The following is a 55,833-nucleotide window of genomic DNA, read 5'->3' on the forward strand; positions in this document are numbered from 1 at the left end:
CGGGGCTCGGGGTGTTCGGGGTGATGGGCGGGCAATACCAGGCCGCCGGCCACGCGGCGCTGCTCTCCGGCCTGCTCGACCAGGGGCTGGACCTGCAGGCCGCGATCGACGCCCCCCGCGCCTTCGGCTTCAACGGCACCCTCGAGATCGAACCCACCCACCCCGAACACGTCCTCGCCGACCTCCGGGGCCGCGGACATGTGCTGCAGCCCGCCGCCAAGCCGATCGGCGGGGCGCAGGTCATTCTGGTGGACCACGCCCGTGGCTGCCTGATCGGCGGTTCCGACCCGCGCAAGGACGGCTGCGCGCTCGGCTTCTGAGGGCCGGCTCCGGCGTCCGGCCGCGCGGCGGGCACATACGCCGCCGCGCGCGCCCTCGCCCGACCGGCGGCACGGAGCCGCCGGTTATGGAACCCGCACCCCGGTGCCGCCGTTGATGGGCAGTTTCACCAGACGGGGGCTACCCATGGAAGACGCACAGATCGGCTGGATCGCGGCCATCATCATCGGCGGCCTCGCCGGCTGGATCGCTTCCAGCGTGATGAAGAGCGATACCGGCCTGTTCCTCAACATCATCCTCGGCATCATCGGCGCCGCGGTGGCGAGCTTCCTGTTCGGCCTGCTGGGCGTGAGCTTCGGTGGCTGGGTCGGCTATCTCGTCGCCGGCATCGTCGGCGCCTGCATCCTCATCTGGGGGGCGCGGGCGATCCGCAGCTAGGCCGGACGCGCCGGAGGAGCCGGGCGGCCGCGCCGTCCGGCTCCCGGCGACGTCGCCCGCCGCCCACGGGCGACCGAACGCCACCACTCGCAAAGCCGCTACCCGAAGCCGCCGCCCAGACAAAGCCGCCACTGCAGCCCGCTGGCGCGGGGCGGGCGGAATCCCCATTTCCAGGGCCGAGACAGCAGGTGCCCGTGCCCCCTTCCCTCCCCGCCGCCCGCCCCACGGCCGACCTTCCGGTGCGCCGGGTCGGCGTCGAGATCGAGTTCACCGCGCTGCCGGTGTCGGCGGCCGCCGCGGCCCTCGCCGACCGCTTCGGCGGCACGGTCGAGGCGGAGGACGCCCACGCCGTGCATCTGCGCGGCGGCGCGCTGCCGGATGCCTGCATCGAGCTCGACATCCGCCACGTCCATCCCCACCGCCGCGCCGGCGCGCCGCGGCTGGTGCCGCCGGCCCGCGCGGCGGCGCTGCTGGGCGCGGCGATCGGCCCTTTCGTGCCGCGTGAGCTGGTTCTGGCGCCGCTGCCGAGCGACCGGCTGGCGCGGATCGACGAGGCGCTGGCGACGCTGAACGCCGCCGGCGCCCGGGGGCTGGGCGGCACGCTGCTGGATTCGCTCGGCCTGCATTTCAACATCGAGCAGACCGAGCCCGACGCCCGGCGCATCGCCGCGGTGCTGAAGGCGTTTCTTCTGCTGGAGCCGTGGCTGCGGGCGGCGGCCGCGCCCGATCTCGCCGCGCGGCTCCACCTGCCGCCGGCCTATCCCGCGCGCTACATCGCCAAGGTCCTCGCGCCCACCTACTGGCCGGGGCTCGACGAGCTGGCGGCGGACTACCTCGCCGACAATCCCACCCGCAAGCGCGCGCTCGACCTGCTGCCGCTGCTGCTGCACCACGGGCCGCGGGCGCTCGCCGCCCGCGCCTCCGGCAAGGTCAAGCCGCGCCCCTCCTTCCACTACCGGTTGCCGCGCGCCTTCGTCGGCCGGCCGGGCTGGAGCATCCTGCCGGACTGGGCGCTGTGGCAGGCGGTGGAGCGGCTCGCCGCCGATTCCGGGGCGCTGGCGCGGCTCGGCGCCGGGCACGAGCCGGGGCAGATGATCGACGGCAGCGATCTGCTGCCCGGCTGACCAGCCCGCGTTCCGGCACGGCCGAGCCTCCGCCCGGCGGGAACTCAGCGCGGTCTGGCGCCTTCCGCGAAGAGGGCGAAGGCCCGTCGCAGATAGAGCCGCCAGTCCTCGAAATCCGGCCAGGCCCAGTCCCGCCCGGGCCGGGTCACGATGGCGCCGAAGGCCACGTCCATCAGCATGCGGGCGGCGGTGGGGATGTGGTCGATCCGCACCCGCCCCAGCGCCTGCTGGCGTTCCAGCCACGCGACGACCAGCGCATGGGTGGCCGTACGGCCGCGGCTTTCCAGCAATTGCTCCAGCTCGGGAAACGGCGCCAGATCGACCATCAGCACCCGGATGAAGCTGAGACGCCTGCGGTTGCGCGCATCGTCGAGGTCGATGCAGAACAGCCGGCCCAGCGCCTCGGCCAGCGGCAGCGCGTCATATTCGGGACGGATGTCGATCATGCTCTGGCGGTGCTGGTCGATCACCGCGCCCATCAGCGCCAGCTTGCCGGGAAACAGCCGGTAGAGCGTCTTCTTCGAGATGCGGCAGCGCGCCGCCACCGCGTCCATGGTCATGCCGGCATAGCCGGTCTCGCAGACCAGATCGAAGGCCTGCGCCACGATCCGCTCCTGCTGCACCTCGTCCGCCACAACTTTCGGCCGGCCGCGCCCGCGCGGCGCCAGCCCTGGTCCAGCTTTATCACGTTCTCTCAGCATCTTGCCCACCCGCTGGGTGTCCCTAGCACGGCCTCCGCCCCTCGGAATCGCCATTTGACAGGAGACAACCTGCAAAATATGGATACTATTGAGTTTCGTAAATAGAGGGTCCTCCGTTGACCGCCCCCTTTCGCTTCACGGCTTCCGCCCGCCCCCTCGCCAGCCCTTGCGCCCCCGTCCCCGCACCGCGGGACCGGCCGGGCAACGGCCGGTCCCGCTCCGCATGGCGTCGGCCCGGGCTGCTCGCCAGCCTCCTCGCCGCGGCGCTGCTGGCGGGATGCAACCCGTCCCAGCAGGGCGGCGGGCCGCCCGGCGCCAACGGCCGGCCGGAGGTCGGCGTCGTCACCGTCCACCCCCAGTCCGTCGCCATCACCGCGGAAATGCCGGGCCGCACCACCGCCTCGCTGGTCGCCGATGTGCGGCCGCAGGTCGGCGGCATCATCACCTCGCGGCTGTTCGAGGAGGGCAGCGAGGTGAAGGCGGGCGACGCGCTCTACCAGATCGACCCCGCGAGCTATCAGGCCTCCCACGACAGCGCCGCCGCCAGCCTCGCCAAGGCGCAGGCCGCGGTGCCGAGCGCGCAGGCCAAGGTCGAGCGCTACCAGGGGCTCATCAAGCAGAACGCGGTGAGCAAGCAGGACTATGACGACGCCGTCGCCTCGCTCGACCAGGCCAGGGCGGACGTCGCCTCCGCCAAGGCCAGCCTCGACACCGCGACGATCAACCTCGCCTACACCCGCATCACCGCGCCGATCGGCGGGCGCATCGACAAATCCTCGCTGACGCCCGGCGCGCTGGTGACCGCCAGCCAGGACACCGCGCTGACCACCATCCGCACGCTCGATCCCATCAATGTCGACGTCACCCAGTCCAGCACCAACCTGCTGAACCTGCGGCAGGCCATTCGCGAGGGCCGCATCAAGGTTGCCGGCGAGGGCGTGAAGGTGCGGCTCAAGCTCGACAACGGCACGCTCTACCCGCTGCCGGGGACGCTGGAATTCTCCTCGTCCTATGTCGACCAGACCACCGGCACCTATGGCGTGCGCGCCCAGTTCCCCAACCCCGACCGGCTGCTGCTGCCGGGCATGTATGTGCGGGCCATCATCGAGGAGGGCGTGTCGCCCGACAGCTTCCTGGTGCCCCAGCGCGGCGTGACCCGCAACACCAAGGGCGAGCCGGTCGCGCTGGTGGTGAATGCCGACAGCAAGGTCGAGCAGCGCGTCCTCACCGTCTCGCGCAGCGTCGGCAACAACTGGCTGGTCGACACCGGCATCCATGACGGCGACCGGGTGGTCGTGGAAGGCAGCCAGTTCGTCCGGCCCGGCCAGGACGTCACCGCGGTGGACGTGGTGGTGGACGACACCACCGGCGAGGTGCGCGAGCGCGGCCAGCAGAGCGCGGCACCGGCCGCGCCGGGCGCGGCCCAGGCCTCCGCACAGGCCGGTGCCGCCGCGCCGGCCGCGGCGCAGAACTGAGGGCCGCCACCATGTCGCGTTTCTTCATCGACCGGCCGGTCTTCGCCTGGGTCATCGCGATCCTGATCATGCTCGGCGGCGTGCTGGCGCTGCGCACGCTGTCGATCGCGCAATACCCGCAGATCGCCCCCACCACCGTCAGCGTCACCGCCAGCTATCCCGGCGCCGACGCCCAGACCGTGGAGAATTCGGTGACCAAGGTCATCGAGCAGGGCATGACCGGCATCGACAATCTCGACTACATGTCGGCCACCTCGACCTCGACCGGCCAGGCCACCATCACCCTGACCTTCACCACCGGCGCCGATCCCGACATCGCGCAGATGCAGGTGCAGAACAAGCTGCAGCTCGTCACCTCGCAGCTTCCCTCGGTGGTGCAGACCAACGGCATCTCGGTGGAGAAGGCCTCGGACGGCTTCCTGCTGGTCATCGGCTTCGTCTCGACCGACGGGCGCATGTCCTCGACCGACGTGTCCGACTATGTCGACTCCACGCTGAACGACACGCTGAAGCGCATCGACGGGGTCGGCTCCACCACCCTGTTCGGCTCCTCCTACGCCATGCGCATCTGGCTGGACCCGGACCGGCTGGCGAAGTACCAGCTCATGCCGAGCGACGTCGCCACCGCCATCGAGGCGCAGAACACCCAGGTGTCGGCGGGCCAGCTCGGCGGGCTTCCCGTCCGCACCGGCCAGCAGCTCAACGCCACCGTCACCGCCCGCTCGCGCCTGCAGACGCCCGAGCAGTTCCGCAACATCATCCTGAAGAGCACCACCGACGGCTCGCTGGTGCGGGTCAACGACGTCGCCACGGTCGAGCTGGGGGCGGAGAGCTACACCACCTCCTCGCGCTACAACGGCATGCCGGCCGCCGGTCTCGGCGTCAACCTCGCCACCGGGGCCAACGCCATCAGCACCGCCGAGGCGGTGAAGGCGGCGATCGAGCGGATGCGGCCGACCTTCCCGGAAGGGATGGAGGTGGTCTATCCCTACGACACCACGCCCTTCGTCGTGCTCTCGATCGAGGAGGTGGTGCGCACGCTGTTCGAGGCCATCGTCCTCGTCTTCGTGGTGATGTTCGTCTTCCTGCAGAATGTCCGCGCCACCCTCATTCCCTCGCTGGCGGTGCCCGTGGTGCTGCTCGGCACCTTCGGGGTGCTGGCGCTGTTCGGCTATTCCGTCAACACGCTCACCATGTTCGCCATGGTGCTGGCCATCGGCCTGCTGGTCGACGACGCCATCGTCGTGGTCGAGAACGTCGAGCGGGTGATGGAGGAGGAGGGCCTCCCGCCGAAGGAGGCCACCCGCAAGTCGATGGGCGAGATCACCGGCGCGCTCATCGGCATCGCCACCGTGCTCTCCGCGGTGTTCCTGCCGATGGCGTTCTTCGGCGGCTCGGTGGGCGTCATCTACCGCCAGTTCTCGGTCACCATCATCTCGGCGATGATGCTGTCGGTGCTGGTGGCGCTGGTGCTCACCCCGGCGCTGTGCGCCACCCTGCTGCGCCCGCCGAAGGAGCATGCCCGCAGCCGTGGCTTCTTCGGCTGGTTCAACCGCGGGTTCGAGCGCACCAGCGCCGCCTACCGTTCCGGCACGGCGGGAATCGTCGCCCGCTCCGGCCGGTTTCTGGTGGTGTTCCTCGCCATCGCCCTCGGCATGGGCTGGATGTTCGCGCGGCTGCCCTCCTCCTTCCTGCCCGACGAGGACCAGGGCATTCTCATCGCCATGGTGCAGCTTCCGGTCGGCGCCACCGCGGACCGCACCGAGAAGACGCTGGGCGAGGTGCGCAGCTATTTCCTCGACCACGAGAAGGACGCGGTCGAGAGCGTCTTCACCGTCAACGGCTTCGGCTTCAGCGGCCAGGGCCAGAATCTCGGCATCGCCTTCGTGCGGCTGAAGCCCTTCGACGAGCGCCGCTCGCCCGCCGTCGCCGCCGCGGCGGTCGCCGGCCGCTCGATGGGGGCGTTCTCGACCATCCGCGACGCCCGGGTCTTCACCCTCGCCCCGCCCGCCATCCAGGGCATGGGCAATTCCAACGGCTTCAGCCTCTACCTTCAGGACCTCGCCGGCGCCGGCCACGAAAAGCTCATGTCCGCACGCAACCAGCTGCTCGGCATGGCGGCGCAGGACCATCGCCTCATCGCCACCCGGCCCAACGGGCTGGAGGACGAGCCGCAATTCGTCGTCGACATCGACCAGGAGAAGGCGAGCGCGCTCGGCGTCGCGCTGGGCGACATCAACGACACCCTCTCCACCGCCTGGGGCAGCACCTACGTCAACGACTTCCTCGACCGCGGCCGGGTGAAGAAGGTCTATCTGCAGTCGGACGCGAATTTCCGCATGCAGCCGGAAGACCTCGCCAAGTGGGAGGTCCGCAACTCCAACGGCGACATGGTGCCGTTCTCGGCCTTCGCCTCCACCCGCTGGACCTTCGGCTCGCCCCGGCTGGAGCGCTTCAACGGCGCCTCGGCGGTGGAGATCCAGGGCCAGGCGGCGCCGGGCGTCTCCTCGGGCGCGGCGATGGACGCGGTGGAGGGCATCATCGCCCACCTGCCGCCGGGCTACGCCTATGAATGGACCGGCCTGTCGCATCAGGAGCGGCTGTCCTCCAACCAGGCGACGGCGCTCTACGTCATCTCGCTGCTGGTGGTCTTCCTCTGCCTCGCCGCGCTGTACGAGAGCTGGTCGATCCCGTTCGCGGTGCTGCTGGCGGTGCCGGTCGGCGTGTTCGGCGCGCTGCTGGCGGCACAGCTCTTCGGCCAGACCAACGACGTCTACTTCAAGGTCGGGCTGCTCACCACCATCGGCCTCGCCGCCAAGAACGCGATCCTCATCGTCGAATTCGCCATCGAGCGGCAGGCCCATGGGATGGGGCTGGTCGAGGCGACGCTCGACGCCGCGCGCCAGCGGCTGCGCCCGATCCTGATGACCTCCTTCGCCTTCATCCTCGGCGTGACGCCGCTCGCCATCGCCAGCGGCGCCGGCTCGGGGGCGCAGAACGCCATCGGCATCGGGGTGATGGGCGGCATGATCGCCGCGACCGTGCTCGGCATCTTCTTCGTGCCGCTGCTGTTCATCGTCGTCAGCCGGCTGTTCCGCCGCGCGACGCCCGCGAGCGCCTCGGCGGAGCCGCCGCCGGCCGCCCCGCTCGCCACCACCGACGCCGGAGCGGGGACGCCATGACCGCGCCCCACCCCGTCGCCTCCCGCCCTCACGCGCCCCGCCCTCACGCGCCCGTTGACTCCATGCCCGGTGAACCGATGACGGCCCAACCGCTGCCCGCCCCCCTCGCCGCCCGCACCCGCCCCGCCCGGCCCACGCCGCGCCTGACCGCCGCCCTGCTGCTGGCCGGGGCGCTGGGCGGCTGCGCGGTGGGGCCGGACTACAAGGCGCCCGGCCTCGCCGTGCCGGCAAGCTGGGGCAACGGCAAGGCCGGCGTCATCGCCACCGGCACGCCCTCCCCCGCCAACCAGCCGCCCCGGCTCGGGCGCTGGTGGGAGCGGCTCAACGACAAGACGCTGAACGGCTTTATGGAGGAGGCGGTCGCCGGCAATCTCGACGTCGCCACCGCCAAGTCGCGGGTGCGTGAGGCCCGCGCCAGCCGCAAGCAGGCGCTTGCCGCCCTTGCCCCGACGCTCACCGGCTCCGGCCAGTATCTGCGCACCGACAATGGCAGCAACGTCTCGGCCGGCACCGGCGACGTGCAGGTGGCGGGGCCGTTCGATTCCTACACCGCCGGCCTCGACGCGAGCTGGGAACTCGACCTGTTCGGCGCCAACCGCCGCGCCGCGGAGGCGGCGAAATACGGCCTCGACGCCTCCGAGGAGAGCCTGCGCAACACGCTGCTGACGCTGGTCGGCGATGTCGCCACCAACTATGTCGAGGCGCGCGGCTATCAGGCCCGCATCGCGCTGGCGCGCCGCACCGCGGCCTCGCAGCGCGAGACCGCCGCCCTCACCCGCACCAAGTTCCAGGCCGGCTCGGCCTCGGCGGTCGATCTCGCCAATGCCGAGGGACAGGCCGCCAGCACCGAGGCGGACATTCCCCAGCTTCAGGCCTCCTACCAGCAGACGGTGAACCAACTCGCCATCCTGCTCGGCCAGCCGCCGGCGGCGCTGAACGAGCGGATGGCGCGCACCGCGCCCATTCCCCGGCCGCGCGCCCCCATCCCCACCGGGGTGCCGGCCGACATCCTGCTGTCGCGGCCCGACGTGCGCCTCGCCGAGCGGCAATACGCCCAGTACACCGCCAAGGTCGGCGGAGCGGAAGCCGCCCGCTACCCCGACGTCAGCCTCACCGGGGAGATTTCCACCTCGGCCTCGCAGGTCGGCGATCTCGGCAAGAGCTCCAACATAAGCTGGAACTTCGGCCCCAGCGTCAGCGTGCCGATCTTCAACGCCGGCAGCCTGCAGGCGGCGGTGGAATACGCCCAGGCGCAGCGCGACGAGTATTTCCTCGCCTACCGGTCCTCGGTGCTGACCGCGCTGCAGGATGTCGAGAACGCCTCCGTCTCGCTGCAGCAGGAGCGCATCCGCAACCGCAGCCTCGCCGCCTCCGCCAATTCCTACCGGCAGGCCGCCTCGCTCTCGCGCAGCCTGTACCAGTCGGGCTCGTCGAGCTTCCTCGACGTGCTGGATGCCGAGCGCTCGCTCTATTCGGCGGAGGATTCCTACCTCCAGAGCCAGGTGCTCATCACCACTGACTATGTCGCGCTCAACAAGGCGCTCGGTGGCGGCTGGGACGGCACGGTGGACACCCGCACGCCCGAGGTCGTCGACGACATGGGCCCGCGCTTCGTCTCCGCCGACTGGGCGCAGCAGTTCGCCCGCCGGGAATGAGCCGGGCCGCGCCGGCTCCACATGCGCGCGGGCGCCGCATCACATCGCGCGGCGCTCGGCGAAGAAGGTGGTGATCAGCTCGCGCTCGGTGGTGATGTCGAGCTTGTTGTAGAGCCGGTGCTTGTGGTTCTTCACCCCGCCGACGCTGATGCCCAGCCGCGCCGCGATGGTGGCGTTGGCGTGGCCGTTGAGCGCCAGCGCGAGAATCTCGGTCTCGCGGCCGGTCAGGCCGTGGCGGCGGCGGAACCGCTCGATGTCGGCGGCCTCGTCCGCCTCGCCCTCTCCCGCCGCCGGGGCGATGGCGAGATGGCCCTGGTGCAGCACCGCGAAGAGCTGCTGAAGCTCGCAGGCCACCTCCACCTCCTCGCGGCTGAAGGGCTGGCCGCGCCGGTCGAGGCACAGCGCGAGGCAGGCGTGGTCCGCGGCAGGCAGCAGGATGGCGAGTTCGTCCTTGATGCCGAGCAGGGTGTCGACATAGCGCCCGTAGGGCTCGCTCAGCGCGCCCCCGTCGCGCAGCGCGGCGAGGCTGAAGGCGCGCACCGGCTCGGCGCTGGCCGAGACGCGGCAGATCGGGTCCAGCTCCCACAGCCGGGCCATGTAGGTGGTCTTCGCCGGCCCGCCCATTCCCTCGTCGATGAGGATGCGCGGGCGCCGTCGCGGCCGGTAGCGGGCGACGATGCAGAAATCGGCCGGAATCAGCGCCCGTGTCGCCGCGGTGAGCCGGGTGTAGAACTGCTCGGTGCCGGCGGCGGCGGCCGCGCCCGCCAGCAGCCCGCCCCAGCCCGGGGCGAGCCCGGCCCCTGCGGAAGGCCGCCCGGCGGCGCCCGGCACGACCGCGGGCGGCACGGAACGCGCATTGCTCGTGATCTTCATCATCCCTCCCGAAAGGCAAGGACCGGGCCAGCGCGCCGGCCGCCGCCGCGCCGGCGCTGGTATCCCCGGTCACCATAGGGCCGGCGCGGCGGCTGCGCTAAACAGGGCGGCGAGCCGGAGCCCCGCCCGCCGACCGGCGCCCACCCAGAGCCCCTTTCGGAGAGCGTCGATGATCCGCCGTGCGCCGTCCCTCACGAGCCCGAGCCTGAGCCGCCGCGACGCGCTGCGCCACGCCGGCACCGCCGCGCTGTTCGCTGCCCTCGCCGGCAGCGTCGATGTCAGCCGCCCGGCCTATGCCGGCACCGAGAAGCTCACCGGCCCGCTCAACGTGCTCGCCTGGGCGGGCTATGACGATCCCGAGCTGATGAAGGGCTTCACCGAGGCCACCGGGGTCGAGCTGAACGTGAAGGAAGCCGACAGCAACGGCGCCCAGCTCGATCTGGTGCGGGCCGGCACGGTGAAGTTCGACGTCATCAACCCGGACGCGGTGTGGACCGCCAAATTCGCCAGGGCCGGCCTCACCCTGCCGATCGACCCGGCGAGCCTGCCCTCCATGGGCGACTTCTTCCCGATGTTCCGCAACCGGCCCGAGACGATGTACGAGGGTAAGCTGTATGGCGTGCCGACCCGGTTCGGCGTCAACGGCTTCGTCTACTGGCCCGACAAGATTTCCCCCGCCTCGGCGCGCGAGGCCGCCCTGGCGTGGGACCCCGCGCTGAAGGAGCGGGTCGAGATCATCGACTGGCCCGAGCTCTATCTCTGGATGGCCGGGCTCTGGCTCGGCATGCCCGCCCCCGAGACCGCCACCGGCCCGGAGCTGCAGAAGATCCTCGACCGGATGATCGCCTTCCGTCCCAACATGCGGGCGCTGCAGGCCGACATGGGCACGGTGAAGTCCGACCTCGTGAACCGCGAGGCCTGGATGGTGTGGGGCGCCTCCAGCGACAATGTCGCGACCACCGCCAAGCTCGCCGGCGCCAATGTCGAGCTGACCATTCCCGACCAGGGCGGCGCGATGTGGATGGAGACGCTGCAGATCGTGCGCGGCACCGAGCATCTCGCCTCGGCGCTGGCCTACGTCAATTACATGACCAGCGCCAAGGCGGCGAAGCAGATGGCCTGGGGCGCCGACAAGTTCGCCGTGACCAACGCCAAGGTGATGGAGCTGCTCACCGCCGAGCAGGTGAAGATCCTGGGTCTCGACAAGATCGAGGAATGGGCCTCCAAGTGCCGGATGAGCCAGGCCCCGGTCGACGAGGCGGCGTGGGCCGACGCCTGGCAGCGCTTCAAGACCGCCTGATTTTCCGGCCCCGCCCGCTCCCGGCGCCCGCCGGGGCGGGCGCGGCGCCGCAGCGATGGACTTTCCCGTGATGACCCACACCGCCCCCGGCCACCGCCCCATCCGCCTGCGCGTCGTCGTGCCGGTGCTCGACAGCCGCGAGCTGGTCGGCAAGGCCGAGGCGGAATACCGCGGCTTCGCCCGGCCGGGCACGGAGGTTTCCGCCGTGCCGCTCGCCCGCGGCACCCACTCGATCGAGGCGGAATTCGACAGCGCGCTCGCCGCGCCGGAAACCATCCGCCTCATCATCGAGGCGGAAGCCGCCGGCATCGACGCGGTGTCGATCTGCTGCTTCACCGATCCCGGCCTCGCCGCCGCGCGGGAATGCGTGTCGATCCCGGTCATCGGCGAGGGCGAGGCGGCGCTGCACGCGGCGGCCATGCTTTCCATGCGCTTCACCGTGGTCATCACCGAGACGCCGCTGTTCCCGCTCATCCGCCGGGTGGTGCACCGCTACGGACTGTCCGACCGCCTCGCCTCGGTGCGGGCGGCGGGGGCGAGCGTGCTGGCGCTGGACGAGACGCGGCTTCCCCACCTCATCGCCGAATGCACCGACGCGGTGGAGCGCGACGGCGCCGAATGCATCGTCATGGGGTGCACCGGCACCGGCTTCGACATGGCCGCCGAGGTGGAGAGCGCGCTGGCGGCCCGCTTCGGCGTCCATGTCCCGGTCATCGATCCCGGCCGGGTGGCGGTGGCGATGGCGGAAGCCTTCGTCGGCGCCGGGCTGCGCCACAGCAAGCTGACCTACCCCCGCCCCGCCTTCGCCCGCCGCGAATACGGCTTCGCCGGATGAGCGCGCCCGGCCCCGCCGCGCGCCGCGCCCGCCGTCTCGCCGCGGCCGGGCTGGCGCCGCTGCTGCTCTGGCAGTGCCTGTTCTTCCTGGTGCCGGTGGGCATTCTGGCGGTCATCAGCGTGTGGTCGATGGAGAACTACCGGCTGACGCCCGACCTGACGCTGGCGAACTACACCGCCGCGCTGGGCAATGCCGCGGTGTGGCGCAGCCTGCTGCTCTCGGTGCGCACCGCGCTGTTCGTCACCGTGGCCTGCGGGCTTCTGGCCTATCCCATCGCCTATTTCATCGCCCGCAAGGTCGGCCGCCGGCTGCGCCTCGTGCTGCTGGTGGCGGTGGTGGCGCCGTTCTGGATCAGCATCGTCATGCGCATCGCGGCGTGGCGCATCCTGCTCGGCGAGCATGGGGTGATCAACCAGTTCCTTGTCGGCACCGGGCTAATCGAGGCGCCGCTCGGCATCCTGCTTTATTCCCCGCTCTCCACCATGATCGGGCTGGTTTACGCCTATCTCCCGCTCTACGTGCTGCCGCTCTACGCCGCCATCGACCGCATCGAGCAAAGCTGGATTGACGCCGCCAAGGACCTGAACGCCGGCCCGCTGCGGGCGTTCTGGGAGGTCACGCTGCCGCTGTCCCTGCCGGGGCTCGTGGTCGGGGCGGTGTTCTGCTTCATCTTCGGTCTCGGCGAGTTCGTCACCCCGGCGCTGCTCGGCGGGGGCAAGCAATTGCTGCTCTCGCAGATCATCCAGGATCAGTTCCAGCGCCGGCAGGACTGGCCGGGCGGGGCGGCCATCGCCATGGTGCTGATGGCGATGGTGATGGGCCTGCTGGCGGTCTCGATGCGCTGGCTGCGGCGGGCGAGCGGAGAGCGGCCATGAGCCTGCGCCGCCTGCTGCCCTCCGCCGGCCTGCTGGCCTTCACGGCCTATGCCGCCCTCATCTATCTCTTCCTCTACCTGCCGATCGCGGTGATCGCGCTGTTCGCCTTCGATTCCCGGGCGATCTCCGGCCTGCCGCTGGCGGGCTTCACCACGCAATGGTTCGCCGCCGCCTTCGCCGACCCGGCGCTGGCCGGCTCAATGGCGACCAGCGCCCGGCTGGCGGCCGCCTCGGCGCTGCTGGCCACCGCGCTCGCCATGCCGGCGGCGATGGTGCTGGCGTGGTTTCCGCTGCGCTGGAAATCGGCCGTGCTGGCGCTGATGCTGGGGCCGGTGGTGCTGCCCCCGCTGGTGCTCGGCCTCGGCCTCGTGATGCTGGCGCGGGCCGCCCCCGGCATGATCGGCGAGCCCGCCATCATCATCGCCCACGCCACCATGACGTCGAGCTATGCCGCGCTCATGCTCTATTCCCGCCTGCTCGGCTTCCGCCGCTCCTACATCGAGGCGGCGATGGACCTCGGCGCGACGGAATGGGTGGTGTTCCGCGAGATCGTCCTGCCGCTCACGGCGCCGGCGCTGGTCGCGGTGTTCCTGCTGGCCTTCACCGACGCCTTCGGCGAATTCATCGTCGCCTGGTTCGTGGCCGGCTTCACCAAGACGCTGCCGATCGTGATCTGGACCTCGCTGCGGCAGGTCATCTCGCCGAAGATCAACGCCGTCTCCACCCTCATCATCGCCGCGACGCTGCTGCTCAGCGTCGCCAGCCAGCTCTGGATTCTCCGCCAGGCCGGCCGGGCCCGGGAGTCCTGATCCATGTCGCGGAGCGAAGGCGTGACCCTCGCCGGGGTCGTCAAGCGCTATGAGGGCCATCTCGCCGTCGCCGGCGTCTCGCTGGAGGTGCCGCGCGGCGCCTTCGTCACCCTGCTGGGGCCGAGCGGCTGCGGCAAGTCCACCCTGCTGCGCATGATCAGCGGCTTTGCCGAGCCGACCTCCGGCGACATCCGCATCGGCGGCGCCTCGGTGGTCGGCCTGCCGCCCTACCGCCGCGACACCGCGATGGTGTTTCAGGACTACGCGCTGTTTCCCCACCGCACCGTTGAGGAGAACCTCGCCTTCGGCCTGCGCATTCGGCGGATGGACAAGCCGGCCATCCGCGCCCGGGTGGCCGCGATGCTGGAGATGCTCGGCCTCGCCGGGCTCGGCGGGCGGCGGGTGTCGGAGATTTCCGGCGGCCAGGCCCAGCGCGTCGCCCTCGGCCGGGCGCTGGTGGTGGAGCCGGCGGTGCTGCTGCTCGACGAGCCGCTCGGCGCGCTCGACCTCAAGCTGCGCAAGCAGATGCAGGCGGAGCTGAAGCGGCTGCACCGCGAGCTCGGCCTCACCTTCATCGCCGTGACCCACGACCAGGAAGAGGCGCTGAACCTCTCCGACTTCATCGCGGTGATGAATGCCGGCCGCATCGAGCAGTACGGCACGCCGGAGGAGGTCTATGCCCGGCCGGCCACGCGCTTCGTCGCCGATTTCGTCGGCGAGGCCAATCTGGTGCCGGCGACGGTGGAGCCGGACGGGCTGCGGCTGGAGGACGGCACCCGGCTGCCGCTGCCCGAGGGCGGGCCGGGCGCCGTCCGGGCCGCCGCCGGGGCCGCCGTCACCCTCGCGGTGCGGCCGGAAGCGGTGGAGGTGCACGCGGCCGCCACGGGGACGCGGCCCGGCCTCGCCGCGCGGGTCGAGGAGGTTCTCTATTCCGGCGCGGCGCGCCGGGTGATCGGCCGCACCGCGGCCGGCACGCGGCTGACCTCGCTGCAGCCGGGCGCGGCGGCGCCGCCGGAGCGCGGCAGCCTCGCCACCTTCTCATGGGCGCCGGCGGCGTCGTGGATCATCCCGGCCTGAGGCCGGCCTTTCGGAAAGAGCCTTCATGCGAGAGATCGAGGCGGACGAGCTGGAGGCGCTGGCGATCGGCGCCGGCGTGCTCGGCACCGGCGGCGGCAACCACCCGCATCTGGAACTGATGTGCGCGCAGGAAGCCTATGCGCGCGGCAAAAGGGTGCGGATGCTCGACCCCGCCGAGCTGGACGACGACGCCCGCGTCGCCGTGCTGGCCTTCATGGGGGCTCCTCTGGTCACCAAGGAGCGGCTGCCCGAGCCGGTCTCGGCCTGCCGCGCCGTGCGGCTGATGGAGGCCCATGTCGGCCGCCGCTTCGACGCGGTGATGTCGGTGGAGATCGGCGGGGAGAACGCCTTCCTGCCGCTGCTGGTGGGCATGGAGCTCGACCTGCCGGTGGTCGATGCCGACGTCATGGGCCGCGCTTTCCCGGAGGTGCAGATGACCAGCTTCGCCATTCGCGGCCTGCCTATGGCCCCCTTCGCCATCGCCGACATCCGCGACAACGCGCTGATCATCGCCCACGCCGAGAACGCCGGCTGGACCGAGCGGCTCGGCCGCAGGGCGGTGGTGGAGCTGGGCTCCATCGCCGGCACCTGCGGCGCGCCGCGCACCGGGGCCGAGGTGAAGGCGCATGCCATCCTCGGCTCGACCAGCCGGGCGATCCGGCTCGGCCGCGCGGTGGAGCGGGCGCGCCGCGCCCATGCCGACCCGGTGGCCGCTATCCTCGCGGCGGAGAGCGGCGCGCTGCTGCTGCGCGGCAAGGTGGAGGACGTCTCGCGCCGCATGGCGGAAGGCTTCGTGCGCGGGCAGGCCCGGCTCGGCGGCACCGGGACCGACGCCGGCCGCACCCTGCTGATCGACTTCCAGAACGAGTTCTCCGCCGCGCGCGAGGACGGCGCGGTGCTGGCCAGCGTGCCCGACCTCATCACCATCCTCGACGCGGTGACGGGCGAGGCGATCGGCGCCGAGGTCATCCGCTACGGCCAGCGCGTGGCGGTCATCGCCCTGCCGGCCGATCCCATCATGACCAGCCCGGCCGGGCTCGCGGCGGTGGGGCCGCGCGCCTTCGGCTTCGATTTCGACTACACGCCCTTTGCGCGGCGCGCCGGCGCGGGCGGGGAGGCACGGCCATGAAGCGCATCGGCATCGATGTCGGCGGCACCAACACCGACGGCGTGCTGCTGGACGGCACCCGCATCCTCTCCCGGGTGAAGACCGCCACCACCGCGGACGTCACCACCGGCGTGCGCGCCGCGCTGGCGCATGTGACGGCCGGCGCCGATCCCGCCGGCCTCGCCGGGGTGATGATCGGCACCACCCATTTCACCAATGCGGTGATCGAGCGGCGCGGGGTGGAACGGGTCGCGGTGGTGCGCATCGGCCTGCCCGCCGCGGCGGTGCTGCCGCCGTTCACCGGCTGGCCGGCGGATCTGCGCCGCGCGGTGGAGGGGCCGGTCTTCATGCTGCGCGGCGGCCACGAGTTCGACGGCCGGCCGATCGTGCCGTTCGATGCCGAGGGCATGCGGCAGGCCGCCCGCGCCATCGCGGCGAGCGGGGTCGGCTCGGTCGCGGTCTGCGCGGTGTTCTCCCCCCTCACCGCCGCGGCGGAGGAGGAGGCCCGGGCGATCCTGGCGCAGGAGGCCCCCGGCGTCGCCGTCACCCTCTCCAGCGCGCTCGGCCGCATCGGGCTCCTCGAGCGGGAAAACGCCGCCATCCTCAACAGCTGCCTGCACGGGCTCGCCCGCCGCACCGTCGCCGCCTTTCGTGACGCCATCGCCGCCAGCGGCCTCGCCGCCCCGCTCTACATCACCCAGAACGACGGCACCGTGGTGGTGGCGGAGGTGGCGGAGCGCTTTCCCGTGCTCTGCTTCGCCTCGGGCCCCACAAATTCCATGCGCGGCGCCGCGCTGCTCTCCGGCCGGCAGAACGCCATCGTGGTCGATGTCGGCGGCACCACCAGCGATGTCGGCGTGCTGGAGGGTGGCTTTCCCCGCGAGGCCAACAGCCGGGTCGACATTGGCGGGGTGCGCACCGTGTTCCGCATGCCGGACGTGGTCTCGATCGGGCTCGGCGGCGGCACCCGGGTCAGCACGGCGCCGTTCGGCATCGGGCCGGAAAGCGTCGGCTTCCGCATCCGCGAGGCGGCGCGGGTGTTCGGCGGCGACACCCTGACCCTGACCGACATCGGCGTCGGCCTCGGCCTTGCCGCCATCGGCAGCCCCGCCCGGGTGGCGGGCCTCGATCCGGCGCTGCTGGCCCGCTGCCGCGACTGGATCCGCACCGCGCTGGAGGAGGTCATCGACCGCATGAAGACCAGTGCCGCCCCGGTTCCGGTGGTGGCGGTGGGGGGCGGCGCCTTCCTGGTGCCGGAGACGCTGGCGGGCGTCAGCGAGGTGGTGAAGGTGCCGGATGCCGGCGTCGCCAATGCGGTGGGCGCGGCCATGGCGCAGGTCAGCGGCGAGGTCGACCGCATCTTCCACGACATGCCGCGCGAGGAGGCGGTGGCCCGCGCCCGCGCCGTCGCCGAGGCGCGGGCGGTCGAGGCGGGCGCGCAGCGGGAAAGCCTGGTGCTGCTCGACGTCGAGGACCTGCCGCTCGCCTATATTCCCGGCGACGCGCGTCGGGTAAGGGTGAGGGTGGTGGGCGACGTCCGGTGAGCCCGCCCGGACCGTGAGCCTGCGCGATGGACCTAGCCCCCCTTCCCCCCGACGTGACCCTGGCGGATGTCGAGGCCGCCGCCCGCCGCATCGCCGGCGCGGTGCCGCAGACCCCGTTCGTCCACTCGCAAACCCTGTCGGACAAGCTCGGCGCCGAGGTGTGGCTGAAGTTCGAGAACCTCCAGTTCACCGCCTCCTTCAAGGAGCGGGGGGCGCTGAACAAGCTGCTCTCGCTCGCCGAGGACGAGAAGGCGCGCGGCGTCATCGCCGCCTCCGCCGGCAACCATGCCCAGGGCGTGGCCTATCACGCCCGCCGCGCCGGCATCGCGGCGACCATCGTGATGCCGACCACCACGCCGAATCTCAAGGTCGAGCGGGTGCGCGAGCACGGCGCCCGGGTGGTGCTGCACGGGGCGGATTTCGCCGCGGCCGCGGCCGAGATGGGCCGGCGCGCCGCCGAGGAGGGGCTGACCGTGGTCCACCCCTTCGACGATCCCGCCATCATCGCCGGCCAGGGCACCGCGACGCTGGAGATGTTGCAGGCCGTGCCCGCGCTCGACACGCTGGCGGTGCCGGTGGGTGGCGGCGGGCTGATCGCCGGGGCGGCGGTGGTCGCCCGCGCGCTGCGGCCGTCCCTGCGGGTGGTCGGGGTGCAGTCGGAGATCTTCCCCGGCATGGCGCGGGCGGTCGGCGGTTTCACCGGGGAGCCGATGCCGGGCTCCTCGGTCGCTGAGGGCATCGCCGTGACCGACCCCGGCCAGATCACCCGGCGCATCGTGAAGGCGGGCGTCGACGCCATCGCCGTGGTCGGCGAGGACGCCATCGAGGAGGCGATCGCCCTCGTGCTCGGCGTCGAGAAGACGCTGTGCGAGGGCGCCGGTGCCGCCGGCATCGCCGCCATGCTGGCGCGGCCCGACCTGTTCGCCGGCCGCCGCGTCGGCGTCATCCTCTCCGGCGGTAACATCGACACCCGGGTGCTGGTCGCGGTGCTGCAGCGCCATCTCACCCGGGCCGGACGCATGGTCCGGGTGCGGGCCGAGCTGCCGGACCACCCCGGCGCGCTGGCCCGGCTCACCGCCGTGGTGGCGGCGCAGGGCGGCAACATCTACGAGCTGCGCCACGAGCGTCTCGCCGCCGCCAGCCGCGCCAAGGAAAGCTCGGTGTCGCTGGACGTGGAGCTGCGCGACCCCGCCGACCTGCCCACGCTGATGGACAGCCTCGCCGCCGAGGGCTTCCGCGTCCGCCGCGACGAGTTCTGACCGCCCGACGCCGCCTCAGAGCGCGGGCCGCGCCGCGAAGCCGAGCACCCGCTCCACCCCCGCGGCGATGGCGAGCAGCTCGGCGTCGCGGTCCCGCCGGCCGAGAAGCTGGAGCCCCACCGGCAGGCCCTCGCTAAGCCCGCACGGGATCGTCACCACGGGATGGCCGGTCATGTTGCCGAGGCCGAGGGCGAGCATCTCGTGCTCGCCTTCATCCGCCATCATGTCGGGATCGCCGGCCGGGGCGACGAAGGGGACGGTGGGCGACACCACCACGTCGACCTCCTCCAACAGCCGGTCGACCGCCGCGCGCAGCGACCGGCGCATCCTCTGCGCGTCGAGATAGGCGAGCGCCGGCACCGCCTCCCCTGCCTCGATCTGGCGGCGAGTGCCCTCGGCATAGCCGTCGATGGCCGCACCACCGAGGCCGCGATGCACCCCGGTCGCCTCCGGCAACAGCACGGTCATCAGCTCGGCGTTGCAGTCCGCGATGCCCTCGATGACGACGTCGCCGATGCGGGCGCACCGGCCGGCCAACCGGGCCACCGCCGCGTCGAACGCGCGCTGCACCCCGGGCGTGACCGCCGGATGTTCCACATGGGCGGCCAGCACGCCGACCCGCACCCCGGCAAGATCGATGTCCGGTGCGGGCATGGCGCGGCCGGCGAGCACCGAGAGCAGCAGCCGGGCGTCCTCCACCGAGCGCGCCAGCGGCCCCGCATGGTCGAGCGAGGCGGCCAGCGGAAACACCCCCTCCAGCGGCACCAGCCCGAAGCTCGGCTTCAGCCCGACAATGCCGCAATAGGCCGCCGGCGCGCGGATGGAGCCGCCGGTGTCGGTGCCCACCGCCAGCGTCGCCAGCCCCGCCGCCACAGCCGCCGCCGAGCCGCCGGAGGAGCCGCCCGAGGTGCGGGCCGGATCGAACGGGTTGTTGGTCTGGCCGAAGGCGGGATGGGCGACGCCATAGGCGAATTCGAGCAGGTTGGTCTTGCCGATGAGGATCGCGCCCGTCTCGCGCAGCCACGCCACCAGCGCCGCGTCCTGCGCCGCGACGACCGGCGGCACCGCGCCGGTGGCGAAGCTGGTGGGCTGGCCGGCGACGTCGATCAGGTCCTTCACCGCCACCGGCACGCCATCCAGCGGACCAAGCGGCGCCCCCGCCCGCCAGCGGGCGGCGGAGCGCGCGGCGTCCTCCCGCGCGTCGGCGGCGGCGACATGGATGAAGGCGTTGAGCACGGGATCCAGCCGGGCGATGCGCTCGATGTGCTGTTCCACCACCGCCTCCGGCCGAAGCCGCCCGCTGGCATAGGCGTTGACGAGGGCACCGGCGGAGAGAAACGGCACGGGCGGATGGTCGGTCATGGACACTCACGGGAGATCGGCGGAACGCAGTCGAACGGATGCTGCACCGCCATTCCTTAGAGTCTGTTGAATGACAGCCATCCGACAGCGGCGAGGGAACCGCCGGCGGGCCACACGGCTTGTCCCGCGCAACCCGGGAGCCCCAAGCATGAGCGATGCCAGCATCAATGAAAGCCTGCCCTCCGCCGCCGACGGGCTCGACCCCGCCCGTTCCGGGCGCGCCGGCCGCAGCGTGTACGGGGTGGATGCGCGCCGCGCCCTGACGATGGCGGTGGCGGCGGCGCTGTCCGCCGGCTTCGCCGCCGGCCGTCTCGCCGGCGGGCGGCGGGGCTGAGAGGCCGTTCTCTCACCAGACCGCCGGCGAGGCGGAAGCGTCCCGCCGGCCGCCACGAGGCCGTCGCGCCGCGGCCTGAGCCGCGGCGCGGCCGTGCTCAGCCGGAAGGCTGGGCGTTGGGGTCCTCGTCGGCGCCGATCGCCGGCAGCATGCCGCTTCCCGCGGTGGAGTCGGGATTGGTGAGTTCGGGCCGGGCGTGCGGGCCGGCCGGCGGCATGTCGTCGAGATCGTCGGCGCCGGCCTCGCCCGTGGCGGAGGGCCCGGATGCGGCGCCAAGGTCGCGCTCCGCCTCCAGCCAGTGCGCTTCGGCCCGGCCCTCCGGCCGGCCCTCGCTCTCCCACCGGGCATGGGCGCCGGCGCGGATCGCGTCCTCGCGGGCGGCGTGGTCGTCGGCTGTGGTCTCCTCGGAGATGGCGGGGTGGCTGTCGGGGCTCGTCATACGCTCTCTCCACCGTGTGGTGCGGCAGCCCTTTGCTGTCGTTGCGCAACAACCGGCTCGGACAGGCCAAGGTTCCCGTCCGGCGCGGCGGGCGCCGGCCCCGGGCGGCACCCATCAAATGATGCAACTTGTTGTACTATCGACAAAGTTGGCACCGCCGGCAGGAGGGAACATCGCCCCGCCGGGGCCGTTGTCCCGGCACCGCCGCCTTCCGAAGCGGCACCCAGCCGCGCCCCATGCGGCCCCCCTTATCCAGGAGCTCCCCATGTCCTCCGCCGACGAGACCCCCCGCTCGCTCTTCGTGGTCGGGCTGCGCAATGCCCACGCGATGGAAAAGGAAGCCATCGCGATGATGGAGCGGCAGATCGCCTCCATCGAGAAGTACCCGGAGATGAAGGCGAAGCTGGAAGCCCATCTGCAGGAGACCCACGGCCAGCATCAGCGTCTCGACCGCATCCTCGACGAGCTGGGCGAGGACCGCTCCGCCTTCAAGGACATGGCGATGAACCTGATGGGCAATGTGAACGCGCTGACCGCCAGCATGGCCGACGACGCGATCCTGAAATCCACCTTCGCCAATTTCGCCTTCGAGAACTTCGAGACCGCCGCCTACAAGTCGCTCATCCGCATGGCGGAGCTGGACGGCCACACCGCGGCGATCCCGCTGCTGGAACAGTCGCTGTCCGAGGAACTCGCCATGGCCCGCTGGATCGACGAGCATGTCGACGACGTCACCACGCGCTACGTGACCGTCTCCCATGCCGGCCACGACGCCAGCCTCTGAGCCGACCGACGCATGAAAAAGGGGTAGCCGCCGGCCACCCCTTTGTCGTGCCGATGCCCCGTCCGGCCCGGTCAGGCCGGCGTGACGCGCCAGATGCAGTCGCCGACGTCGTCCACCACCAGCAGGCCGCCCCGGCGGTCGACCAGCACGCCCACCGGCCGGCCCAGCGCCTTGTCGCCGACCCGGAACCCGCCGAGGATTTCCTCCGGCTGGCCCGCCGGCTTGCCGTCGGCGAAGGGAACGAAGATCACCCGATAGCCCGAGGGCGGGTTGCGGTTCCACGAGCCGTGCTGGCCGATGAAGACGCCGTTGCGGAAGCGGGCGCCGAAGCGGTCGTCGTCCACGAAGGTGAGGCCGAGCGAGGCGGTGTGGGAGCCGAGCGCGTAATCCGGCTTCAGCGCGGTGGCGACGAGGTCCGGCCGCGGCGGCTTCACCCGCTCGTCCACCGTGCGGCCCCAGTAGCAATAGGGCCAGCCGTAGAAGGCGCCATCCTTCACCGAGGTCATGTAGTCCGGCACGAGGTCATCGCCGATCTCGTCGCGCTCATTGACGCTGGTCCACAGTTCGCCGGTCACCGGGTTCCAGTCCATGCCCACCGGGTTGCGCAGCCCGGAGGCGAACACCCGCACCGCGCCGCTGGCGATGTCGACCTCGAGGATGGCGGCGCGGTTCACCTCCTCATGCAGGCCGAACTCGGCCACGTTGGAATTGGAGCCGACGCCGACATAGAGCTTGGTGCCGGCCTTGTTGGCGACGAGGCTCTTGGTCCAGTGGTGGTTGCGGCCGGCCGGCAGGTCGCACACCTTCACCGGGGCGGCGGTGATGCGGGTGGCGCCGGGCTCATAGGGAAACCGCACCAGCGCGTCGGCATTGGCGACGTAGAGCTGATCGCCCACCAGTGCCATGCCGAAGGGGGAATGCAGCCCCTCCAGGAACGGCACCTTGATTTCCGCCACGCCGTCGCCGTCGGCGTCGCGCAGCAGGGTGATGCGGTTGGCGCTCTTCACCCCCGCGCCGGCCCGCACCAGCACGAAGCCCATCGCCCACCAGCGCAGGCTGAAGATGCCGGCCGGCGAAGGCGGCGCCGCCGTCTCCGCGACCAGGATGTCGCCGTTCGGCAGCTCGTAGACCCAGCGGGGATGGTCGAGAGAGTCGGTGAAGGTGTTCACCCGGAAACCGGCGGCGGGCCTGGGCTGCTGGCCCGGTCCCCAGCCCACCGCATGGGCGATCTTCATGATGGGGATGAGGGTCGGCTTCGGCTTGGGCAGGTCCGGCAGGTCGCCATAGCCCTGCTCCTCCCGCAGCGCGGGCTGCTTGCGCAGATCGGTGAGCAGATGCGCCACCGTGGTCACGCAGGCGCCTAAAAAGCCGGCGATCTTCACATAGTTTGCCATATGACCATCCCTCTTGCCCGAAAAACCCCGGCGCTCTCGCCGAACACCGGCCGCCGGCACCATCCGCCATCGGCCCCCGCCCGGTGCTACCACCAAATCCGGCCGCCGCGAAAGCCGTCCTTTGGGCGGCGCGGCCCGTCGCCCAACCCTAACGGCATGCATGTTGCATTGATTTGGATCAAGCTCATTTCTCAGGCAGGAGGGACACCGATGGCCGGTACTGAACTCCGCAAGCGGCAGTTCATCGACAGCACCATGCATCTGCTGGGTGACACGCTCGGCGCCACGCGCCTCACCTATTACTCCGTCGATGCCGACAAGAACCTCTACGACTTCGTCAGCTACCGGATGCCGGCGGATTTCCTGCGCACCTATGTGCGGGAGATGCACGCCGTCGATCCGCTGCATGTCCGCCGCCTGCGCTCCGAGACGGTGGCGCGGATGGACGAGATATGCCCGCGCACCCCACCCTCCGACGTCGAGGAATATGAACGCTTCCTCCGGCGCTTCGACGTCGAGCACGCCGTCGACTTCATCTTCCGCCGCGAGGGGGAGATCAAGGCCGGCCTGTCGGTGATGTGGACCAGCCACGACCGGCCGCCCGACGATGCCCTGTTCCAGCTCGCCGAACGGCTGCACGGCTACATCGAATTCAACCTGATGGAGCATTTGCCGCTGCCGCGGGAGGACCCCCGTACCCGCGCCATGCGCATGTTCCACCTCACCCGCCGCGAGGCGGAGGTGGCGAACCTGCTGTGCTGCGGGCGCACCAACGCCGACATCGCCGGGTGCCTCGGCATCGGCCTCGCGACGGTAAAGACCCACCTCGTCCACATCTTCGAGAAGGCCGGCGTCGAGAACCGCTCCGGCCTCGTGGCGCGGCTGGCGGCGGCGCAGCACTGACGGCCGGCCGGGGGCATTGCCCTGGCGCGGGCGCCTGACCTCCCCGGGAGGCGCCCTCAGGGCGCCCGGAAGCCGATGCGCCCCCGCACCGCGTCGAAGGCGATCTCCATGTGGCGGAACACCAGGCCGCCGGCATTGAAGCCGAGCACGCCGCCATGGGGCGGGGCGTAACGGTAGCGGTTGCGCCACGGCGCGCGGCCGGCGGTCACCGCCAGCGTCATGCCCGCCTCCGGCACGCGGGTGGTGACGAGGGCGCCGCGCCGCACCGGCCGCCCCACCGGGTGATCCGGCACCTCGAAGCTGCCCAGCGCCGCCCCGGTGTCGAACACGGTGCCGTCGCAGCCTTCCGGTCCGCCATCCACCGAGAAGCAGGTGCGCACGCTCTTGGTGTTCCACGCCTTCAGCCCCGGCGGCTGCTGGCCGTCGGGCAGCGCGGCGAAGGGCGCGAAGGAGAACCCGGCCAGATTCGCCTCGGTGAGGCCGACCACGAGGTGTGGCGACAGCCCGGGCCGGGCGAGATCGTCCGCGGCGACGATGAAGCCGTTGCCGAACGGAGCGGGAAGCTGCGCCAGCGGGTTGAAGGCGGCATCGGGCATATAGGCGACGCCCATCACCCCCTTTTCCCCGCCGCGCCAGCCGGGGCAATCGGGCTTCGAGGGCTTGCAGCCGACCGACTGCACCACCTGGATCGCGATCTCCCGCTCGGTGGCGACCGCGGGGTCCGAGCCGGGAAAGGCGACCCTGGCGTAGCCGAGCACGCCGCGCAACACATTGCCGCTGGTATAGGAATAGGTGACGGGAATGTCGGTCAGCCGCACCTCGGGGCCGACCGCGCTGGCGAGGATGCGCAGGCCGGTGGAGCCGGTGTCGAGCAGCACCTCGCCCGGCGCGCCGCCGCCCACGGCCACCGTCACGAAATTGGAAAAGCCGCTGCGGTCCGGCCGGGGCTGGAGGGGAATGCGCGCGCTCTCCGCCGCCGCCGCCGGCCCGGACGCCAGCACGGCCGGCACGACCAGCGCCATGACGAAACGAGCGATGCCCATGGCTTGCCTCCCCGTCGTGCCGCCGGCGCGCCGCCGACGATCGGCGCCACCCTAATACCTGAGCGCGCGGTTTCAACCGCCCCGCCGCCTCCACCGAACGGAGGAGCCGCGTCCACCGTTCGGTTGATTGCCGGGACGGGTGCGGCGGCGCGAGCCTTGACGCCATGTCCGCTTGCGCCGGCACCGCCGCACGAGCGGGGTCCGCCGAGGAGATCGCGCCGTCCATGCCGCAGCCGCCCCTTCCCCAGCCCGCCGGCACCGCGCCCGGCCGCCGCAACGGCGCGGCGCGGCAGGCCATAGCCGCTGCCCTGCCGGGCGCGGCGTGCCGGGATGTCGGCGCGGCCGGCGCCGCCGCCCGCCACGCCGCGGCGCGGATGGAGCTTCTGCTGCCGCCTCTCGCCATCGTCGCCGCCGGCTGGGCCGGGCTGCTGCTCGCCTGCGGCTCCGGCGCCCTTGGCGGGGAAGCCGGCGTCGGCTTCGCCGGGGATATGCGGCCGGGGAGCTTCGGCGGCGAGGCCGCGCTGCGCGCGATCCTGGCCCCGCTGTGCGGGCCGGGCGCCGGCCTTGCCGATCTGCCGCGGCTGTGGCTCCACGCTGTCGCGATGTGGCTCGCCATGGCGGCGGCGATGATGCTGCCCTGCGCGGTGCCGGCCTGGCAGGCGCTGGCGGGGGAACGCGACCGCCACGCCGGCCATGGCTTCCTGCTCGGCTACGCCGGGCTGTGGGTGCTGGTGGCGGGCGCCGCCGCGAGCGTCGAGACGGTGCTGCGCCTCGCGTTGCCGGCCGGGTCCGCCGTGCTGGTGCCGCTCGCCATGGCGCTTCTCGCCGCCGCCGCCTTCGCCGGCGCGGCAGGGCTGCCCGCCCACACTCATGTCGAACGGCCGGACCCGGCGCGGCCGGTGCGCAGCGGCTTCGCCTATGGCCGGGCCTGCCTGCCCGCCGACGCCGGCCCGATGCTGCTGATGCTGGTTCCCGGCGCCATGAGCCCGCCCATCCTGCTGGCGCTGACCGGCGCCATGCTGGCGCTGCGGGCGGCGGGCAGCGCCCGCCTCGCCCGCGCCGGCGGGCTGGCGCTGGGGCTGGCCGGCCTGTTCTGGGGTCTCGCCATGCCGAACTGATCCACCGCCGCCGCCACCCTCATCAACCGTTCGGTTGATTGGCGCGCCTTCCATTTGCCCGATGATACCCACCGACGCCGGCAGGCCGGACCCGTTTGCGGTCGTGAATGACCGCGAGACGGCCGGCCCGGCGCCCAGCACAGGAACAGCAGAATGCTGCGCATCGTCGATCAGGCCGTGACCGGTCAGTCCTCCGCCTTCGAGCACCCGCTCGACTCGCTGACCGCCGCCGAGATTTCGCGCGCCGCCGCCATCATCCGCCAGCATTACGGCTTCGGCGACGACCTCCGCTTCGAGACCATCGATCTGGTGGAGCCGCCCAAGGAGGTGGTCCGCGCCTTCCAGCCGGGCGATCCGATCACCCGCATCGCCCGCTACAACGTCTACAAGCGCGCCACCACCGGCGTGCACACCGGCAAGGTCGACCTCGGCACCGGCGCGGTTATCGAGGCGACCTTCCTGCCCGACGCCAAGCCGATGATCTCGCCCGAGGAGTTCCTCCTCATCGAGGAGGCCGCCAAGGCCGATCCGCGCTTCAAGGCCGCCATCGAACGGCGCGGCATCACCCGCTACGACCTCGTCTGCGTCGACCCGTGGACCGCCGGCCAGTTCGGCCTGCCCGACGAGCAGGGCCGCCGCGTCGCCCACACCTTCGTATGGATGCGCATGGGCGAGCTCGACAACTACTACGCCCACCCGGTCGAGGGCATCAACGTGGTGGTGGATGTCGACACGCTGGAGGTGGTGCGGATCGACGACCACTTCGAGGCGAGCGGCGACTACATCCCGGTTCCCGAGACGCCGCTGAACTTCGAGCACACGCTGATCCCGGAATTCCGCGAGCCTTCCTCCGCGCTCGACGTGGTCCAGCCCAACGGCCCGGGCTTCACGGTCGAGGGCAACAAGATCACCTGGGAGAACTGGGACGTCCGCGTCTCGTTCAACGGGCGCGAGGGCCTCGTCCTCAACAACCTCGCCTACACCATCGCCGGCAAGCGCCGCCCCATCCTCTACCGCGCCTCGCTGGCGGAGATGGTGGTGCCCTATGGCACGCCGGAGCGCTCGCATTACCGCAAGAACGTGTTCGACAGCGGCGAATACGGCTTCGGCCGGCTGGCCAACTCGCTCTCGCTGGGCTGCGACTGCCTCGGCCACATCCACTATTTCGACGTCGCCCTGCCCGACATCATGGGCAACCCGCGCATCATCGAGAACTGCATCTGCCTGCATGAGGAGGACGCCGGCCTCGGCTGGAAGCACTACGACTTCCGCTCCGACCGCACCGAGGTGCGCCGCCTGCGCAAGCTGGTGATCTCCTCCATCACCACGGTGGGCAACTACGAATACGCCTCCTACTGGTACCTCTTCCAGAACGGCACCATCGAATTCGAGATGAAGGCGACCGGCATCATCAACACCGCCGCCTGCAAGCCCGGCACCCCGCAGAAATACGGCACCGAGGTCGCGCCCGGCGTGGTCGGCCACATCCACCAGCACGTCTTCTCCGCCCGGCTCGACATGGAGGTCGACGGACCGAACAACACGGTGGTGGAGTGCAACACCTACGCCGTGCCCACCGGGCCGGAGAACCCGATGGGCAACGCCTTCTACATCGAGGACCGCCCGCTGAAGACCGAGGAGGAGGCCAAGCGCTGCGTCGACTACGAGACCATGCGCTACTGGAAGATCATCAACCCCGAGGCGAAGAACTGGGTCGGCAAGCCGACCGGCTACAAGCTGGAGACGCCCTCGGCGGTGAAGTTCTACACCGACCCGAACTCCTGGTCCGGCCGGCGCGGCGGCTTTGCCTACAACCACCTCTGGGTCACGCCGTTCAGCCCGGAGGAGCGCTACCCCGCCGGCGACTTCGTCAACCTGTCGGAGGGGGGCCAGGGCCTGCCGGCCTGGACCGCGCAGAACCGCCCGATCGAGAACACCGACCTCGTCGTCTGGCACAGCTTCGGCCTGCACCATCTGCCGCGCCCGGAGGACCACCCGGTGCAACCCTGCGTGATGTGCGGCTTCAAGCTGATGCCGGTCGGCTTCTTCGACCAGAATCCGATCATCGACCTGCCGCCTGGCAAGAACCATGCAAGCCGCTCGACCACCGGCGAGGGCGGCGGTTCCTGCTGCCACGGCTAAAGACGCTCCGCGCCGGCGGCGGCGACGCCCGCCGGTGCGGAACCCATCGACAGTCACGCCGGGCGAGCAACGACCCGGCGGCCACCTTCCGGACGAGCACGGGTCGCGCCGACACCTCTCAGGGCGGCCACAACAGGGGACAGCAATGAAGCGGAAGAACCTTCTGCAGTCGTTCAGCCAGTCGCGGCGCGAATTCCTGCACATGTCGGCGGCGATTGCCGGCAGCATCGCGGCGTCGTCCACCATGTCGCGTTCCGCCTTCGCGGCGCGCGAGAACGAATTGAACATCTATTGCTGGGAAGGCTACAACTCCGACAAGGTGCTCGACCCCTTCCGCAAGGAATTCAAGACCAACGTCAAGGCCCAGGGCCTGATCTCCGACCCCGACGCGGTGAACAAGCTGCGCGCCGGCGAGACCAAGGTGTGGGACATCATCAACCTGAACAACGCCTGGGGCCGGCGCCAGCTCTTCCCGGAAAACCTCATCGTCCCGCTCGACCAGGCCCGCTTCAAGCCCAAGTGGGACATGGTGCTGCCGGAGTTCAAGTGGCCCTATTACTGGGCAATGTCGAATGACGGCAAGAACCTGCTCGGCATGGTGCAGCGCTTCGGGCCCTCCGGCGTCAACGTCAACACCGACAAGATCTCCCGCGAGACGGTGCAGAACGACGGCTACGAGATCTTCCTCGCCGACGACTTCAAGGGCAAATACGCGGTGCTGATGTATGACGACTGGGTCATCATGCATCTGTGCATGGCCTGCGGCTTCAGCCCGTTCGACAACCTCTCCGACGCGCAGATCGCGACCTACGAGACCGCGATGCGCAAGCTGATCAACAACGCCGCCTTCCTCAGCGACGACATGAACGCCATCGCCCTCGGCATGGTGAACGGCTCGATCATCGGCTCCTTCCCCGGCAGCACCTACACCGTCTCGGCCGCCCGCTTCGACGGCAACGCCAATCTGCGCTGCGTGATCCCGAAGAAGGGGCCGAACAACAAGCCCGGCGTCTGCTGGATGGAGCTGACCTCCACCGTGAACAACCCGGAGCTGTCGCCCCGCGCGGCGGACTTCCTCGAATATTGCTACCGCCCGGAGGTCTGCAAGAACGTGTCCTTCGCCGAGGGCACCTACAACCCGGTGACCCAGATGGGCGACAAGCGGGTGATGGCGCTCTATTCCAAGGAAGAGCTCGACGCCATCCAGTTCGACACGCTGGACGAGGACATGGCGCTCTGCTCGGACTTCGACATCATCCCGAACTACCCCAAGCTGCACGAGATCTTCGCGACCGCGGTGCGCGAGCGCAAGGCCTGACCCCCCGGCAGCCTCCGTCGCGGCGGGGCCCACCCGCCGCGGCCCCGTTACGGGCCGGGCGCCTTCGGGAAGCCCGGTCCCGCCCACCGACGCAGGGGAACGCAACCTCATGGCAGAAGCCGCCCAGAGCCTGAAACCGCCCGAACCGGCCGGCCAGCCGATCCTTCAGCTGCGCAATGTCGACCGCATCTTCGACAGCTTCGCCGCGGTCGACCGCATCACCCTCGACATCTACGAGCGCGAGTTCTTCACCATCGTCGGCCCCTCCGGCAGCGGCAAGACCACCATGGTCCGCATGCTGGTGGGCATGGACAAGCCGACCAATGGCGACATCCTGCTGCGCGGCGAGCGCATAAACGACGTGCCGGCCAACAGGCGCCCCACCTGCATGGTGTTCCAGTCGCTGGCGCTGTTCCCCCACCGCACCGTCGGCCAGAACATCGAATTCCCGCTGAAGATGCGCGGCGTCGACGCCGCCACCCGCCGCAAGCGGGCGCTGGAGCTGCTCGACCAGCTCCGCCTGCCGCAGAGCTATTACGGCAAGATGGTCACCCAGTGCTCCGGCGGCGAGCGCCAGCGCGTGGCCCTCGCCCGGGCGCTGGCCTTCGACCCCGAGATCCTGTTCTTCGACGAGCCGCTTTCGGCCCTCGACTACCGGCTGCGCAAGCTGCTGGAGAAGGAGCTGAAGGACATCCACCGCGAGACCGGCAAGACCTTCGTCTACATCACCCACTCGCTGGAGGAGGCGATGGTGATGTCGGACCGCATCGGCGTGATGAATCGCGGCCGCTTCGTCCAGATCGGCACCCCGCGCGAGATCTACGGCAGCCCGCACAGCCGCTTCGTCTCCGAGTTCATGGGCGAGGTGAACGTGATCGAGGTGCGCGGCGAGGCCGGGGCGGTGGTCGATGCCGCCGGCACCCGCTTCGCCACGCCGGTGGTCGCCGCCGACTTCGACACCGGCACGCTGGTGGTGCGGCCGGAGGATGTGCGCTTCGTCGGCGCCGGCGAGAGCGCCGACAACCGCCTCACCGGGGTGATCTACAACGAGTACCTGCTCGGCTCGCGGGTGCAGTATCAGGTCCGCGTCGGCGAAGGGCAGACCTTCCTGGTGGAGAAGCTGCGCGACCAGATGCCCCCCGGCGGCCCCGGCAGCGCCGTCACCATCGGCTGGGACGCCCGGGATTCCATGGTCTTCCCGGCCAGCCGCCTCCAGCAGTGAACGGGCCGCGGCCCTCCGGCCGCTGGCACGTTTCGCGCATGGAACCGGTCGACCTCTTATCCACGGAGACAACAATGAGCCGTGCGAGCGACTTCGCGGCCGAAGCGCCGGCCCCGCTCCGGGCGATCCGCGCGCCCTCGCGCCTCGCCAGCCTCGGCCGGTGGTTCGCCGAGCCGGGCGTCGTGGCGGCGGCGCCGCTGGCGCTGCTGATGCTGGGGGGCTTCCTCGGCCCGCTGCTTCTGGTGGTCGTCTTCGCCTTCATGCCGGGCGGCACCTTCTCGATCCTCCAGGTGCCGACGCTGGCGAACTTCGTCGAGATCGTCGCGAATTCCTATTACCTCTCCTTCCTCGCCTCGCTCTGGCTGGCGGCGCTCACGGTGGTGATCTGCCTCGTCGTCTGCTACCCCGTAGCCTTCGCCATGGTGCGGGTGTTCGGCCGGCACGGCAGCATACTGGCGCTGCTCATCACCGCGCCGCTCTTCGTCGCCGACAATCTGCGGCTGATGGGCTGGGTATTGTTCCTGGTGAAGGGCGGCGTGGTCTCCGGCTCGCTGCAGACCTGGTTCGGCATCGAGGTGGACTCGATGCTCTACACCTCCGGCGCCACCCTGTTCGGCCTCGTCTACATCTACCTGCCCTTCATGCTGTTCCCCATCATCATGGGCATCTCCATGGTGCCGGAGCAGATGCGGGAAGCCGCCTTCGACCTCGGCGCCACCCGCTTCCAGGTGCTGCGCGAGGTGGACGTGCCGCTCGCCATGCCCGGCATCCTCATCGGCTCGCTGATGACCTTCATCCTCGCCGCCGGTTCCCTCACCGAGGCACGCACGCTGGGCGGCAACGCCGTCACCATGATCGCGATGGACATCCAGAAGGAGTTCGGCTTCGCCCAGAACTGGCCGAAGGGCTCGGCGCTGGCGGTGCTGATGATCCTGCTGGCCGGGGCGCTGGCCGTCACCGCGCTGAAGCGCATCGACCTCGACCTGATCTTCGGACGGAAGTGACCCCATGAACAGCACCGGCCGCGGCGTCCGCTTCCTCTATGCCTGCCTCATCGCGGCGTTCCTGCTGCTGATGTACCTGCCGATGGTGACCATCGCGCTGGCCTCGTTCTCGCGCACCCGCTACTTCCGCTTCCCCATCCCGGCGTGGTCGACCAACTGGTACGCCGAGGTGTTCGAATCGCTGTCGATCCGCAACTTCTTCTGGACCTCGGTCATCATCGCGGTGCTGGTGGGGCTGATCTCGACGGCCCTGGCCTTCTTCGGCGCGCTGGCCTTTGCCCGCTACCGCTGGAAAGGCCGCAAGCTGTTCCAGAAGATCGTCATCCTGCCGATCCTGTTCCCCCAGGCGGTGCTGGGGCTGGCGCTGCTGCTGTGGTTCACCGCCATCGGCATCACCCCGAGCTGGCAGACCGCGGTGTTCGCCCATATCGTCTGGATCGCGCCGATCACCACGCTGATCATCGCCATCCAGGTCTATTCCTTCGATCCCGCCTGGGAGGAAGCCGCCTTCGACCTCGGCGCCACCCGCCTGCAGGTGCTGCGCGAGGTGACGCTGCCGATCCTGACGCCGGGGCTGATCGCCGGCTTCTTCTCGGCCTTCCTGCTGTCCTGGGCGAATTTCCCGCTCTCGATGTTCTCCAGCGGCGCCGACCAGACCATTCCCGGCTGGATCAGCGCCAAGGTGCAGGCGGGCTACACCCCGCAGGTGCCGGCGGTCGGCACGCTCACCATGCTGGCGGCGGCGGTCATCATGGGCGCCGGCTACGGGCTGGTCGTGCTGCAGGCCCGGCGTCGGGCGCGGGCCGAGGCGGCGGGCTGAGGAAGAAGCGGCCCCCCGCGGCTTTCGCGAAACCCAGCGCACCCATGGAAAAGGCGGCCGCGCGGCCGCCTTTCTTCGTTCCCGCCCTCCCCGCGCCGCCGGGGAACCCCCTCAGTGCATCCACAGCCCGCCGGTGACGTTGATCGACTGGCCGGTCATGTAGGACGCCTCATCCGAGGCGAGGAAGGCGACCACCCGGGCGATGTCGTCCGGCACCCCCACGCGCCCGAGCGGGATCAGCGCCTCGCGCTCCTTCGCGGTCGGCAGTCCCTGCTCGACGGAGCGGGCATCGGCGTCGCTGCGCATCCTGGTGCCGACGATGGTGCCGGGGCAGACCGCGTTGACGGTCACGCCATGCGGCGCCAGCTCGCCCGCCAGTGCCTGCGTCAGCCCGATCACCGCGAATTTCGAGGCGGAATAGGCGGAGTAGTTCGGCTTGGCGATCTTGCCGAACCAGGAGGCGGTGTTGATGATCCGGCCGCTGCGGCGCGCGATCATCTCCGGGATCACCGCCTTGCAGATATGGAAGACCCCGTCGGCATTGATGCGGAACACCTCGCGCCAGTCCTCGACGGCCAGCTCGATCACCGGCCCGACCCGCACGATCGCGGCGTTGTTGGACACGATATCGACCGGCCCCAGCGTGGCGCGCGCCTGCGCCACCGCCGCGCCCGCGGCGTCGGGGTCGCCGACATCGGCGGCCAGCGCCAGCGCCCGCCGGCCGAGCGCGCGCACCTCGGCCGCCGTCTCCTCCGCCCCGGCGGCGTCGATGTCGAGAAGGGCGACGTCGCAGCCCTCCTGCGCGAAGCGGGTGGCGATGCGGCGGCCGATGCCGGCGCCGGCGCCGGTGACCAGCGCCACGCGGCCGTCGAGACTGTACATGGGCGGCTCCGTCAGGAAGGGGCGTCGAGATCGGGGAGGTAGATGTCCTTGATGCGCGGGTCCGCCGCCATCTTCGCCGCCGGACCGGAGCACTGCAGCGCCCCGTGCTCCAGCGCGTAGACATAGTCCGCGACCTGGAAGGACAGGTCGATGTTCTGCTCCACCAGGATGATCGAGACCCCGCTCTCCGCCAGTTTCAGCACGATCTCGAAGATCTGGTGGATGATGATCGGGGCGAGGCCGAGCGAGGGCTCGTCGAGCAGCAGCAGCTCCGGGCTGCCCATCAGCGCCCGGCCGATGGCCAGCATCTGCTGCTGCCCGCCGGAGAGCCGGCCGGCGGACTGGCCGCGCCGCTCGCCGAGGATGGGGAACAGGTCGTAGACCTCGTCGCGCAGCGCGGCGAAGCTCTTGCCGCGGCCGGGGATGAAGCCGGTGACGAGGTTCTCCTCCACCGAGAGCTGGAACACCCGCCGCCCTTCCGGGCAGTGGCCGAGGCCGAGCCGCGCCATCTGGTAGGGCTTGGAGCCGGTGACGTCCACGCCGCGGAAACGCACCGCGCCGGCGCTCGGCCGGTTCAGCCCGCTGATGGTGCGCAGCAGGGTGGTCTTGCCGGCGCCGTTGGGGCCGATGATGCAGACCACCTCGCCCGGCAGCACCTCAAGGCTGATGCCATGTAAGACCTTCACCCTCCCGTAGCCGGACTCGATTGCGTCGACCGCGAGCAGCGGCCTCGATGTCGCGGATGGCTCCCGGCTGGCCAAGATACGCCTCCTGCACTTCGGTGTTGGCGCGGATGTCGGCGGCGGTGCCCTGCGCCAGCACCCTCCCCCGGTTCATCACGACGATGGTGTCGGAGATGGCCATGATGAGCTTCATGTCGTGCTCGATCAGCACCATGGCGAGGCCCGGGGCGCGCAGGGCGAGGATGTGCTGCTTGAGCTGCTCGGTCTCGCCGTGGTTCAGCCCCGCCGCCGGCTCGTCGAGCAGCAGCACGCGCGGCTCGCACACCACGGCGCGGGCCAGCTCCACCAGCTTCTGCTGGCCATAGGCGAGGCTGCCGGCGTTGCGCTGGGCATACGCGGCGAGGCCGAGCTTCGCCAGCACCGCGTGGCACTTCTCCCGCCGCGCCTCGGCGGCGGCGCGCCCGGTGAGGCCGAAGGTGTCGGCCACCAGCGGGGCGATGCCGGACGGCACCAGCGCCACCTCCAGGTTCTTCAGCACGCTCATGCCGTCGAACAGCCGGATGTTCTGGTAGGTGCGGGACAGGCCGGCATGGGCGATGCGGTGCTTGGGCAGCTTCTGCAGCTCGACCTCGCCGACGAGGATGCGGCCGGAGGAGACGCTGTAGGAGCCCGCCGCCATGTTGACGAGGGTCGACTTGCCCGCCCCGTTCGGCCCGATCACCGCGGTGATGATGCCCGGCTTCACCTCGAAGGAGACGTCGTCCACCGCCTTCAGCGCGCCGAACTGCTTGGTCACATGATCGAAGCGCAGCATCAGCCCCCTCCCAGCCGGCGCATCAGCCAGCTCGGCCCGTAGTCGCGCGCGATGAGGCCGCGCGGGCGGGCGAGGATGACCAGCACCAGCGCCATGCCGTAGAGCAGCAGGCGGTAATCGGCCCAGGCCCGCAGCAGCTCGGGCACCAGGATCAACAGCGTCGCGCCGAGCAGCGCGCCGAACGGGTTGCCGAGCCCGCCCACCACGATCACCAGCACGATGACCAGCGACTCCCAGAAAGTGAAGCTCTCCGGCGAGACGAAGCGCTGCATGGCGGCGAAGATGACGCCGCACGCCCCGCCGATCATCGCCGAGGTGCCGAAGGCGACGAGCTTCACCCGGGTGGTGTCGATGCCGCAGCCGCGCGCCGCGTCCTGGTCCTCGCGCACCGCCGCGAGCGCGGTGCCGAGCGCGCTTTCCTGGATCCGCCAGACGAAGAGGAACGCCACCGCGAGCAGGCCGACCAGCAGGTAGAGGAAGTCGAGCGGGGTCGCCAGCGTCCAGCCGAACAGGGTCGCCTCGTCGATGCGGGCGATGCCCTGCGGGCCGTTGGTGAGCCCGTCCAGATTGTTCATCAGCACCCGGATGATCTCGCCGAAGCCCAGCGTGACGATGGCGAGGTAGTCGCCGCGCAGCCGCAGCACCGGGATGCCGAGCAGGATGCCCGCCAGCCCCGCCAGCCCCGCGCCGATGAACAGCACCAGCGCGAACGGCAGGTGGATGTCGAACTGGCCGGAGGCCAGCAGCGCCCAGCTATAGGCGCCGATGGCGTAGAACGCGACGAAGCCGAGATCGAGCAGGCCGGCATAGCCGACCACGATGTTCAGCCCCAGCCCGAGCACGGCATAGAGCAGGATCATGTCGAGCACGCGCAGCGGGTAGGTCGGCAGGAAATGGCCGATCACCAGCACCAGCGCGGGCACCGCCAGCAGCGCGGCCGCGCCGCGCACCGGATTCAGCCGGGGATGGGCCTCAGAAGTCACTCTTGTACACCATGGTTTCCTCGCTGACATGCTCGCCGAGCAGGCCCGCGGGGCGGAACAGGAGGATGAGCACCAGCACCGAGAAGGCGAAGATGTCGCGATATTCGGTGCCGACCAGCCCGCCGGTGAGCACCGGCATCCAGGCGGTGCCGAAGGTTTCGATGATGCCGAGCAGGAAGCCGCCGAGCACCGCGCCGGGAATCGAGCCGATGCCGCCCAGGATCGCGGCGGTGAACGCCTTCATCCCGATGACGAAGCCCATGGTGAAGCTGGCGACCCCGTAGAACGAGGAATAGAGGATGCCCGCCACCGCGCCGAGGCCGGGGCCGATGAAGAAGATGAGCGAGATCGCCATGTTGGGGTTGATGCCGACCAGCGAGGCGGTCTCGGCGTTCTCCGCCACGGCGCGGATGCGCACGCCGAGCGTGGTGCGGTTCACGAACAGCTCCAGCCCCACCATCAGCACCACCGCCACCGTGAAGATGGTGATCTGCTTGTAGGTGACGATGGCGCCGAACAGCTCCACCACCCCGTTCGGCAGGAAGGAGGGGTAGATCAGCGGCCGCCGGCCGGCGATCAGCATCACCGCGTTCTGGATCACCACCGCCATGCCGAGGGCGGAGAGCATCGGCGCGAGGCGCGAGGTGCCCCGCAGCGGGCGATAGGCCACGATCTCGACGCTGACGCCGATCAGCCCCACCGCGACGAAGGTGACGAGCCCCACCGCGACGCCGCCCAGCGGATGCCCCGCCACCCCCAGCGCGCCCGCCAGCCCCAGCCCGATGAAGGCGCCGGCGGTGAACAGCTCGCTATGGGCGAAGTTGATGAGGCGCAGCACGCCATAGACCATGGTGTAGCCCAGCGCGATCAGCGCGTAGATCGAGCCGACCGTGAGGGCGTTGATGGTCTGCTGGAGGATCAGGGAGCCCATGGGCAGGTTCCTTGCCGGGCCGGCGGGGCCGCGCGGCCGGTGGAGGGCACGCCGGGCGGCGGGCGGGAGGCCCGCGCCAGGCGGCGGAAAGGGGCGCTGTCCCGGCGGTAAGGGGGGTCACCGGGACAGCGCGGGGAAACGGCCTCACTTCACCAGCGAGAACCCGTTGCCCTTGACGGCGTAGAGGAAGATGAACGGCTTCTGCAGCTCGCCCGCCGGGGTGAAGGCGACATGGCCGACGATGCTGTCGAAGTCGCTCTTGGCGATGGCGTCGACGAGGGCGGCGCGCGACAGGGCCGGGGCCTTCTTCATCGCGTCGATGACGATGGTCGCCTCGACGAAGCCATAGGCGGAATAGGGGCCGGGCTCCTCGCCGAAGGCGGCCTTGTAGTCGGCGGCGAAGGTCTTCAGCGCCGCGGAGGAGTCGTAGGGCGGCGCCTGGAAGGAGACCACCGCGCCCTCGGCGGCGGGGCCGGCGGCGGCGATGAAGTCCGGCGTGAAGGCGCTGTCGGCGGCGAAGAAGGTGGCGGTGATGCCAAGCTCGCGGGCCTGCTTCACGAACAGCCCGACCGCCGGCATGACGCCGCCGAAATAGATGACGTCCGGCTTCTCGGTGCGCAGGGTGGTGAGCAGCGCGCTGAAGTCGACATCGGTCGGGGTGATGCCGGAGAAGGAGGTCACCGTGCCGCCGCCCTTGGTGAAGGTGTCGCGGAACACTTCCGCCACGCCCTGGCCGAAGGCGGCCTTGTCGTGGACGATGGCGGCCTTCTTCGCCTTCAGCGTGCCGAGGGCGTATTCGGCCGGCGCGGCGCCCTGCGAGAGGTCGTTGGCGATGGGGCGGAACAGGTTCTTGTAGCCGGCCTTGGTGACCTTGGGGTTGGAGGAGTTGGTCACCTGCGGCAGGCCGCAGCGGTTATAGACATCGGACGAGGGAATGGTGACGCCCGAGTTGAAATTGGCGATGACCGCCAGGATGTCCTTGTTGTCGCAGAACTTCTGCGCGATCAGCGTGCCCTGCTTGGGATCGCCGCCGTCGTCCTCGCGCAGCAGCACCAGCTTCTGGCCCTGCACGCCGCCGGCGGCGTTGGCCTGACGCACGGCGAGCTCCATGCCGTTCTGCCAGGTGGTGCCGAACAGCGCCTCGGCGTTGGAGGTCGGGCCGGCGGTGCCGATGAGGATATCGGCCCGGGCGGCGCCGGCGAGAGCGGTCGCGGCGAGCGCGGCGAGCAGGATGGTTTTCAGCTTCATGTCAGTCCCCACTGTTGGCCGGCCCTGTTGTCGCGGGCCTCTTGACGGTCGGGGTGCCAACACGGGCCGGCATCCCGGAATTCAGGCGATGTCGCGCTCCACCGCCCGGCGGCTGTCGGCCAGCGAGGCGACGAGGTTGCGGGAGACCCGCCGGATATGGGCGCGCAGCGTGTCGACGCCGCGCCGCGTGTCGCGAAGCCGGGCGAAGGCCACCAGCGCCTGGTGGTCCGCCTGCTCGCGCTCGACATCCTTGGCCACCGCGATCTGCAGGTTGACGTAGCGGTTGGCGTTGTCGTGCACCGTGCGCAGCAGCCTGAGCGCGATGCGGTTTCCGCTCGGGCGGTACAGCGCCTCGTGGAAGCGCCAGTTCAGCTCGCCCCAGTTCTCGACGTTCCCGATGCGGATCGACTCGTCGATGATCGCCTCGGCACGGCTGAAATCCTCTTCGGTCAGGCACGGAATGGCGGCCTCGAACAGCCAGGTTTCCAGCCGCTCGCGGATTTCGAACAGTTCCTCGATCTCGGCGAGCGACAGCGAGGAGACCACCGTCCCCTTGTGCAGCTCGGAGACCACCAGGCCTTCCGCCTCGAGCTGGCGGATGGCCTCGCGCAGCGGAACCCGGGAGACGCCCAGCTCGCCGGCCAGCTTTTCCTGCCGGAGCGGCGCGCCCTCGGCGAGCTGCCCCGTCAGGATCTGCCGCCGAAGTTCGGTGACGATCTGGTCCGTCAGCGACTGGCGTCCGATTTTGGCACTCATTCCGGCAGCTCCATATTGAATACGATATTCAGTCACGATGAACGAACAAGCTCAAATGATGAGCATTATTCCGCGATATATGCCTAATTTTTGGACTTTCTCACCGACCATCTCCCGCATACGCTGAATATTGTATTCAAAACGGCCGTCCACGAGGTAACGCGGACAGGCCGGGAGATGGACAAGCGGAGCTTAAGGACATGGCCGAGCAGGCAAGCGATGCCTCCCCCTATGGCGAGGTGCTGGTGAGGCAGCCGGGCGAGGCGACCAGCTATTGGCAGCCCGTGCCGGCCAATGGCCAGATCGAGGTCATCTTCGCCCCTCACGTCGTCCCCATGGAGCATCCCATCGGCTTCGGCACCCAGACCGTCCCGCCCGGCGGCTATGTGCGCGAACACGCCCACGACCGCAACGAGGAGGTGATCTTCGTCGTGCGTGGCAAGGGCCGTGCCGTCATCGACGGCGTCAACCACGTGATGCAGCCGGGCTCGGCCTTCTTCGTCGGCAAGAACCGCCGCCACATGTTCATCAACGAGGGCAGCGAGGACATCGTCTGGACCTGGCTCATCGTCCCGAACGGGCTGGAGGACTTCTTCCGCCTCATCGGCCGCGAGCGGGTGGCCGGCGAGCCGGCGCCCGAGCCCTTCCCCCGCCCGGAGAACGTGCTGGAGATCGAGCGCAGCACCGTCTTCGCCGCCCAGCCCGCCGACCAGCGCCAGCCCTGAGCGGGCGGCGGCAGTGGCTGCCGCCCGCCCCGCCGCCATCGGCTTCCGCTGCCCGGCCGCCGGCCCCCGGCCGTGCGGCGCCCCATTTTCGAGGATTCCATGCGTCTGAAGGACAAGGTCGCGATCATCACCGGCGCCGCCGCCGGCATTGGCGAGGCCGCCGCGCAGATTTTCGTCCGCGAGGGGGCCCGCGTCCTCCTCGCCGACCGCAACGGCCCGGGCGTCGCCCGCGTCGCCGAACGGCTCGGCCCGCAGGCCGCCGCCATCGAGGTCGACGTCGCCCGCAGCGCCGACGTCGCCCGCATGGTGGCGGAGGCGCAGCGCCGCTTCGGCCGGCTCGACGTGCTGGTGAACAATGCCGGCTACGGCATTCCCGGCACCGTCGTCACCACCGAGGAGGACGCCTGGGACGCGCTCATGGCGGTGAACCTCAAGGGCGTGTTCCTCTGCTGCAAGCACGCCATCCCGGTGATGGCGGCGCAGGGCGGCGGCACCATCGTGAACACCGCCTCCAACGTCGCCACCGTCGGCATCTTCGACCGCGCCGCCTATGTCGCCTCGAAGGGCGGCGTCGCCGCGCTGACCAAGGCGATGGCGCTCGACCACGCCGCCGAGCGCATCCGCGTCAACTGCGTCGCCCCGGGCGTCACCTGGTCCACCTATTTCGACAAGATGGTGGCCGAGCATCCCGACCCCGAGGATTTCAAGGCCAGGCTCAAGGCGCGCGCGCCGGTGAACCGCTGGGCCGAGCCGATCGAGATCGCCAACGCCATATTGTGGCTGGCCTCGGACGAGGCCTCCTTCGCCACCGGCGCCATGTTCACCGTCGACGGCGGCATGTCGGCGTGGTGAGCGCGGCGGGAACCGGGCCGATGCGCGCGACGACCCCCCCGCATGTCGGGCTGATCGGCTTCGGCGCGATCGGCCGCGACCTCAATGCGCGCCTCGCCCGCGGCTCCGGTTCCCTCCCCGCCCTGCGCCAGACCCTGCTGCTGCGCCACCCCCCGGCCGAGCCACCGGTGTCCGGCACCGCGGTGGTGGAAAGCCTCGATGCCCTGCTCGACGCCCGCCCCGCGCTGGTGGTGGAAGCGGCCGGGCAGGCGGCGGTGGCGGAGCTCGGCCCGCCGCTGCTGGCGGCCGGCGTCGACCTGCTGGTTGCCTCCTCCGGCGCGCTCGGCGAGCCGGCCCTGCTCGCCCGGCTGCTGGCGGCGGCGGAGCGGGGCGGCGCCCGGCTGGTCGTGCCCTCCGGTGCGATCGGCGGACTGGACTATCTCGCCGCGCTGCAGGGCGAGCCCGACGCCCGCATCCTCTACACCTCGCGCAAGCCGGTGGCGGCGTGGCGGGACGAGCTGGCCGCCGCCGGTCACGACCCCGCCCGGCTCGAACGGCCGGTCACGCTGTTCGAGGGCCGCGCCACGGAGGCCGCCCGGCTCTACCCGCGCAATCTCAATGCCGGGCTCACCGTCGCCCTCGCCGCCGGGGCGGAGCGGACCACGGTGCGGGTGGTGGCCGATCCCGCCTGCACCGAGAACACCCACGAGATCGAGGTGGAAAGCCCGCTCGGCCGCGCCGGGCTGCGGTTCGCCAACACCCCCTCCCCCGCCAACCCCAAGACCTCGGCCCTCACCGCCGCCAGCCTCGCCGCGGCGGTGCGGCGCCACTTCGCCACCCTCGCGCTCTGAAGGAACGCCGCCCCATGTCCCGCATCCTCGTCATCGGCGCCGGCATCGTCGGGCTGTGCTGCGCCAACGCGCTGCGGGCGGAGGGACGCGAGGTCATGGTGCTGGACCGCGACCCGGCGGGCGACAAATGCTCCTTCGGCAACGCGGCGGGCATCGGCGTCACCGAGATCATCCCCGCCTCGGTGCCGGGGCTGGCGTGGAAGGTGCCGGGCTGGCTGCGCGACCCGCTGGGGCCGCTGTCGCTGCGCCCCGCTTATCTGCCGAAGCTGGCGCCCTGGCTGCTGCGCTTCCTGCGCCACGGCACCTGGAGCGAGGTGGAGCGCATCGCCGCCGCGCTCGCCACCCTGTCCGGCCGGACCTACAAGGACCTGCTGCCGCTGCTGGACGAGATCGGCCTTGGCGGCGATCTCCGCCCGGTCGGCGCGCTGTGGGCCTATGAGACCGCGGCTGGCTTTGCCGCCGATGCCCGCTTCCGCGCCATCCGGCGGCAGCACGGGCTGGTCTGCGAGGAGATCAGCGGGGCCGAGGCCCGCGCCCTTGAACCGGCGCTGGGCGAAGCGGTGCGCCACGCCATGTTCACCCCGCAATGGTCGCATGTCGCCGACCCCCGCCGCATCGTCGACCGGCTCCGCCGGCATGTCGAACAGCGCGGCGTCACGGTCGCCCGCGGCGAGGCCACCGCGATCTTCGGCAACGAACTGCTGCTCGCCGACGGGCGCCGGCTCGACTTCTGCCATCTGGTGGTGGCGGGCGGGGCGTGGTCCGGCCGGCTGGCGGGCAGCCTCGGCGACCGGGTGCTGATCGAGAGCGAACGCGGCTACAACACCACCCTGCCCACCCCCGGCGTCACGCTGTCCCACGAGGTCATCTTCGCCGAGCGCGCCTTCGTCGCCACCCCGATCGACGCCGGGCTGCGCATTGGCGGGGCGGCGGAATTCGCCGGCCTCGACGCCCCGCCCAACTACGCCCGCTCCGACGCGCTGGCGCAGCTCGCGACGCGCTACCTGCCGGGGCTGAACACCGCCGGCGGCACCCGCTGGATGGGCCATCGCCCCACCACCGCGGATTCGCTGCCGGTGATCGGCACCTCGCCGCGGCGGCCGGATGTCGTCTACGCCTTCGGCCACGGCCACACCGGGCTCACCTTCGGCCCCACCACCGGGCGGCTCGTCGCCGAGCTGGTCGCCGGCCGGCCGACCTCGGTGGATGTCGCCCCCTTCAGCATCGCCCGCTTCCAGTAGGAACCCACCGATGAACCCGCACACCTTCCTCTGCATCGACGCCCACACCTGCGGAAACCCGGTGCGCGTGGTGGCCGGCGGCGCGCCGCTGCTGCCCAACGTGCCGATGGCGGAGAAGCGGCAGATCTTCCTGCGCGACCACGACTGGGTCCGTCAGGCGCTGATGTTCGAGCCGCGCGGCCACGACGTCATGTCCGGCTCGATCCTCTATCCCCCCTCGCGGGAGGATTGCGAGCTGGGGGTGCTGTTCATCGAGGTCTCGGGCTGCCTGCCCATGTGCGGGCACGGCACCATCGGCACGGTGACAGTGGCGCTGGAACAGGGCTTCGTCGTGCCGCGGGTCGAGGGCCGGCTGGCGCTGGAGGTGCCGGCCGGGCGGGTCGAGGTGGAATACCGCCGCAATGGCCGCTTCGTCGACGAGGTGCGGCTCTACAACATCGCGTCCTATCTCCACGCCGAGGGGGTGAAGGTGACGGTGCCCGGCCTCGGCGAGCTGGTGGTGGATGTCGCCTACGGCGGCAATTTCTACGCCATCGTCGAGCCACAGCCGAACTTCGCCGGGCTCGACAGCCTGTCCGCCGCCGACATATTGCGGCTGTCCCCGGTGGTGCGGGAGGCGGTGCAGGCCGCCGTCGCCCCGGTGCACCCCGAGGATGCCCGCATCCACGGCGTCAGCCATGTGATGTGGGCGGACGGGCCGAAGCACCCGGAGGCGGATGCCCGCAACGCGGTGTTCTACGGCGCCAAGGGCATCGACCGCTCGCCCTGCGGCACCGGCACCTCCGCCCGCATGGCCCAGCGCGTCGCCAAGGGGCTGCTGCAGGCGGGCGACAGCTTCGTGCATGAGAGCGTCATCGGCACGCTGTTCCACGGCCGGGTCGAGAGCGCGGCCAGCGTCGGCGGGCGCCCTGCCATCCGCCCCAGCATCGGCGGCTGGGCCCGCATCTATGGCCACAACACCATCACCGTGGACGAGCGCGACCCGCTCGCCTTCGGCTTCCAGCTCGCGTGAGGCGGCGATGATCCTCGAGGAGCGCGACTACCACATCGTCCCCGGCCGGATGGCCGATTTCCTCGACGCCTACGAGACGCTCGGGCTCGACATCCAGAAGCACTTCCTCGGGACGTTTCTCGGCCATTTCGTCAGCGAGATCGGCGAACTCAACCATGTCGTGGCACTCTGGCGCTACGAGAGCATGGCCGAGCGCGAGTCCCGCCGCGCGGCCATGCTCGCGCACGAGCCCTGGCAGACCTATCTCGCCGCGATCCGGGGCATGATCCAGAGCCAGCAGACGCGCATCCTGGCGCCGACGCGGCTTTCGCCGATGCGGTGAGACCGATGCCCGCCCCACCCGCGCCGAGGATGCCCCGATGAGCCTGCCGCCCCTGCCGCCCCGCGACCAGCTCGTGCCGCCCCGGCTGCCCCCGGGGGCGGAACTGCTGGCGGCGGGCCGGGCGCTGGCGCGGGACTGGCAGGTGGGGCGCAACGCCTTTCTCGACGCCGCCGGCGTCGCCTGCGAGGCGGACTACAAGCGCCGCGCCGCGGGCGAAGGCCGCATCATGCAGCACGCCCATATCGGGTTCCGCTCGGTGGAGCGCACGCTCGGCGCCATCGCCGAGGTGCACGGCACCTGCGCCGCCCGGGGCGTCACGGTCGACCGCTTCGGCATCACGCTCGACTGGTCGATGGGCTATCCCCCGGCCGAACGCCGCGCCCGCCCGCGCGGCACCGGCATCGTGCTGGAGGGGCCGGAGGATTTCGCCCGCATCACCAACGCCGCGCCGGCCGCCGCCCATTTCGGCGACTTCATGATGGGGCTGCCGGGCGCGCTGGAGAATGTGAAGGCGGCGCTGGCGGCGGGGGCCACCGCGCTCGGCAATCTCGGCCAGTATTTCACCTTCCGCCTGCCGGACTGGGACGACGACGTCGCCACCACCGAGGCCACCGTCACCGCGCTGGGGCTGATCGCCGCCCAGCCGGTGGAGGTGCTGGTGCATTCCAATCTCGACGACGGCTTCGCCGGGCTGTTCGCCGACATGAGCTCGGCGCTCGGCATGGTGCTGGTGGAGAAATACATCGTCGAGACGCTGATCGGCGCCCGCGCCTCCCACTGCTTCGGCCACCATTTCACCGCCCCGCTGGTGCGCCTCGCCTTCCACCGCGCATTGGCCAGCGTCAGCGAGGGCAGCGTCGGCACCATGATCTTCGGCAACACGGTGAGCTACAAATCCGTGCCGGCCGGCAATTTCGCCAGCCTCGCCTCCTATCTCCAGGCCGACATCTGGGCGCTCGGGCGCACCCACACCGGCCACGCCGTCAACCCGGTGCCGGTGACGGAGAACGAGCGCATCCCCGATACCGACGAGATCATCGACGCCCAGACCTTCGCCCACCGCCTCGCCGAGCATGCCCGCGCCGCCTCCGGGCTGGTCAACCACGCCGAGGTCGACGCGCTGGCGGACCGGCTGGTGGAAGGCGGGCGCCGCTTCGCCGCCCGCACGCTGGCGGGGCTGGCCGAGATCGGCATCGACACCGGCGACGCCGCCCAGCTCATGCTGGCGCTGCGCCGGCTCGGGCCGAAGCGGATGGAGGCCGCCTTCGGCGCCGGCGCGCCCGATCCGCAGGCCTGGGGCGGGCGGCGCGCCCTCGCCCTCGCCGAATGGGTGGAGGAGCTGGAGCACGAGGCCCGCCGCTGGGCCGGGGCCATCCCGCCCGCCGACGCCGCCCGGCTGAAGGCGGCCGGCCTCACCGCCATCGTCGCCTCCAGCGACGTCCACGAGCACGGCAAGAACCTCGTGGAGCGAACCCTGCGCCATCTCGGCGTCACCCCGCTCGACGGCGGCACCTCGGTGGATGCCGACGACCTCGCCGCGGCGGCGGTGGCGGCGGGCGCCGACGTCATCGCCATCTCGACCTATAACGGCATCGCCCTGCGCTATGCCCGGGAGGTGACCGAGGCGCTGGCCCGGCTCGGCGCCGCCATCCCGGTCTGCATCGGCGGGCGGCTCAACCAGATCCCCGAGGACTCCAACTCAGGGTTGCCGGTGGACGTCACCCGCGAGATCGCCGCCCTCGGGGTGACGCCCTGCGCCACGCCGGCTGCACTCATCCTCCACCTCACCGCACTCATCGAACCGACACAGGAAACGCCATGACCCGCTGGACCGGAGTCTTCCCCGCCGTCACCACCAAGCTGCGCGAGGACCAGAGCCTCGACCTCGCCGCCACCCAGGCCAGCCTCGACCGGCTGATCGCCAGCGGCGTCTCGGGCGTCATCGTGCTGCCCATGCTGGGCGAGAACGCCTCGCTGAAGGCGAGCGAGCGCGAGGCCGTGATCCGCGCCGCCAGGGAGGTGGTGGCCGGCCGGGTGCCACTGCTCTCCGGCCTCGCCCATGTCGCCACCGCCGACGCGCTGGAGGCGGCGCGGCACTATGAAAGCCTTGGCGCGGAAGGGCTTATGGCCTTCCCCTCGATCGCCTACAAGAGCGACCCGCGCGAGACCGCGGCGTGGTACCGCGCGCTCGGCACCGGCTGCGGCCTGCCGATCATGATCTACAACAACCCCATCGCCTATGGCGTCGACGTCACCCCGGCGATCCTGAACGAGCTGGCGGATGTGCCGGGCATCGTCTGCATCAAGGAGGAAACCGGCGACATCCGCCGCGTCACCGACATCTACAACGCCTGCGGCGACCGTTTCTCGGTGTTCTGCGGCGTCGACGACCTGCTGCTGGAAAGCGTGGCGCTGGGCGTCACCGGCTGGGTGTCGGGCATGACCAACGCCTGGCCGGTCGAGTGCGTGGAGCTGTTCAACCTCTGCGCCGCCGGAAATTTCGCAGCCGCACGAGAGCTTTACCGCATCCTCACCCCCGCCTTCCACCTCGATACCGACGTCAAGCTGGTGCAGTACATCAAGATCGCGGAGAGCGTGACCTATGGCGCGCCGGAATGGGTCCGCGCCCCGCGCCTGCCGCTGGTCGGGGAGGAGCGCGCCCGCGTGCTCGCCGTCATCGAGGCGACGGTGGCCGCGCTGGCCGGCCGTCCCGCCATCCGCTCCGCCGCCTGACAACACCCGAACCGAGCGAGGCCGAAATGCGCTTCAGCCGCATGATCACCGTCGTCGGCGCCCATGCGGCCGGCGAACTCAACGAGGTCATCACCGGGGGCGTGCGCGACGTCCCCGGCCGCACCATGTTCGAGAAAATGCAATATGTTCAGGCACATCGCGACGAGCTGCGGCAGTTCCTGCTGAACGAGCCGCGCGGCCGCGTCACCCAGTGCGTGAACCTCGTGCTGCCGCCGACGACGCCGGAGGCCGATGCCGGCTTCGTCATCATCGAGTCCGACTATTACGTCCCGATGAGCGGTACCAACACCATCTGCACCGTCACCGCCCTGCTCGAAACCGGCATGATCCCGATGCAGGAGCCGGTCACCGAGCTGACGCTCGAGGCACCGGCGGGCCTCGTGAAGGTGCGCGCCGAATGCCGCGACGGCAAATGCGTGAACGTGACCTTCGACAATGTCGCCGCCTTCGTCTTCGCCCTCGACGCCCCGGTGGACGTGCCCGGGCTCGGCCGCATCACCGTCGACGTCGCCTATGGCGGCATGATCTACTGCCTCGTCGACGCCGCCGCGCTGGGCTATCGGCTGGAGCTGAAGGAGGCCGGCGAGCTCGTCGAGGTCGGCGAGCGGATCAAGAAGGCCGCCGCGGAGCAGATCCCCTGCGTGCACCCGGAAAATCCCGAGATCCACACCATCAACCAGACCCTGTTCGCCGGGCCGCTGGAGCGGACTGCGGACGGGCTGACGGCGAAGAACACCGTCATCGTCTCGCCGGGCCGGCACGACCGCTCGCCCTGCGGCACCGGCACCTGCGCCCGCATGGCGGTGCTGCACGCCCGTGGCCAGCTTGCCCTCGGCGAGCGCTTCCTGCACCGCTCGCTGATCGGCACCGAGTTCACCGGCCGGCTGCGCGGCACCGCGGAGGTAAAGCGATTGCCCGGCGTTCTACCCACCATTACCGGCCCGGCCTGGATCACCGCTTTCCATCAATATGTGCTTGACCCGACTGACCCTTTTCCGCTCGGATTCAGGCTCGGCGACACCTGGCCGGGCTACACCGGAGAGCAGCCGACCTGACCGGAGGACTTCCATGCCGCAACTCACCGCGTCGGACGGCTGCCGGGTCCATTACGACGTCGCCGGTTCGGGCGAGGCGGTGGTGCTGATTCCGGGGCTCGGCGGCGACGGCCGGTTCTGGGAACCGGTGGCGGCGCTGCTGGCCGACCGCTTCCGGCTGATCCTGGTGGATCATCGCGGCGCCGGGCGCAGCGACCGCCCGCTCGGCCCCTACAGCCTCGCCCGGATCGCCCGGGACGTGACGGAAATCCTCGACGCGGAAGCGCTGCCGGCGGCGCATCTGGTCGGCCACTCCACCGGCGGCGCCATCGTCCAGACGCTGGCGCTGGACGCCCCGGCCCGCGCCCGCCGCCTCGTCATCAGCGGAAGCTGGCCGGCGGCGGATGTTCGCTTCCGCCTGCTGTTCCAGGCCCGTCTCGCCCTGCTGGAGCAGAACCAGCCGGAGATCTACCAGGCCTTCACCCATGTGCTCGGCTACCCCGCGGAATGGCTGGCGACGCATGAACACGCCCTGGCCGGCGCGGTGGAGCGGGCGCGGGCCACGCTTTCGCCGCTCGACGTGACCGCCGCCCGCATCCGCATGCTGCTGGAGCATGACCGGCTCGCCGACCTGCCGCGCATCGCCGCGCCGACGCTGGTGCTGGGCGCGCCCGACGACGAGATGGTGCCCTACAGCCATTCCGTGGAGATCGCCGCGCAGGTGCCGGGCGCGGTGCTGGAGCCCATTCCGGGCGGGCATTTCTTTCCCCGCGTCGACCCCGCCCGCTTCGCGGCGCTGGTCGGCGATTTTCTCGGCTGACACCCCAACAGAAAGGGCCGCCCGCGGGTGCGGCGGCCCCTTGCAATGCTTTATGCAGAAAACCTCGCGCGTTGCGGGGCCGCCCTGGGCCGGCTCCCGCGCGCCGGTCAGCGGCTGCGGGCGCTGGTCAGCCAGGCGATGAGCGGGTTGGTGGAGGAAGGCTGCTTCTGCAGGCTTTCCACGACGATGATCTGGTTCACCTCGCCCCGCTTATAGGCGGCGAGGAACCGCTCATACTCGCGGAACGAGATGCAGCCATTGGAGTCGCCGCGCGGGCCCAGCATGTAGGTGTGCGCCAGGATGCCGTCGCGGCCATACATCTTGCCATCGCCGATCGGCGTCATCCGCAGCGCCTCGACGCCGTGGAACAGCGACTCGCGCATGGTGAGCCTGTAGGTGTTCGGCGGCGTCGGCCCGCGCATCTTCACGTGCTTGTAGCGCGGATTGTCGAACATCTCGCCATAGCCGGAATGGGCTTCCAGCTTCGCCCCGCTCGGCATGTACACCACCCTGGCGGTGATGTCGTAGACGGCGTAGCGGTCGCCGCGGCCCGGCAGGGTCACCTGGTCGCCCACCTTCGGCTCGGCCGGCTCGTCACCCAGCGGCTTGTCCGCCGGGTTGAGCGCCGCGACCTTCGGCTTGGTGTCGGGCGAAACCTCGGCGTCGTCGGCTTCGGCCGCGGCCTTCATGTCGGAGGGCCGGGGCGGCGGCGCCACCGCGAGCTGCTCGGCGGAATTGGGATCGTCCGGGGTGTCGTTGGTCGGCAGCCGGCCGGACACCAGCGGGTTCGACGCCGGCAGCGGCACGGTGCGCGCCGTCTTCACCACCGGCGAGGGCATGGGAACCGGAATGACCGCGAGTTCGTTGGTCTCGGCCGGGTTGCCTTCGACGGACAGCACGCCGACCGAAGGGTCCGCCTCGGCCGGCGCCGCGACCGGCCCCAGCGAGGCCATGACGAAGGGCGCGGCCGGACGCGCCGCGGTGCGCAGCGGAACGGTCTGCATCTCGGCGGCGAACAGCCAGCCGGACGGCAGGATAACGATGCCGGCAGCCCGGTAGTTGCCGATATCGGCAACGCTGGCGACACGCACCGGCGGCGGGGCGGGGGCTGGCGCCTCCACCTGCTCCACCGGGTGAGCCGACGGATTAGGGGCGGCGGCGAAGGACACCCGGCCGAAGGCCCAGGCACCCGCAAGGGTGGCGCCCGCCACCACCACGGCGCCGACAGCGCCGGCGGTGATGATTCGGGCGTAGGAGGGCCCTGCAGTGCCGGGGCGGGGCTCGGTCTTGGCCGTGTACGTCATGTTCCTCACAGTGCGACAAGATCACGAGCCGAGGCGCCCGTAGAGCTTACCAATCCTGCCCCCCTGGTCAAATCATGGACAACCGGCACGCGTGCGCCGGACATCCGGGATCGGCTGCCTGCCCGGCACGACCCCACCGCCCATCGGGCGATAGCTAAAATGCTATGCAAGTTTAGGCAACAAATCATTAATGCCGCCCTCCTCCGGGGCAACCCCCGATCGACCTGCGCCAGGATGGACCTTTCCGAACGTCAGGGGGATGCGTTCAATCAAGCGGCGCTTGCGCGAGGGCCGCACCCTGAACGGCCGCACTGCGACATAATGCAGCGGCGCATGAGAGGTGATATGCAGAGGTAGCACACTTTAATGTCCCGCGCGCCGAATCCTGCAACCCTACGCCGCAACATCGCTGTTTCAGCGGCGGTGGAGGTGTGGCCCCCGGTTTCACCCCGCTATGGATGGCGCCGTGCGCATGAGGAGCATCACACCTCCATCATCCGAGGCCGTCGGCCGGCACCTCGCTCTCGGCAGCGTGGTGGCGGCGGCGGCGGTTCTCCTCGTCATTGCCGCCGTGCTGTGGCAGAGCCGCTCCGACGCATGGGATCGCGCCAATCTCGCCGGCGCCAATCTCGCCCAGGCCCTGAGCGAACAGATCGGGCGTTTTCTCCAGGGTTATGCCAACGGCCTCGAACTTCTGAGCCTGCAGTTCGAGGATCCCGCCTTCAGCGCCACCTCGTCGGAAGCCCGGCACCGGCTGCTCACGACGCTGGGAAGCTCGTCGGAGTTCGTGTCGGCCGTGCTGGCGCTGGATGCGCAGGGCAATGTCATCCTCAGTTCGCGGCCGGTGCCGGCCGGGGCCAATCTGGCCGACCACGACTTCTTCACCGTGCATGCCGCGCACGCCGGTCTCGGCACCCATATCAGCCAACCCTTTCCCGCGCTGCTCGGCGACGAGGCGTGGGGCATCGCGCTCAGCCGCCGGCTGAACGACCGTGAGGGCCAGTTCGCCGGCGTGGTGGTGGTGGCGCTGCGGCTGGACTTTGCGCGCGCGCTGATGCGCCGGCTCAAGCTGGAGCCGGACGACGCCGTCATCTTCCTGAACGATCGCGGCATCCTGCTGATGCGCGACCCCTCGATCGACGGCAATGGCGACACCGGCCGGGACATGTCCGGCACCAGCAACGCGCAGGCCTTCATTGCCGCGCAGGCCGGCAGCCTGAGCGCGCCCTCCCAGATGGACGGGGTGGTTCGGCTGTTCAGCTTCACCCATGTCGACCGCATGCCGCTGGTGATCGCCGTGGCGGCGTCGGTCAACGGCCTGCTGGCGCCGTGGCGCCAGCGCGCCGCGGTGATCGGCGCGGTGGCCCTGGCCATCAGCCTGGCGCTGGTGGCGCTCGCCTTCCTGCTGCGGCGGGAACTGCGCAGACGCAGCCGGGCCGAGGGCGAGCTCGCGCTCCTCGCCGTCACCGACGGGCTCACCGGCCTCGCCAACCGCCGGCGCTTCGACCAGGTGCTGGCGCGGGAATGGGAACGCGCCGGCCGCACCGGCGCGCCGCTCTCGCTGCTGATGATCGACGTCGACCACTTCAAGCGGCTGAACGACCGCTATGGCCATGCCACCGGTGACATCATGCTGCAGTTCATCGCCGGCGTGATCCGCCAGTGCGCGCTGCGCCCGGGCGACCTGTGCGCGCGCTATGGCGGCGAGGAATTCGCCGTGGTGCTGCCGGACACCGACGCCGACGGCGCGACCTTCATGGCCGAGCGCATCCGCTCCTGGCTGGGGCGCAGCGTCCCGCCGCAGACCATCGTGCCCCGCCCGCCGGTCCCCACCGTGTGCATCGGCATCGCCACCCGGCGGGCGGACCACCACCGCGAGGTCGCCGACCTGCTCGCCGCGGCGGATGCGGCGGTCTATGCCGCGAAGGATGCCGGCCGCAACTGCGTGGTTCTCGCGAGCTGACAGCGCCATTCCGGCCCGCGCGCCCCTCTTCAAGCCCGCGCGCCCCTCTTCAAGCCCGCGCGCGGCACCGCTGCCGCACCGGGCTACGGCGCGCCGCCCCGTCGCCACGGGCGGCGCCGGGGCTTCTGCCTGACGGACCGGAACATAGCCGCGAAGGCCGCGTTCTCGGAGCAGCCAACGCGGCCAACCGGAGGACCCCCATGAAAGACCTCAACGATCTTTTCGTCCACCTGCTGAAGGACGTCTATTACGCCGAGCGCCAGATCCTCAAGGCGCTGCCCAAGATGGCGAAGGCGGCCGGGACGGCCGAGCTGAAGAAGGCGTTCGAAAGCCATCGCAGCGAGACCGAGGGCCAGATCGAGCGCCTGCAGCAGGTGTTCGAAATGATCGAGAAGCCCGCCCGCGGCATCAAGTGCGAGGCCATCGAGGGCCTCGTCGAGGAGGCCAAGGAAGTGATGGAGGAAGCCGAGACCCCCGAGGTCATGGATGCCGGCCTGCTCGCCGCCGGCCAGGCCGTGGAGCATTACGAGATGGCCCGCTACGGCACGCTGATCGCGTGGGCCGGCCAGCTCAACCTGCCCAAGGCGGCCAAGCTGCTGGAGCAGAACCTCGTCGAGGAGAAGAACGCCGACAAGCTGCTGAGCGACATCGCGCTGCGCGCGGTGAACAAGAAGGCGGCGTGAGCGTTGGGGGGACGGCAGGGCGGCGTGCCGCGCCTCCTGCCCGTTTCCCTTCCTCTCTCCTCCCTCAGCCGGACGGCGGTGCCGTCCGGCTTTTTCATGCCTACCCGCCCGCGCGGGTGCCCCATGGCCGCCCGGCGCCGCCTCAACCCTGCCGGCGGCTGACGATGCGGGCGAGGATGTCGGCGCGGCCGGACGGGGAGCGGGCGCTGCGCAGTTCCTCGGCGAAGCCCGCCAGCACCCCCTCCTCGAAGGCCGAGACGACGGCGGCGTGGACATAGGAGGTGCGGCACACGCTCGGCGTGTTGGCCAGCGTCTCGGCGACCGAGGTCACCGCCGCCACCACCTGCGAGCGGCGCGCCCGCGCGCTGGCGGCGGGCGCCGCGGCCGCCAGCATCTCCAGCGCCCCGACCGAGGCGACCAGCGTGCGGAAGTCCTTCAGCGACAGCGGCCGCCCCGCCATCTGCCGCAGGAAGGCGTTGGCATCGCCCGCCCGCACCGGGTGTGCCCGGCCCTCGACGTCGCGGTACTGGAACAGCCGCGGGCCCGGAATCGTCATCAGCGCGCAGACCACCCGGACGAAGCGGGGCTCGCACACCTCCTTCACCACCTTCCGGCCGCCCTTGGCGCGGAACGACAGCGTCACCTTGCCCGGCTCCAGCCGCACATGCCGCTTGAGCAGTGTGGTCGCCCCGCGCGTGCCGTTGTCGCGGGCATAGGCATCGCTGCCCGCCCGCATCGCGGTCAGCGCCACCAGCTCCAGCACCGCGGCGAGGGCGAAGTCGCGGCCGCGCCCGGGGTCGGCCAGCCGGCGGCCGAGCCCACGCCGGATCGCCGGCAGGGCGCTCGCGAGGTCGCTCAGCCGGCGGGCCTTCAGCGCCTCGCGCACCCGGGTCCAGTCGGGGTGATAGCGGTATTGCAGCCGTCCCGCCGCGTCCTCCCCCACCGCCTGCAGGTGGGCCTGCGGGTCGGCGGCGTAGCGCACATTGCGGTAGGCCGGCGGCACCGCGAGGCCGCGCAGCCGCGCCAGCACCTCGGCATCGCGGATCGGCCGACCCTCGGCGTCGCGGAAGCTGAAGCCGGTGCCGGCACGGCGCCGGGTCAGGGTGAGATCGGCGGGCGAGACGAAGACCAACCCGTGCTTGCGGGCGAGGCTGCGGGTAAGGGAGCTTCTGCGCATGACTGAATCCGCCGGGCCGAGGTGGCCCGCACGGCCAACGTGCGATGGGCCGCCGCGTTCCGGCCGGCCCTGTTGCCGCCAAGGCACATCCCGTCCGCCAGCGCGGGGAGGTCCCTTTTTCCAAGGCAAGATCGCTTGTCGTTTCGACCGAATGCAGACGAGATAGCCGCCAGTAATGCGGGGGCATTCGGAATGGATATGCGGGCGGTTGCCATAGAGGATTCGCGCGGCGGTTCCTTTGATGAGCGGGCGAGGTTGTTGCGTCGCCGTCGTGCCGGCTGGATGGCATCGACCGCACTGTTCGCCGGTGTCGCCGGGCTGGCCGGCGGAATGCTGTCCCCCGCACGCGCGGCGGACGCCGGCTGCTACGCCCAGCCCACCCCGGCGGGCGAGCCGACCAGCTATGTCTGCTCCGGCACGACCACCCTTCCCCAGGTCATCTGGGAGAGCGGCGCCATCGCCGCCTCGACGACGGCGGGCTTCTCCGTCACGACCGAGAACGCCGACGCCCTGTTCATCGCGGCCGGCGGCGCGAGCTATATCGACATGGAGCAGTCCTCCCTCACCGCCACCCGCTCGGGCGGCGACGGTTCGGCGAACGCCCTTCGGATCGACAGCGAGGGGCATGTGCTGGTGGAGAGCAATGGCAGCTTCTCCGCCGACGACACCGCGCTGGTGCTGCGCAACACCGCCGACACCGGCGGCGTCAGCGCCTTCCTGTACGGCCCCGTGAGCAGCAGCTCGGCCGCCGGCATCGACGTGGTCAATCATGGCGCGTCCGGCATCAACCTCAATGTCGCGAGCGTTTCCGGCGGCACGTCCGGCATCACGCTCGAAAACCACGCGGGCCTCGCCGGTATCACCGCCTCCGATGCCATCACCGGCGGCGGCGACGGCATCTATGTGTGGAGCGACGGCGCCGGCGTGGCGCTCGAGCTGCAGGCGGTCACCGGCGACGCCAATGGCATCCGCATCGTCAACGCCGCCGGCCCGACGGTGATCGAGGCGGAAGGCACCGTTACCGGCGGAGAGGGCATCGGCATCTGGGTGCAGCAGGGCATCGTCGTCGAGAACGGCGGGACCGACCGGATCGCCGCCCCGGGCAGCCTGAAGGCGGAATCGTCGTCCGAGGTCAGCATCACGGCCGGCGACGTGAGCGGCACGGTCGCCGGCATCCAGGTGGTGAACCATCTCGACAGCGACACCAGCATCACGAGCACCGGCAGCGTCACCGCCACGGTGAGCCTCGACCCGGAAGAGGATCCGGTGAGCTACGGCATCGATGTGTCGCAGCTCGGCCATGGCGACGTCACCCTCACCGCCGGCACCGTGACCGGCGACACCGCCATCCGGGTGGTCAACAGCGGGGGCGGCGATATCGCGATCATTGCCACCGACGTCACGGCGGGGGCCGTCGGCATCCAGGCCGAGAATTCCGCCGGCGGCGCGATCTCGATCACCGCCGGCGACGTCACCGCCGGAACCTCCGGCGCCGCGCATGATGGCATCAGCGCGACCCTCGGAACCGGGAACACGCTCGGCGACGACGGGAGCACAGCGGCAGCGCTCACCATCGATGTCACCAGCGTCACCGCCACCGGGACCGGCATCGCGGTGACCAACGCCACCGACGGCCCCTCCACCGTGACGGTCGAAGGGGCGGTCAGGGCCACCGGGGGCGATGGCATCCGCCTCACCAGCAGCAGCGGCGACATCGACATCGCCGCGGGCGATGTGGACGGCAGCCTGTCCGGCATCACCGCGGGCAATTGGGGCGACGGCGACACCATCATCACCGTCACCAACACGGTGCGTGGCGGCAACGGGCAGGCCATCACCGTCAGCGGCGTTGACGGCGACATCTCGGTCGGCGCCGGCCGGGCAGAAGGCGCGATCACGGTGTGGCGCTATGGCGTCGGCGATGTCGCCATCACCGCCGATGAGGTGACCAACAGCGCCGGCTACGGCATCGGCGTCAATGCCGGCGGCTGGGGCGACGTGGTGCTCGATCTCGGCAATGTCACGGGCGCGACCGACGGCATCGTGATCGACAATGCCGGGGGCGCCACCGCCGTCATCGCCACCGGCACGGTGACGGGAACGACGGGCGACGGCATCTCCATCGCCCAGGAGGTCGAGGACGGCGGCGACGCCGGCCGCCGCGCCACCCGCGACGACCCGGAGTCCGGTGTGGTGGTCGACGTGGCCGCCGTGAACGGCCAGGCCAACGGCATCGTGGTGGAGAACGGCGGCGACGGCCCGGTCGCCATCAGCGCCGGCAGCATCACCGCCGGCACCGGCGCCGGGCTCTCGGTGGAAACGCTCGATGGCGGCGTGGTCATCGATGTCGGCACGGTCAGCGCCGGCGAGGACGGCATCGACGTCATCGCCGATGGCGGGCC

The 55,833-nt window shown here is 71.0% G+C and carries 51 protein-coding genes (1 of these 51 only partly in view); 36 read left to right on the forward strand and 15 right to left on the reverse strand.

Annotation, left to right across the window (positions count from 1 at the left end):
• From KHC27_RS04670 to KHC27_RS04680, 3 genes are all read left to right on the forward strand, one after another.
• Positions 1 to 320: gamma-glutamyltransferase (locus KHC27_RS04670; RefSeq protein ID WP_213335662.1), on the forward strand; the 320-nt coding region annotated here is incomplete at its 5' end.
• A 145-nt stretch (positions 321 to 465) separates the two neighbouring features.
• Positions 466 to 717 (forward strand): GlsB/YeaQ/YmgE family stress response membrane protein, encoded by a 252-nt coding sequence (locus KHC27_RS04675; protein WP_213335664.1) that lies wholly within the window; start codon positions 466 to 468, stop codon positions 715 to 717.
• 194 nt (positions 718 to 911) lie between these two features.
• Positions 912 to 1,841, forward strand: a complete 930-nt coding sequence (locus KHC27_RS04680; protein ID WP_213335666.1) for an amidoligase family protein — start codon at positions 912 to 914, stop codon at positions 1,839 to 1,841.
• Between the two features lie 44 nt (positions 1,842 to 1,885).
• On the opposite strand, the gene KHC27_RS04685 is transcribed toward KHC27_RS04680, so the two are convergent.
• Positions 1,886 to 2,542: a TetR/AcrR family transcriptional regulator gene (locus KHC27_RS04685; protein ID WP_213335668.1), complete on the reverse strand. Its 657-nt coding sequence runs from the start codon at positions 2,540 to 2,542 to the stop codon at positions 1,886 to 1,888.
• 239 nt (positions 2,543 to 2,781) lie between these two features.
• On the opposite strand from KHC27_RS04685, the gene KHC27_RS04690 reads away from it, so the two are divergent.
• The 3 genes from KHC27_RS04690 to KHC27_RS04700 all read left to right on the forward strand — a co-directional run bounded on the left by KHC27_RS04690 (position 2,782) and on the right by KHC27_RS04700 (position 8,854).
• Complete coding sequence (locus tag KHC27_RS04690) at positions 2,782 to 4,017, forward strand: efflux RND transporter periplasmic adaptor subunit (RefSeq protein WP_213335811.1); 1,236 nt, start codon at positions 2,782 to 2,784, stop codon at positions 4,015 to 4,017.
• 11 nt (positions 4,018 to 4,028) lie between these two features.
• Positions 4,029 to 7,199 (forward strand): efflux RND transporter permease subunit, encoded by a 3,171-nt coding sequence (locus KHC27_RS04695; RefSeq protein ID WP_213335670.1) that lies wholly within the window; start codon positions 4,029 to 4,031, stop codon positions 7,197 to 7,199.
• A 77-nt stretch (positions 7,200 to 7,276) separates the two neighbouring features.
• Entirely contained in the window at positions 7,277 to 8,854 is a 1,578-nt protein-coding gene (locus tag KHC27_RS04700) for an efflux transporter outer membrane subunit (protein ID WP_213335673.1), read from the forward strand.
• A gap of 39 nt (positions 8,855 to 8,893) precedes the next feature.
• Here KHC27_RS04700 and KHC27_RS04705 read toward each other — a convergent pair whose 3' ends face one another.
• Positions 8,894 to 9,727 (reverse strand): helix-turn-helix transcriptional regulator, encoded by an 834-nt coding sequence (locus KHC27_RS04705; RefSeq protein WP_213335677.1) that lies wholly within the window; start codon positions 9,725 to 9,727, stop codon positions 8,894 to 8,896.
• 169 nt (positions 9,728 to 9,896) lie between these two features.
• Between KHC27_RS04705 and KHC27_RS04710 the strand changes: the two genes are divergently transcribed.
• The 8 genes from KHC27_RS04710 (at position 9,897) to KHC27_RS04745 (ending at position 18,534) form a co-directional block, all read left to right on the forward strand.
• Complete coding sequence (locus KHC27_RS04710) at positions 9,897 to 11,027, forward strand: ABC transporter substrate-binding protein (protein WP_213335680.1); 1,131 nt, start codon at positions 9,897 to 9,899, stop codon at positions 11,025 to 11,027.
• Between the two features lie 70 nt (positions 11,028 to 11,097).
• Positions 11,098 to 11,862 (forward strand): aspartate/glutamate racemase family protein, encoded by a 765-nt coding sequence (locus KHC27_RS04715; RefSeq protein ID WP_213335683.1) that lies wholly within the window; start codon positions 11,098 to 11,100, stop codon positions 11,860 to 11,862.
• Positions 11,859 to 12,737, forward strand: coding sequence for an ABC transporter permease (locus KHC27_RS04720; RefSeq protein WP_213335687.1), 879 nt, complete (start codon positions 11,859 to 11,861; stop codon positions 12,735 to 12,737). Before KHC27_RS04715 ends, KHC27_RS04720 begins: the two co-directional genes overlap by 4 nt.
• On the forward strand, positions 12,734 to 13,546 hold the full coding sequence (locus KHC27_RS04725) for an ABC transporter permease (RefSeq protein WP_213335689.1): 813 nt from the start codon (positions 12,734 to 12,736) through the stop codon (positions 13,544 to 13,546). Before KHC27_RS04720 ends, KHC27_RS04725 begins: the two co-directional genes overlap by 4 nt.
• A gap of 3 nt (positions 13,547 to 13,549) precedes the next feature.
• The gene (locus KHC27_RS04730) at positions 13,550 to 14,623 is read left to right on the forward strand and encodes an ABC transporter ATP-binding protein (RefSeq protein WP_213335691.1); all 1,074 of its coding nucleotides are present in this window, start codon (positions 13,550 to 13,552) and stop codon (positions 14,621 to 14,623) included.
• Between the two features lie 25 nt (positions 14,624 to 14,648).
• A complete protein-coding gene (locus tag KHC27_RS04735; RefSeq protein ID WP_213335693.1) occupies positions 14,649 to 15,752 on the forward strand; it encodes a DUF917 domain-containing protein in 1,104 nt (367 codons plus the stop codon).
• Positions 15,749 to 17,275, forward strand: a complete 1,527-nt coding sequence (locus KHC27_RS04740; protein WP_213335695.1) for a hydantoinase/oxoprolinase N-terminal domain-containing protein — start codon at positions 15,749 to 15,751, stop codon at positions 17,273 to 17,275. The genes KHC27_RS04735 and KHC27_RS04740 overlap by 4 nt, the downstream gene beginning before the upstream one ends.
• Positions 17,276 to 17,301: 26 nt before the next feature.
• The gene (locus KHC27_RS04745; RefSeq protein ID WP_213335697.1) at positions 17,302 to 18,534 is read left to right on the forward strand and encodes a threonine ammonia-lyase; all 1,233 of its coding nucleotides are present in this window, start codon (positions 17,302 to 17,304) and stop codon (positions 18,532 to 18,534) included.
• Between the two features lie 15 nt (positions 18,535 to 18,549).
• On the opposite strand, the gene KHC27_RS04750 is transcribed toward KHC27_RS04745, so the two are convergent.
• Positions 18,550 to 19,896: an amidase gene (locus tag KHC27_RS04750; protein WP_213335700.1), complete on the reverse strand. Its 1,347-nt coding sequence runs from the start codon at positions 19,894 to 19,896 to the stop codon at positions 18,550 to 18,552.
• A 148-nt stretch (positions 19,897 to 20,044) separates the two neighbouring features.
• Here KHC27_RS04750 and KHC27_RS04755 point away from each other — a divergent pair, with 148 nt between their 5' ends.
• Positions 20,045 to 20,230, forward strand: coding sequence for a hypothetical protein (locus tag KHC27_RS04755; protein WP_213335703.1), 186 nt, complete (start codon positions 20,045 to 20,047; stop codon positions 20,228 to 20,230).
• A 97-nt stretch (positions 20,231 to 20,327) separates the two neighbouring features.
• Here the strand turns inward: KHC27_RS04755 and KHC27_RS04760 are convergent, their stop codons facing one another.
• On the reverse strand, positions 20,328 to 20,669 hold the full coding sequence (locus KHC27_RS04760) for a DUF2934 domain-containing protein (protein ID WP_213335706.1): 342 nt from the start codon (positions 20,667 to 20,669) through the stop codon (positions 20,328 to 20,330).
• A 265-nt stretch (positions 20,670 to 20,934) separates the two neighbouring features.
• On the opposite strand from KHC27_RS04760, the gene KHC27_RS04765 reads away from it, so the two are divergent.
• Entirely contained in the window at positions 20,935 to 21,453 is a 519-nt protein-coding gene (locus tag KHC27_RS04765) for a ferritin-like domain-containing protein (protein WP_213335708.1), read from the forward strand.
• A gap of 71 nt (positions 21,454 to 21,524) precedes the next feature.
• Here the strand turns inward: KHC27_RS04765 and KHC27_RS04770 are convergent, their stop codons facing one another.
• Positions 21,525 to 22,847 (reverse strand): PQQ-dependent sugar dehydrogenase, encoded by a 1,323-nt coding sequence (locus tag KHC27_RS04770; RefSeq protein ID WP_213335710.1) that lies wholly within the window; start codon positions 22,845 to 22,847, stop codon positions 21,525 to 21,527.
• Between the two features lie 210 nt (positions 22,848 to 23,057).
• On the opposite strand from KHC27_RS04770, the gene KHC27_RS04775 reads away from it, so the two are divergent.
• Positions 23,058 to 23,750, forward strand: a complete 693-nt coding sequence (locus KHC27_RS04775) for a helix-turn-helix transcriptional regulator (RefSeq protein ID WP_213335712.1) — start codon at positions 23,058 to 23,060, stop codon at positions 23,748 to 23,750.
• Positions 23,751 to 23,806: 56 nt separating this feature from the next.
• On the opposite strand, the gene KHC27_RS04780 is transcribed toward KHC27_RS04775, so the two are convergent.
• Positions 23,807 to 24,793, reverse strand: coding sequence for a hypothetical protein (locus KHC27_RS04780; protein ID WP_213335714.1), 987 nt, complete (start codon positions 24,791 to 24,793; stop codon positions 23,807 to 23,809).
• A gap of 224 nt (positions 24,794 to 25,017) precedes the next feature.
• Between KHC27_RS04780 and KHC27_RS04785 the strand changes: the two genes are divergently transcribed.
• The 6 genes from KHC27_RS04785 to KHC27_RS04810 all read left to right on the forward strand — a co-directional run bounded on the left by KHC27_RS04785 (position 25,018) and on the right by KHC27_RS04810 (position 32,417).
• A complete protein-coding gene (locus KHC27_RS04785) occupies positions 25,018 to 25,911 on the forward strand; it encodes a copper chaperone (RefSeq protein WP_213335716.1) in 894 nt (297 codons plus the stop codon).
• A gap of 153 nt (positions 25,912 to 26,064) precedes the next feature.
• The gene (locus tag KHC27_RS04790; RefSeq protein WP_213335718.1) at positions 26,065 to 28,053 is read left to right on the forward strand and encodes a primary-amine oxidase; all 1,989 of its coding nucleotides are present in this window, start codon (positions 26,065 to 26,067) and stop codon (positions 28,051 to 28,053) included.
• A 145-nt stretch (positions 28,054 to 28,198) separates the two neighbouring features.
• The gene (locus KHC27_RS04795) at positions 28,199 to 29,371 is read left to right on the forward strand and encodes an ABC transporter substrate-binding protein (RefSeq protein WP_246519477.1); all 1,173 of its coding nucleotides are present in this window, start codon (positions 28,199 to 28,201) and stop codon (positions 29,369 to 29,371) included.
• A 109-nt stretch (positions 29,372 to 29,480) separates the two neighbouring features.
• The gene (locus KHC27_RS04800) at positions 29,481 to 30,593 is read left to right on the forward strand and encodes an ABC transporter ATP-binding protein (RefSeq protein WP_213335721.1); all 1,113 of its coding nucleotides are present in this window, start codon (positions 29,481 to 29,483) and stop codon (positions 30,591 to 30,593) included.
• Positions 30,594 to 30,667: 74 nt separating this feature from the next.
• Entirely contained in the window at positions 30,668 to 31,597 is a 930-nt protein-coding gene (locus tag KHC27_RS04805; RefSeq protein ID WP_213335723.1) for an ABC transporter permease, read from the forward strand.
• Positions 31,598 to 31,601: 4 nt separating this feature from the next.
• Positions 31,602 to 32,417 (forward strand): ABC transporter permease, encoded by an 816-nt coding sequence (locus KHC27_RS04810; protein WP_213335725.1) that lies wholly within the window; start codon positions 31,602 to 31,604, stop codon positions 32,415 to 32,417.
• A 111-nt stretch (positions 32,418 to 32,528) separates the two neighbouring features.
• Here KHC27_RS04810 and KHC27_RS04815 read toward each other — a convergent pair whose 3' ends face one another.
• The 7 genes from KHC27_RS04815 to KHC27_RS04845 form a co-directional block, all read right to left on the reverse strand.
• On the reverse strand, positions 32,529 to 33,299 hold the full coding sequence (locus KHC27_RS04815; protein WP_213335726.1) for an SDR family NAD(P)-dependent oxidoreductase: 771 nt from the start codon (positions 33,297 to 33,299) through the stop codon (positions 32,529 to 32,531).
• A gap of 11 nt (positions 33,300 to 33,310) precedes the next feature.
• Positions 33,311 to 33,985 (reverse strand): ABC transporter ATP-binding protein, encoded by a 675-nt coding sequence (locus KHC27_RS04820; RefSeq protein WP_343210832.1) that lies wholly within the window; start codon positions 33,983 to 33,985, stop codon positions 33,311 to 33,313.
• Positions 33,957 to 34,796: an ABC transporter ATP-binding protein gene (locus tag KHC27_RS04825; RefSeq protein WP_213335728.1), complete on the reverse strand. Its 840-nt coding sequence runs from the start codon at positions 34,794 to 34,796 to the stop codon at positions 33,957 to 33,959. The genes KHC27_RS04820 and KHC27_RS04825 overlap by 29 nt, the downstream gene beginning before the upstream one ends.
• Complete coding sequence (locus KHC27_RS04830; protein ID WP_343210833.1) at positions 34,796 to 35,779, reverse strand: branched-chain amino acid ABC transporter permease; 984 nt, start codon at positions 35,777 to 35,779, stop codon at positions 34,796 to 34,798. The genes KHC27_RS04825 and KHC27_RS04830 overlap by 1 nt, the downstream gene beginning before the upstream one ends.
• Positions 35,769 to 36,710 carry a branched-chain amino acid ABC transporter permease gene (locus KHC27_RS04835; protein ID WP_213335730.1) on the reverse strand — a complete coding sequence of 314 codons (942 nt, stop codon included), beginning with the start codon at positions 36,708 to 36,710 and terminating at the stop codon, positions 35,769 to 35,771. The genes KHC27_RS04830 and KHC27_RS04835 overlap by 11 nt, the downstream gene beginning before the upstream one ends.
• 144 nt (positions 36,711 to 36,854) lie before the next feature.
• On the reverse strand, positions 36,855 to 37,958 hold the full coding sequence (locus KHC27_RS04840) for a branched-chain amino acid ABC transporter substrate-binding protein (RefSeq protein ID WP_213335732.1): 1,104 nt from the start codon (positions 37,956 to 37,958) through the stop codon (positions 36,855 to 36,857).
• A gap of 81 nt (positions 37,959 to 38,039) precedes the next feature.
• Complete coding sequence (locus KHC27_RS04845; protein WP_213335736.1) at positions 38,040 to 38,714, reverse strand: GntR family transcriptional regulator; 675 nt, start codon at positions 38,712 to 38,714, stop codon at positions 38,040 to 38,042.
• A 200-nt stretch (positions 38,715 to 38,914) separates the two neighbouring features.
• Between KHC27_RS04845 and KHC27_RS04850 the strand changes: the two genes are divergently transcribed.
• The 10 genes from KHC27_RS04850 to KHC27_RS04895 all read left to right on the forward strand — a co-directional run bounded on the left by KHC27_RS04850 (position 38,915) and on the right by KHC27_RS04895 (position 48,304).
• Positions 38,915 to 39,439, forward strand: a complete 525-nt coding sequence (locus KHC27_RS04850; RefSeq protein WP_213335739.1) for a cupin domain-containing protein — start codon at positions 38,915 to 38,917, stop codon at positions 39,437 to 39,439.
• A gap of 99 nt (positions 39,440 to 39,538) precedes the next feature.
• Entirely contained in the window at positions 39,539 to 40,291 is a 753-nt protein-coding gene (locus tag KHC27_RS04855) for an SDR family oxidoreductase (protein ID WP_213335742.1), read from the forward strand.
• Between the two features lie 20 nt (positions 40,292 to 40,311).
• Positions 40,312 to 41,121, forward strand: a complete 810-nt coding sequence (locus KHC27_RS04860) for an aspartate dehydrogenase (protein WP_213335744.1) — start codon at positions 40,312 to 40,314, stop codon at positions 41,119 to 41,121.
• A gap of 14 nt (positions 41,122 to 41,135) precedes the next feature.
• Complete coding sequence (locus KHC27_RS04865) at positions 41,136 to 42,362, forward strand: NAD(P)/FAD-dependent oxidoreductase (RefSeq protein WP_213335746.1); 1,227 nt, start codon at positions 41,136 to 41,138, stop codon at positions 42,360 to 42,362.
• 10 nt (positions 42,363 to 42,372) lie between these two features.
• On the forward strand, positions 42,373 to 43,374 hold the full coding sequence (locus KHC27_RS04870) for a 4-hydroxyproline epimerase (protein WP_213335748.1): 1,002 nt from the start codon (positions 42,373 to 42,375) through the stop codon (positions 43,372 to 43,374).
• Between the two features lie 7 nt (positions 43,375 to 43,381).
• Complete coding sequence (locus tag KHC27_RS04875) at positions 43,382 to 43,696, forward strand: NIPSNAP family protein (protein WP_213335750.1); 315 nt, start codon at positions 43,382 to 43,384, stop codon at positions 43,694 to 43,696.
• Positions 43,697 to 43,733: 37 nt separating this feature from the next.
• On the forward strand, positions 43,734 to 45,518 hold the full coding sequence (locus KHC27_RS04880; protein ID WP_213335752.1) for a cobalamin-dependent protein: 1,785 nt from the start codon (positions 43,734 to 43,736) through the stop codon (positions 45,516 to 45,518).
• Positions 45,515 to 46,429 (forward strand): dihydrodipicolinate synthase family protein, encoded by a 915-nt coding sequence (locus KHC27_RS04885; RefSeq protein WP_213335754.1) that lies wholly within the window; start codon positions 45,515 to 45,517, stop codon positions 46,427 to 46,429. The genes KHC27_RS04880 and KHC27_RS04885 overlap by 4 nt, the downstream gene beginning before the upstream one ends.
• 26 nt (positions 46,430 to 46,455) lie before the next feature.
• Entirely contained in the window at positions 46,456 to 47,505 is a 1,050-nt protein-coding gene (locus KHC27_RS04890) for a proline racemase family protein (protein ID WP_213335757.1), read from the forward strand.
• A gap of 13 nt (positions 47,506 to 47,518) precedes the next feature.
• Positions 47,519 to 48,304: an alpha/beta fold hydrolase gene (locus tag KHC27_RS04895; protein WP_213335760.1), complete on the forward strand. Its 786-nt coding sequence runs from the start codon at positions 47,519 to 47,521 to the stop codon at positions 48,302 to 48,304.
• Positions 48,305 to 48,411: 107 nt separating this feature from the next.
• Here the strand turns inward: KHC27_RS04895 and KHC27_RS04900 are convergent, their stop codons facing one another.
• A complete protein-coding gene (locus tag KHC27_RS04900) occupies positions 48,412 to 49,608 on the reverse strand; it encodes a tlde1 domain-containing protein (RefSeq protein ID WP_213335763.1) in 1,197 nt (398 codons plus the stop codon).
• Positions 49,609 to 50,080: 472 nt separating this feature from the next.
• Between KHC27_RS04900 and KHC27_RS04905 the strand changes: the two genes are divergently transcribed.
• Together KHC27_RS04905 and KHC27_RS04910 are read left to right on the forward strand one after the other, a co-directional pair.
• Positions 50,081 to 51,571, forward strand: coding sequence for a GGDEF domain-containing protein (locus KHC27_RS04905; protein WP_213335765.1), 1,491 nt, complete (start codon positions 50,081 to 50,083; stop codon positions 51,569 to 51,571).
• Positions 51,572 to 51,771: 200 nt separating this feature from the next.
• Positions 51,772 to 52,254, forward strand: a complete 483-nt coding sequence (locus KHC27_RS04910; protein WP_213335767.1) for a YciE/YciF ferroxidase family protein — start codon at positions 51,772 to 51,774, stop codon at positions 52,252 to 52,254.
• Positions 52,255 to 52,396: 142 nt separating this feature from the next.
• Here KHC27_RS04910 and KHC27_RS04915 read toward each other — a convergent pair whose 3' ends face one another.
• On the reverse strand, positions 52,397 to 53,431 hold the full coding sequence (locus KHC27_RS04915; protein WP_213335769.1) for a DNA topoisomerase IB: 1,035 nt from the start codon (positions 53,429 to 53,431) through the stop codon (positions 52,397 to 52,399).
• Between the two features lie 282 nt (positions 53,432 to 53,713).
• Between KHC27_RS04915 and KHC27_RS04920 the strand changes: the two genes are divergently transcribed.
• On the forward strand, positions 53,714 to 55,833 hold the 5' end (the start) of the coding sequence (locus KHC27_RS04920) for an autotransporter domain-containing protein (protein WP_213335771.1). Its footprint extends 2,521 nt past the window's final position; the window shows 2,120 of its 4,641 coding nt (coding positions 1-2,120); it begins with the start codon at positions 53,714 to 53,716; the stop codon falls past the right edge of the window.

This window comes from Ancylobacter lacus (assembly GCF_018390635.1).
GTDB lineage: Bacteria > Pseudomonadota > Alphaproteobacteria > Rhizobiales > Xanthobacteraceae > Ancylobacter > Ancylobacter lacus.

What these genes read in the sequence shown, in the direction of transcription:
- KHC27_RS04900 (WP_213335763.1), bottom strand. Translation starts at nt 49,608, where the DNA reads ATGACGTACACGGCCAAGACCGAGCCCCGCCCCGGCACTGCAGGGCCC.
- KHC27_RS04705 (WP_213335677.1), bottom strand. Translation starts at nt 9,727, where the DNA reads ATGAAGATCACGAGCAATGCGCGTTCCGTGCCGCCCGCGGTCGTGCCG.
- KHC27_RS04725 (WP_213335689.1), top strand. Translation starts at nt 12,734, where the DNA reads ATGAGCCTGCGCCGCCTGCTGCCCTCCGCCGGCCTGCTGGCCTTCACG.
- KHC27_RS04745 (WP_213335697.1), top strand. Translation starts at nt 17,302, where the DNA reads ATGGACCTAGCCCCCCTTCCCCCCGACGTGACCCTGGCGGATGTCGAG.
- KHC27_RS04785 (WP_213335716.1), top strand. Translation starts at nt 25,018, where the DNA reads ATGCCGCAGCCGCCCCTTCCCCAGCCCGCCGGCACCGCGCCCGGCCGC.
- KHC27_RS04800 (WP_213335721.1), top strand. Translation starts at nt 29,481, where the DNA reads ATGGCAGAAGCCGCCCAGAGCCTGAAACCGCCCGAACCGGCCGGCCAG.
- KHC27_RS04795 (WP_246519477.1), top strand. Translation starts at nt 28,199, where the DNA reads ATGAAGCGGAAGAACCTTCTGCAGTCGTTCAGCCAGTCGCGGCGCGAA.
- KHC27_RS04865 (WP_213335746.1), top strand. Translation starts at nt 41,136, where the DNA reads ATGTCCCGCATCCTCGTCATCGGCGCCGGCATCGTCGGGCTGTGCTGC.
- KHC27_RS04780 (WP_213335714.1), bottom strand. Translation starts at nt 24,793, where the DNA reads ATGGGCATCGCTCGTTTCGTCATGGCGCTGGTCGTGCCGGCCGTGCTG.
- KHC27_RS04895 (WP_213335760.1), top strand. Translation starts at nt 47,519, where the DNA reads ATGCCGCAACTCACCGCGTCGGACGGCTGCCGGGTCCATTACGACGTC.
- KHC27_RS04735 (WP_213335693.1), top strand. Translation starts at nt 14,649, where the DNA reads ATGCGAGAGATCGAGGCGGACGAGCTGGAGGCGCTGGCGATCGGCGCC.
- KHC27_RS04685 (WP_213335668.1), bottom strand. Translation starts at nt 2,542, where the DNA reads ATGCTGAGAGAACGTGATAAAGCTGGACCAGGGCTGGCGCCGCGCGGG.
- KHC27_RS04815 (WP_213335726.1), bottom strand. Translation starts at nt 33,299, where the DNA reads ATGTACAGTCTCGACGGCCGCGTGGCGCTGGTCACCGGCGCCGGCGCC.
- KHC27_RS04755 (WP_213335703.1), top strand. Translation starts at nt 20,045, where the DNA reads ATGAGCGATGCCAGCATCAATGAAAGCCTGCCCTCCGCCGCCGACGGG.
- KHC27_RS04770 (WP_213335710.1), bottom strand. Translation starts at nt 22,847, where the DNA reads ATGGCAAACTATGTGAAGATCGCCGGCTTTTTAGGCGCCTGCGTGACC.
- KHC27_RS04850 (WP_213335739.1), top strand. Translation starts at nt 38,915, where the DNA reads ATGGCCGAGCAGGCAAGCGATGCCTCCCCCTATGGCGAGGTGCTGGTG.
- KHC27_RS04875 (WP_213335750.1), top strand. Translation starts at nt 43,382, where the DNA reads ATGATCCTCGAGGAGCGCGACTACCACATCGTCCCCGGCCGGATGGCC.
- KHC27_RS04880 (WP_213335752.1), top strand. Translation starts at nt 43,734, where the DNA reads ATGAGCCTGCCGCCCCTGCCGCCCCGCGACCAGCTCGTGCCGCCCCGG.
- KHC27_RS04750 (WP_213335700.1), bottom strand. Translation starts at nt 19,896, where the DNA reads ATGACCGACCATCCGCCCGTGCCGTTTCTCTCCGCCGGTGCCCTCGTC.
- KHC27_RS04790 (WP_213335718.1), top strand. Translation starts at nt 26,065, where the DNA reads ATGCTGCGCATCGTCGATCAGGCCGTGACCGGTCAGTCCTCCGCCTTC.
- KHC27_RS04695 (WP_213335670.1), top strand. Translation starts at nt 4,029, where the DNA reads ATGTCGCGTTTCTTCATCGACCGGCCGGTCTTCGCCTGGGTCATCGCG.
- KHC27_RS04720 (WP_213335687.1), top strand. Translation starts at nt 11,859, where the DNA reads ATGAGCGCGCCCGGCCCCGCCGCGCGCCGCGCCCGCCGTCTCGCCGCG.
- KHC27_RS04905 (WP_213335765.1), top strand. Translation starts at nt 50,081, where the DNA reads ATGAGGAGCATCACACCTCCATCATCCGAGGCCGTCGGCCGGCACCTC.
- KHC27_RS04730 (WP_213335691.1), top strand. Translation starts at nt 13,550, where the DNA reads ATGTCGCGGAGCGAAGGCGTGACCCTCGCCGGGGTCGTCAAGCGCTAT.
- KHC27_RS04760 (WP_213335706.1), bottom strand. Translation starts at nt 20,669, where the DNA reads ATGACGAGCCCCGACAGCCACCCCGCCATCTCCGAGGAGACCACAGCC.
- KHC27_RS04835 (WP_213335730.1), bottom strand. Translation starts at nt 36,710, where the DNA reads ATGGGCTCCCTGATCCTCCAGCAGACCATCAACGCCCTCACGGTCGGC.
- KHC27_RS04740 (WP_213335695.1), top strand. Translation starts at nt 15,749, where the DNA reads ATGAAGCGCATCGGCATCGATGTCGGCGGCACCAACACCGACGGCGTG.
- KHC27_RS04870 (WP_213335748.1), top strand. Translation starts at nt 42,373, where the DNA reads ATGAACCCGCACACCTTCCTCTGCATCGACGCCCACACCTGCGGAAAC.
- KHC27_RS04810 (WP_213335725.1), top strand. Translation starts at nt 31,602, where the DNA reads ATGAACAGCACCGGCCGCGGCGTCCGCTTCCTCTATGCCTGCCTCATC.
- KHC27_RS04840 (WP_213335732.1), bottom strand. Translation starts at nt 37,958, where the DNA reads ATGAAGCTGAAAACCATCCTGCTCGCCGCGCTCGCCGCGACCGCTCTC.
- KHC27_RS04715 (WP_213335683.1), top strand. Translation starts at nt 11,098, where the DNA reads ATGACCCACACCGCCCCCGGCCACCGCCCCATCCGCCTGCGCGTCGTC.
- KHC27_RS04915 (WP_213335769.1), bottom strand. Translation starts at nt 53,431, where the DNA reads ATGCGCAGAAGCTCCCTTACCCGCAGCCTCGCCCGCAAGCACGGGTTG.
- KHC27_RS04885 (WP_213335754.1), top strand. Translation starts at nt 45,515, where the DNA reads ATGACCCGCTGGACCGGAGTCTTCCCCGCCGTCACCACCAAGCTGCGC.
- KHC27_RS04710 (WP_213335680.1), top strand. Translation starts at nt 9,897, where the DNA reads ATGATCCGCCGTGCGCCGTCCCTCACGAGCCCGAGCCTGAGCCGCCGC.
- KHC27_RS04825 (WP_213335728.1), bottom strand. Translation starts at nt 34,796, where the DNA reads ATGCTGCGCTTCGATCATGTGACCAAGCAGTTCGGCGCGCTGAAGGCG.
- KHC27_RS04845 (WP_213335736.1), bottom strand. Translation starts at nt 38,714, where the DNA reads ATGAGTGCCAAAATCGGACGCCAGTCGCTGACGGACCAGATCGTCACC.
- KHC27_RS04890 (WP_213335757.1), top strand. Translation starts at nt 46,456, where the DNA reads ATGCGCTTCAGCCGCATGATCACCGTCGTCGGCGCCCATGCGGCCGGC.
- KHC27_RS04860 (WP_213335744.1), top strand. Translation starts at nt 40,312, where the DNA reads ATGCGCGCGACGACCCCCCCGCATGTCGGGCTGATCGGCTTCGGCGCG.
- KHC27_RS04765 (WP_213335708.1), top strand. Translation starts at nt 20,935, where the DNA reads ATGTCCTCCGCCGACGAGACCCCCCGCTCGCTCTTCGTGGTCGGGCTG.
- KHC27_RS04910 (WP_213335767.1), top strand. Translation starts at nt 51,772, where the DNA reads ATGAAAGACCTCAACGATCTTTTCGTCCACCTGCTGAAGGACGTCTAT.
- KHC27_RS04775 (WP_213335712.1), top strand. Translation starts at nt 23,058, where the DNA reads ATGGCCGGTACTGAACTCCGCAAGCGGCAGTTCATCGACAGCACCATG.
- KHC27_RS04675 (WP_213335664.1), top strand. Translation starts at nt 466, where the DNA reads ATGGAAGACGCACAGATCGGCTGGATCGCGGCCATCATCATCGGCGGC.
- KHC27_RS04855 (WP_213335742.1), top strand. Translation starts at nt 39,539, where the DNA reads ATGCGTCTGAAGGACAAGGTCGCGATCATCACCGGCGCCGCCGCCGGC.
- KHC27_RS04805 (WP_213335723.1), top strand. Translation starts at nt 30,668, where the DNA reads ATGAGCCGTGCGAGCGACTTCGCGGCCGAAGCGCCGGCCCCGCTCCGG.
- KHC27_RS04700 (WP_213335673.1), top strand. Translation starts at nt 7,277, where the DNA reads ATGACGGCCCAACCGCTGCCCGCCCCCCTCGCCGCCCGCACCCGCCCC.